Below are 57,155 nucleotides of genomic sequence, written 5' to 3' on the forward strand. Positions count from 1 at the left end.
ACGGTGCGCGGGGTGCCGTTGACCTTCTCCACGCCGATGGAACGCATGCCGAAGTAGCTGCCGACCCGGTCACTGCCGACCTTGACCTTCAGGTCGTAGAGGAACGGGTCGTCCGGCGACCACAGGTGCGGCTTGGTGATCTTCAGCTTGAGCGGCGTACCGGTCCGGCCGCTCACCTCGGCGACCTTCTTCTTGCCCGCGTACGCGGCGGCAGTGACCGGCACGCCGTCGCGCACACCCTTCGGCTCGACGGTGACCTGCCCGTTCTTGACGTCCGGGACGGTCTTGAGGGAGTCGGCGTGGTCGGCTGCGACGGGCTCCATCCACACCGTCTGCCAGATGCCGGAGGACGGGGTGTACCAGATGCCGCTGGGGTCCAGCCGCTGCTTGCCGACCGGCGGGTTCTCGCCGTCCTTGGCGTCGGTCGGGTCGTAGACGCCGACGATCAGCTCCTGGGTGCGGCCGGGCTTCAGCGCGTCGGTGACATCGGCGCTGAACTTGTCGTAACCGCCCTTGTGCGCGGCGACCTGCTTGCCGTTGACGTACACCTCGGACTGCCAGTCGACGGCGCCGAAGTTCAGGCGCAGCCGCTTGCCGTCGCCGACGTCCCAGTTCCTGGGGACGGTGAAGGTGCGGCGGTACCACATCCGGTCCTCGTGGCGTTCGATGCCGGAGAGCTGGGACTCGACCGGGTAGGGCACGAGGATCTTCTCGTCGAGCCGCTCGCCGACCGGCGGCTGTTCACCGGACTCGGCGGCCTGGAACTCCCACCGGCCGTTGAGGTTCTGCCACTTGTCGCGGGTGAGCTGGGGGCGCGGGTACTCGGGAAGGGCGTTGCCCGGCCCCACCTTGTCCGCCCACTTGGTGCGCAGCTCGTACTCGGAGTGGTTCGGGCCGCTCGCCCAGAACGCGCCGACGGCCGTGCCGTCCAGGCCGTCCAGGCCGCCCTCGCCGTCGTAGCGGACGTCGGCGAGACCGCGCGCGCCGCCGCCCTTCTTGCCGACGACCGGCTCCTTGAGGCCGACCAGCAGGGCCGTGGGGTCGGCCGGGTCGGCCTTCACCGTGCCCAGCGGCCATTCGGCGCCGCCGATGACGGCCCGCAGGTGGTCGGTGAGGCCGGCCGGGGTCCGGTCGAGCGGCTGGGCGAAGTCGAGCCGCAGCGTGCGGCCGTCCTTCAGCACGTCGGCGGAGAGCGCGCCGTTGTACTCGTAGCCGTCCGGCAGGCGGAACGCCGAGGAGGGGATGGCCTCCTTGGCCTGGCCGGGCTCGGTCCACCGCAGGTGGAGGTTGGACCCGCCGTAGTGCTCGAAGTACTCGACCTTGATGTCGTAGGCCTTGCCCGCGGTCAACTCGACCGGCTGGGAGGTCTGTTCCTTGTCCCAGTCGTCGGTCCAGTGGTCGATGGCGAGCTTGCCGTCCACCCACAGCCGGAAGCCGTTGTCGCCGGTGATCGAGAAGGTGGTGGGGCCGGTCTTCTCGGGGACCACCTTGCCGGTCCACCGGATGCTGACGTCGTCGGCCTGCCCGGTGGCGGACTGGAGCCGGGGCTCCAGGTTGTCGAAGTCGACGGCCGGGTCGAAGCCGGTGGCCTTCAGCTCGTGGAAGTCGAAGGCTCCGGGCGCGGACTGGGTGAAGTACTCGCCCTTGAGGCCTTGGGGTTCGGCCGGGTCTCCGGCGGCCGACGCGGACGGGACCGCGGCGAGGCCGGTGACGCCGAGGGCCGTGGTGAGCAGTAACGCCAGCTGTCTGCCCAGGCGTCTGGTGCGCATGGTTCCTCCATTGCCGAGAGAGCCGAGAAAGGGACCAGCTCGTCACCGAGCTTGTACAACGTTGGAAGAGGGGGCCGTCGGAATGACAGCACAGCCTCATAAGGGGTGTCCAGGGTCCCGTCGGCACAACGGCCGGTCGGTGCGGGTGGGATGAAACCGCGTCACATGGTGCCGGTGCACGTCCGGCCGGGTGAGACACGGGCGCCGGCGGGGTCCGCGGTATTGACATCGACGGTGGGCATGACAACGCTGTAAAGGCCGTTCCTGACAACGTTGTCCGCCCTCGTTCGGAGGCTGTAAGTGATACGTGCCCCACGCGTTCGGCGCCTCGCCGGACCGCTCGTGACGGTGCTCTGCGCGGGCCTTCTGTGCGCCACGCCGCCCGCCACCGCGGCACCCCAAGCCCCGCCCGGTGCGGCCGAGGACCTCACCGGCCTGGTCAACCCGTTCATCGGCACCCGTAACGAGGGCAACACCTTCCCCGGCGCCGCCGTCCCGTTCGGCATGGTCCAGCTCTCGCCGGACACCGGGCACAGCACCGGCTACGACTGGGACGAGAAGAGCATCCGCGGCTTCTCCGCCGTGCACCTCTCCGGCGTCGGCTGCGGCCTGGGCGGCGACCTGCCCGTCATGCCCACCACCGGGGACATCACCAGCACCGACAACGCGGCCTACGCCGCGCCCTTCGACCACGAGAAGGAGAGCGCGAGCCCCGGCTCGTACCGGGTCACGCTCGACGGGTACGGCGGGACCGGCGCCGAGCTGACCGCCACCCGGCACACCGGCAAGCAGCGCTACACCTTCCCCGCCACCGACAAGGCCAACGTCCTGCTGAACACCGGGCAGGCCCTGCACAAGGTGACCGACAGCAGCGTGCGGATCCTCGACGACCGCACCGTCGCCGCCGCCATCACCGGCCGGGGCTTCTGCCAGGACACCGAGCCGTACACGGTGTACACCATCACCCGCTTCGACCGGCCCTTCGCGTCCGCCGGCACCTGGAGCGGCGACACCGTGACGGCCGGCAGCCGGTCCTCAGAGGGCGGCGGCCGGCGCGGCGCGTACGTACGCTTCGACACCCGCGGCGGCGACCGGGACGTCGAGGCCACCACCGCGATCTCGTACGTCGACCAGCGGGGCGCGGCCCGCAACCTCGCCGCCGAGGGCCGCGGTTCGTTCGACGAGGCCCGTGCCGCGGCGCGCCGTGCCTGGCAGGAGCGGCTTGCCAAGGTGCGGGTGAGCGGCGGCAGCCAGGAACAGCGTCGGGTCTTCTACTCCTCGCTCTACCGGGCGCTGCTGCACCCCAACACCGGCCAGGACGTGGACGGCCGCTACACCGGCTGGGACCGCAAGGCGCACCGCGCGAAGGGCCACACGTACTACCAGAACTGGTCGCTGTGGGACACCTACCGCACCCAGGCCCAGCTGCTCGCCCTGGTCGCGCCGCGCGAGTCCCGGGACATGGCGCTGTCGCTGCTGGACGTGGACGCGCAGGGCGGCTGGCTGCCCAAGTGGGGCTACGGCACGGCCGAGACGAACATCATGACCGGCGACCCGGTCACCCCCTTCCTCACCAACGCCTACCGGCAGGGCCTGCTGAAGGGCCACGAGGAGGCCGCGTACCGGGCGCTGAAGAAGAACGCCGACGGGGTGCCGCCAGCCGACTCGCCGTACTCCGCGCGTATGGGCAACGCGGAGTACCTGAAGAACGGCTTCGTGCCGTACCAGCCGGACCACCCGAAGAAGCCCGGCGACTCCGACTTCGAACACGGCGCCTCCGCCACCTTGGAGTACGCGCTCGCCGACGCCGCGCTGGCGGGGATGGCGAAGGACCTGGGGCACTCCGCGGACGCCGCGCGCTACGCGAAGCGCGCACAGCACTACCGTGACGTCTTCGACCCGGACACCGGCTTCTTCCGTGCCCGTGACGCCGCGGGGAGGTTCACCGGCCCCGCCGACCCGGCCAAGAGCGTCGGCTTCCACGAGGGCACGTCCTGGCAGTACATGTGGCTGGTGCCGCAGGACCTGCCGGGCATGATGTCGCTGATCGGCGGCCGCGACGCGACCGAGCGGCGCCTCGACTCCTTCTTCGCCCACGACCAGCTGCTGAAGGACCCGGCGAAGACGGCTCGCGAGGTGTGGGTCAACGGCCCGTACGACTACTACAACGCGGACAAGTACAACCCGCAGAACGAGCCCGACCTGATAGCGCCGTACACCTACCTGTCCACCGGCACGCCGTGGAAGACCACCGACGTGGTGCACGCGGCGCTCGGTCTCTTCACCGACGGGCCGGACGGCGTCACCGGCAACGACGACCTGGGCACCATGTCCTCCTGGATGGTGCTCTCGGCCGTCGGCGTGTTCCCGGTCTTCCCCGGGACCGACACCTGGGGCCTGTCCACACCGGTCTTCGACAAGGTGGAGCTGACCCTGGACCGGGCGTACTACCCGCGGGGCCGCTTCACCGTGACCGCCGCCGGGACGAGCGACACCGACCGGTACGTGCAGTCGGCCTCGCTCGACGGCGCCGGCCTGTCCCGTACCTGGCTGACGACCGACGACATCCGCCGCGGCGGCACGCTGTCCTTCACGACCGGGCCGGAGCCGTCCGCGTGGGGCACGGGCGACGGCGACGCGCCGCCGCCCGCCACCCCCTCGCGGGCTCAGTGATCGGAGTAGCTGAAGTCCCCCACCGTCCAGGCGCCCACGTCCTTGATGGCGACGCGGTACATGCCCCCCGTCTCCGGGATGCCGACACTGCCCTGCAGAATCCGCGCGAGGTGGAAGTGCAGGTGGGTGGGGGCCGCGTCGCCGTCGGGCGGGGTCCCGCCGGAGCCGTGGCCCTCCGTACTGAAGAGGGCGGCGAAGGTGCCCAGGCGCTGCGACTCCTCCAGCACCTCGGCCACGCGCTGTCGCCACACCTTCTCGGGAGCCAGCCGGCCGGTGACGACAGCACCTCGGACGACCACGGTGAGGGACATCTGATTGCTCTGCTCCGACTCCACCCTGGCGGCGATGTCGACGAGCAGCTCATCGGGGATCGACATGTCCAAAGATCTTACTCGGGCCGACCCCGGTCCGGCCCGGATCGGCTCGGATCGGATCGGCCGCCGGGCCGCTCCCGGAAACCGGCACCCGCCCGGCGCATCCTTTGCCACTTTGCTTCCGTTTGTTCGGCGGGAATGTGTGCACCCGTGCGGTGCCGCCCCCTGTCCTCCAGGTGGGCGGCGTACGTGCGGCCGGTGCGCAGGACAGCGGGAAGAGGAGCGGTTGACGGTGTGGGAACGGATCGCCGCCGGGTGGCGATGGCTGCGGCGGGAGGTCGCCGCGGTCGGGCGTACGGTGCGCTTCGCGCTGCGCGCCTCGGGCCCGGAGCGCGACGCGATGGTGCAGGCGCTGAAGATGGCGGGGGCGGCGATCGCCGCGTGGGCGCTGGCCGGGTGGTGGCTGAAGGCCCCGCTGGCGCTGATGGCGCCGTGGACGGCGCTCGCCCTGGTCGACGCCACGGTCTACCGCTCGCTGCGCTCCGGGCTGCAGCAGATCTGCGTGATCGTCATCGGCGCCGTGGGGGCGTCCCTGGCCATGGCACTGGCCAACGGCTCCACCCTGGGCGCCATGATGATCGCCCTGCCGGTGCTGGCCCTGGTGGGCACCTACCGCCGCTTCGGCGCGCAGGGCGTCTACGGGGCGACGACGGCGCTGTTCGTCATCACGTACGGCGCCTACTCGCTCAGCGAAGTGGGCCACCGGATGCTGGAGACCTGCATCGGCGCCGTCATCGGCATCACCGTGAACGCGTTCGTCTTCCCGCCCGTCCATCTGCGCAACGTCCGTGAGCAGTTGCAGCGCCTGCCGCGCGACAGCGCCGATCTGCTGCGCCAGATGTCCGGGAAGCTGCGGGAGGACTGGGGCACGGCCGAGGCCGAGGAGTGGCGGGACCGGGCGCGGCGCCTCCAGCCGATCCTGCGCGAGCTGGCCGACGCGCGGCAGTGGACCGACGAGAGCCTGCGGCTCAACCCGGGCTGGAACCTCCGGCGGACCGGACCGCATCCCCCGCCGGAGTCGGAGGACGCCCGCTGGCACGGCATCGCCGAGCACCTGTCGGTCATCACCCGGGCCCTGGCCAGGTCGGTGGACGAGGAGAGTCATCTCGCCCGTCCCACGCCCGCGTTCCTCGACCGGTACGCGGAGCTGGCCGAGCGGACGGCGGAGGCCTGCGCGGCCGAGGCCGACCTGTTCGACGAGGCCGGGGACACGCCGCAGGTACGGGAGCGGCAGCACCGGGCGGCGCGGGATGCCTGGCAGCTCTACAACGGCCTGGCGGACGCCTTCGGCGATCGGACCGGCCCGTCCGCCGCCGCGATGAGTGAACTGCTGGCCGAGACCCGTCGGATGCTGTCCTCGCTTCCCCTTCCCGAGGGCAGCGGTCCGCAGGAGCGGAAGCGGGGCCTGCGACGCGGCCGGCGGCCGGGCCCGCCCGTCAACGGCATCGCGGAAGCCGGAGGGTGAACCAGATGGTCTTGCCGTCGTCCGTCGGGTGGGTGCCCCAGCTGTCGGCGAGGGCGTCGACGAGGAAGAGGCCCCGTCCGGACTCCTCGTCCGTGCCGGCGAGCCGGAGCCGTGGCCGGCGGGAGCTGCGGTCGCTGACCTCAGCGGTGAGTTCGGAGCGGCTCATCCGCAGCCGCAGCAGGAGCGGCCCCTCCGCGTGCCGGATCGCGTTGGTGAGGAGCTCGGACACGAGCAGGCACGCCTCGTCGGCCGCCTCGGTGCGGCCCCACCGGCCCAGGGCCGAGGCGAGGAAGGCGCGGCCGTCGGGGACAGCGGAGGCGGTGGCGGGCAGCTCGGTGACGACGCTGGCCAGCGGGGCGGCCGGGAACCGGAGGAGCAGCAGCGTGGCATCGTCGTCGTCCGGCTTGGCGCCCGGCAGCAGCGCGCCGAGCAGCTGGTCGGCGGCGGCCTCCAGATCGTGCGCCGAGCTGAAGGCCGTGGCGAACTCCTCGTGCAGGGCGGCCAGCCGGTCCTCGATGTCACAGCCCGGGGTCTCTATCAGACCGTCGGTGTAGAGGGCGAGGACGGAGCCGGGCGGGGCGGTGATGGCGGCCTGCTGGTGCGGGATGCCGCCGACGCCGAGCGGCACGCTGACCGGGGCCGGCAGCGTGCGCACCCCCTCGCCGGGCGCGGCCAGCAGGACCGGGAGGTGTCCGGCCGAGCAGATGGTCAGCTGCCCGGCGTCCGGCCTGATGACCAGGTAGCAGCAGGTGACCAGCTGGCCGGGGAGGTCGGCGACGACGGTGTCCAGTACCTGCATGAGCCGGTCCGGCGCCATGCCCGTTCTGGCCAGCGCGTTGGCGGCGGACCGCAGTTGCCCCATCACGGCGGCCGCCTCCAGCCCGCGGCCCATGACGTCGCCGATGAGCACGCCGACCTGCCCGGCGCCCAGCGGTACGAGGTCGAACCAGTCGCCGCCCACTCCGGCCCCCTGCGTCGCCGGGAGGTAGCGGCTCGCGGTGTCCAGTTCGGGCACTTCGGGCGGGGTGCCCATGAGGCTGTGCTGGAGGGTCAGGGCGATGTCGCGCTGCTGCTTGTAGAGCCGGGTCAGTTCTTCCTCGGCCCGCTTGCGGTCGCTGATGTCCCGGGCGATGGCGCAGGCGCCGATGACGGCGCCGTCGGCGCCGCGGGTCGGCCAGATGGTCACGTCGACGTCCAGCAGGCGGCCACTCTTGGTGACCCGGATGGTCTCGAAGTGTTCGATCTTCTCGCCGCGGCGCAGCCGCTGCAGGATCTGGGTGATCTCGCCCTTGCGGTCCTCGGTGACGAGCAGTGACACATGCCGGCCGATCACCTCGTCGGCGGTGTAGCCGTACAGCCGCTGGGCGGCGGCGTTCCAGTAGGTGATGTGGCCGTCGGGGGTCTTGGCGAGGATGGCGTCGTGCGAGGACTCGACGAGGTCCGCGAGTTCGTTGATGCGCGCCTCGGCGGCCTTGCGTTCGCTGACGTCCCGGACGGTGGCGGAGATGAGCAGTCCGTTGGTGGTCTCCAGGGGGCTGAGGCTGATTTCGACGGGGAACCGGCTGCCGTTCTTGTGCAGCCCGTGCACCTCCATCCCGGCGCCCATGGCGCGGACTTCCTGACTGCCCACGTAGCCACGCCGGTGTACGGAGTGCCGGGAGCGAAACTGCTCCGGTACCAGGGTCTCGACGGGCCGGCCCAGCAATTCGGCGCGCGCGTACCCGAAGAGCGTTTCGATCCGGGCGCTCACCAGCTGGATGATGCCCTCGTCGTCCACGATCACCAGCGCGTCCGGCGCCGCCTCCAGGAGCCCCCGGAAGAGTCCCTGCCCGCCCCCGGCGGTCCCCACCGTCCCACCCGGCATCATCGGCTCCTCGGTCGAGATGAGGCGTCCTGCTGCCTGCTTTCTCGGGATACCTGACATAGCAGCATCCCGGACTCGGCGGAGCGCGGCTTGTCGCTACTTGACGCCTACTGACAGAGCGGCGCCCACTTCCTCACGGCTACGGCCCATCGCCGTACCGGAGCCGACACCGGAACCGGCGCCGTACCGGAGCCGGCACCGGGAGCCGGGCACGGGGCCCGGCCCCGGACGTCTTCGTCCTACGCAGGACCCGGGCCGGGCGGGTCGCCCCAGGGGGCTTCGAGGGCCGCGCGCAGGGCGTCGGCCGACTCCCGGCCGATGCGTTCGGCGAGGCGGCCCTCCAGCCGTGCGAGGACGCGCTCCGCCTGCTCGTGCGCGTGCGCGCCGGCCCGGGTGCGCCGGATCAGGCGCTGCCGGGCGGAGGCGGGGTGGGCGGTCCGCTCCAGCAGCCCGGCGTCGACCAGCCCGTGCACGGCCTGGTGGGCGGTCTGCCGGGTGACGCCCATGCGCCGCGCCAGCTCGGCCACCGTGGTGCCCGCCTCGTCCAGTACGGCGAAGAGCTGGAGCTGGGGCAGGGAGACCGGGGTCGCGCCGTCGGCGGCCATGGCCCCGAGCAGCCCCTCGTCGAACCAGCGCCGGGCGTCGCCGAGCAGCTGCGGAAGGCTGCGGTGGGGGGCCGCCGTCACGTCCGCCCCCTTTCTCCTGTCGGGCTCGTGCCGGGCGCCGAGAGGCCGGTTGCCAGGGCCCGGATTTGCATGTCAGCCTACCTGACACAACGGTTGTCAGCCTGCCTGACACTCGTCTGCCGCGTCCAAGGAGAGACGATGACCATCGAATACGCCACCCGCTACCGGAGCGCCTCCCGCATACCGCCCGAGCCCGGCAAGCCGTACTTCATCGAGAAGGGCGAGGGCGACCGGGCCCACCTCTTCGGCGACCTGATCACCGTCTACGCGGGCGGCGAGCAGACCGAGAACACCTTCAACTTCTTCACCGTCGAGGGCCCGAAGGGCGACATCATCCCGGCCCACGTGCACGCCGACACCTACGAGGTGTTCTACGTCACCGCCGGCGCGGTCCGGCTCTTCGTCGTGGACACCGCGGGCGAGGAACAGGAGAAGCTGCTCACCCCCGGCGACTTCGGCTTCGTGCCGAAGAACTGCACGCACGCCTACCGCATGGAACGCCACCACAGTCAGGTCGTCGGCGTCGCGGCGGGCCCCGGCGGCACCTTCGAGCGGTTCTTCGAGACCCTCGGCGCGCCCACCGAGCAGCCGGGACTGCCGCGGGAGCCGGTCGTCCCCGCGCCGCAGAAGTTCGGCACCGTCCCGCAGGAGTACGACGTACGGTTCCTCCCCGACCACCAGTGGCGGGCCCGGTGACGGGCGCCGCTCCGACGGTCCGGGAGCTGATCCCCGCGCCACACCCGGACGTCGCCCCGCTGCCGCCGGCCGCCCCGTGCGAGCCCGGCGTACGCGTCCTGCGCGGCGTGCCCTACGGCGAGCTCGCGGGCAGCCGTCCGCTCGAACTCGACCTGTGGCTGCCGGCGGCCGACGGGCCCGTCCCGCTCGTGCTGTTCGTGCATGGTGGCGCCTGGCTGCGCGGCCGGCGCGACGACATGGGCATGCGGACGCGGGACTGGGAGCCGGGACCGTTCGCGCGCCTCGCGGCGGCGGGCCTCGCCGTCGCCTGCGCCGACTACCGGCTCAGCGGTGAGGCCGCCTTCCCGGCCCCGCTCGACGATCTGCGCGCCGCGCTGCGCTGGCTCGCGCTCCGCTCGGCCGAGCTGGGCATCGACACCGGCCGGACGGTGGTGTGGGGCGAGTCCGCCGGCGGCCATCTGGCCTCTCTCCTCGCCCTCGCCCCGGGCCCCGCAGCGCCGGCCCCCCGCGGCGCCGTCGTCTGGTACGGCCCCAGCGACCTGACCACGCCCCGCGGGCCCTTCGACCCGCACGACGCCGGTACGCCCGAGGCGCTGCTGCTCGGCGCGGCCCCGGCCGACTGCCCGGAACGGGCCCGGAACGCCAGCCCGCTCGCCCATGTGCACGCCGGTGCCCCGCCCTTCCTTTTCGTGCACGGCGAGGCGGACACCATGGTGTCGTGCACCCACAGCGAAGCCCTCGCCGCCGCGCTGCGGGCCGCCGGCGCACCGGCCGAACTCCGGCGGGAACCGGGCGCCGACCACGGCTGGCACGGACTCACCGACGACCGGGTCGCGGACCTCTTCACGCACTCGCTGCACTTCACCCGACGGCTCGTCATGCGCGAGGACTGAGCGGGGTACGCGGGCGAGGCGGCCATACGGTTGCCCGGCCGGGCCGGCGTCCGCCGTCGCCGGGCGGCGGACGCACACCGCGGTCGCGCAGGACACGGGCGCCTTCGCGGAGGCGCCGACGTGTGCCGGCGGGTGCCGACGGCTAGCGTGGGGACATGGCCACGTTGCTGTACTCCGCGAGCATGTCGCTGGACGGCTTCATCGCCGGGCCCGGCGGGGACATGTCCTGGCTGGTCCCGTTCTTCGGCCCGGATCCGGACGTGGAACGGCTGATCCCGCAGGTCGGCGCGCTGCTCATCGGCAACCGCACCTTCCGCGGCGACGATCCGCACAAGGGCACCGAAGCGGAGGGTCAGGCGTTCGGCGGGGGCTGGGAGGGGCCGCAGTTCGTCGTCACTCACCACCCGCCGCGCGAGGCGGTACCGGACGTGACCTTCGTCGGCGACCTTCCCAGCGGCATCGCCGCGGCCAAGGAGGCGGCGGGCGAGAAGTACGTCAGCGTACTCGGCGCCGACCTCGCCCGGCAGTGCCTGGCCGCGGGGGCGCTCGACGAGATCCTGGTGTTCGTGCACCCCGTCCTGCTCGGCGACGGGGTGCGGTTCTTCGCGCAGCCGGGCGGTGCCGACGTCCGGCTGGAACGCCTGGAGGTGTCCGAAAGGCCGATGTCGACCAACCTCTGGCTCCGCGTCGTACGGTGACCGACCCGGCCCGGCGGCGGCCTCGGTCAGTACATTCAGCTGTGGTCTCAGGTGCCGGGGAGCGCAGCACCGAGGTGACGAAGTACGGCAAGGACTCGACGGCTGTAGCCGGCGTTTCCGGTGAGGCCGAGCTTGTCGAAGATCGCGTTGATGTGTTTTTCCACCGCGCTCCGCGAAACATACAACTGCTCCGCGATGGCGGCATTGGTGTAGCCCTGGGCCATCAGATCCAGAACGTCCCGCTCCCGGGACGTGAGACGCTGCAGCGGGTCGGTGTGGGCACTACGGGCGAGCAAGCGGCGCACGACTTCCGAGTCGAAGACAGTACCGCCCCCGCCCACTCGCTCCAGAGCGCCCAAGAACTCCTCCACCTGCATGACGCGGTCCTTCAGCAGGTAGCCCACCCCCTGGCTGCTGCCGCTGAGCAACTCGGTGGCGTAGCGGCCCTCGACGTACTGGGAAAGCACCAGGACGGCGGTGTTCGGCCAGCGGCGGCGTATCTCCAGGGCCGCGCGCAGTCCCTCATCGGTGTGGGTCGGTGGCATGCGTACATCCACCACGACCACCTGCGGCGGGTCTGCGGCCACTGCCGCCAGCAGCGCCTCCGCGTCCGCCACCGCGGCCGTCACCACGTACCCCTCATCGGCCAGCAGCCGGAGCAGTCCCTCGCGCAGCAGTGCCGAGTCCTCGGCGATCATCACTCGCACGGCAACTCCGCGGTGATCACGGTCGGGCCGCCGGGCGGGCTGTGCACCCTCAGCCGGCCGTCGAGTGCCGCGACACGCCGGGACAGACCCAGCAGCCCGCCGCCGGTGGGTGTCGTGGGGGCGCCGCCGGTGCCGTTGTCCTCGATGCACACCACGATCACGCCGCCTTGCCGAGTCACCCGGATCGATGCCCTGGTGGCCTCGGCGTGCTTCATGGCGTTGGTCACCGCCTCGGCGGCGACGAAGTACGCGACCGTCTGCACGGGGGCGGGCGGCGGCGCGTCGCCGAGTTCGTGGCTCACCTCAAGGGGCAGGGTCGTCTGCTCGGCCAGGCCCTCCAGGGCAGCCATCAGTCCGCCCTCGTCCAAAGCCGCCGGATAGATACGCCAGGCCGTCTCGCGCAGCTCCGTCACCGCCCGCCCTGACGCCTCGTGCGCCTGACGCAGCAGCAGGTCCTTCTTGGCGGTATCGCTGTTCCGGCGGGCACGCCCCAGCAGCAGCCCCAGGGCGACGAGGTGCTGCTGCACTCCGTCGTGGAGGTCGCGCTCGATGCGCCGCCGTTCCTCGTGCACGGCCTGCACCACCCCGGCCCGGGTCTCGGCCAGCTCGCTCACCCGGCGCCTCAGCAACTCCGTCTCACTTGGACCCAGGAAACGGCGTGCGACCTGCTCGTCCAGCTGGGCCAGCCCGCTCGCCCCTTGCGCGCACAGGAACAACAGGAAGAGCCCGCCCAGTCCGGACAGCACAATACTGCCGGGATCGTTCACCTCTAGTACGAACCACGCCCACACCAGCAGCGAGGCGTACGCGGAAGCGATGAGCGCGGTCAGCAGCACGAGAAGGCCGAAGAGGCCCAAGGGCCAGCGCGCCGCCAGATAACCAAAAGCGAGCTGCCCACTACGTGGCGGGTCCAGCTCGGCTCCCTGGAACACCGCCAGTCGGCGCCGCTCCAGTTCGGCCATGGGCAGCGCGCCCGCGGGGGCCGACCGCGGCCGGCAAGCCGTCGGCCCGCGCAGCCCGTTGGCCGCCACCACCATGAGCTCGGCCAGCGCGGTCACCCCGCCCAACAGCACGCCGATGGCGAGGCGCATCCAGCGCCCGGTGAAGGTGAGCATGATCGGTCAGGGTAGCGAAGGGCGGCCGTGCGACACCCTGCGGAAAACCACACTTTTACGGTGCTGCACCACTCAGTGAGGCTCGGTGGCAGCCCTCATCCCGCTGCGGCCCCCGGCTTCCTAGCGTGAAGCCATGACGATCACTGCTGTGTCCGAGGCCCCCCTCGGCGGAGTCGCCGGCTGGGCCGCCGACTTGATGGAGAAGCTGGGCGAGCCGGGCGCGGGCCTGGCCATCGCCCTGGAGAATCTGTTCCCGCCGCTCCCGAGTGAGGTGATCCTGCCACTGGCCGGCTTCACTGCCGGCCAGGGCCGCATCAACGTCATCGCGGCCGTGGCATGGACAACGGCCGGGTCCCTGGCCGGTGCGCTGGCGCTGTATCTGCTCGGTGCGCTTTTCGGTCGCGACCGAATGCTCAACCTGGCGGGGCGGCTGCCCCTGGTGAAGGTCTCGGACGTGGAGCGGACCGAGGCGTGGTTCGCCCGGCACGGCACCAAGGCCGTGTTCTTCGGTCGCTTCGTTCCCATCTTCCGCAGCCTGATCTCCGTCCCCGCCGGAGTGGAGCGCATGCGGCTGCCGATGTTCCTCGCTCTCACTGCAGCAGGCAGCCTCGCCTGGAACACGGCTTTCATCACGGCCGGATACGCCCTCGGCTCCCGCTGGCAGCAGGTCACCGACCTGGTGGGGCTCTACTCCAAGACCGTCTTGATCAGCGTAGTGGTCACGTTCCTGGCGCTGCTGGCCCTACGGCTGCTGCGACGCGGACACGGACAGCGCCGCCGAACGTGGTGACCCCGAGGCGACCCGCAACCGCTTCCGGTCCCCGTGTCCCCTCCAGAAGCGGCTTCTCAGACCCCCGACCGCCCGCCACGTACGTACACGCCGGCCCGGGCCGCGGCCGTCGCGGCTGCGGCCGCTCGGCCGGCCGCCGCTTCGTCCAGCGGGTCGCCGCTGGCCAGTGCGCGGTAGTAGAGGGGCGCCGAGACCGCGCGGATCACCTCGTGAGGGTCGGTGCCGGCCGGTACCTCGCCGCGTTCGGCGGCCTGGCGCACGCAGGGCGCCCACTCCTCGACACGGGTCGCATAGAAGCGGTGCAGCGCCTCGGCCGCCTCCGCCTCGCTGGTGGCCGCGGCGATCACCGCCTTGAACAGCGGGCCCTGGCGCGGGTCGGTGAGGGTGCGCCGGACCAGTTCCGCGTTGGCCGTCAGGTCGCCGAGCAGTGAGCCGGTCTCCGTGCGCGGCAGGGACTGTTCGGCCATGTCCGCCAGCAGGTCGGTCACCAGGCCGACCGCGCTCCCCCACCGCCGGTACACGGTGGTCCGGCCCACGTCGGCGCGGCGGGCGACCTCGGCGAGGTCCAGCGCGGCGAGGCCGCCCTCGGCCAGCAGGTCACCGGCCGCTTCGAGTACGGCCGCCCGTACCCGGGCCGTCCGCCCGCCCGGACGGACGGTGCCCGGCTGTTCGGTACCCGGCCGTTCCGTACCCGCACTCGCCATATCGGGACTCCTGTTCCATTAACTTCCGATCCCTGCTACGGTAACGCTCACTTTAACGGCACGGCTGACCCATTAGGAACGTGCGGGGTCGCCTACGGGGAGGGACTCACCATGGAATACAGGCAGTTGGGCACCTCCGGCCTCAAGGTCCCGGCGCTGAGCTTCGGCACGGGCACCTTCGGCGGTCGCGGGCCGCTCTTCGGGGCGTGGGGGAACACCGACGCCGCGGCCGCGCGCCGGCTGGTGGACATCGCCCTGGACGCCGGGATCACCATGTTCGACACCGCCGACGTGTACTCCGGCGGCGCTTCGGAAGAGGTGCTGGGACAGGCGGTCAAGGGCCGCCGGGACCAGGTCATCCTGTCGACCAAGGCCGGGCTGCCCATGGGCGACGGGCCGAACGACGCCGGCACGTCCCGGCCGCGGCTGATCCGGGCGGCCGAGGACGCGCTGCGCCGCCTCGGCACCGACCACCTCGACCTCTTCCAGCTGCACGCGTTCGACGCGAGCACGCCGGTCGAGGAGGTCCTCGGCACCCTCGACCAGCTCGTACGGTCCGGGAAGATCCGCTACGTCGGCGTCTCCAACTTCGCCGGCTGGCAGCTGATGAAGTCCCTCTCGGCGGCCGAGAAGTACGGCTTCCCGCGGTACGTGGCGCACCAGGTCCACTACTCGCTCGTCGGCCGCGACTACGAGTGGGACCTGCTGCCGCTCGGCATCGACCAGGGCGTCGGCGCGGTGGTCTGGAGCCCGCTCGGCTGGGGCCGGCTCACCGGCAAGGTACGCCGCGGGCAGCCGCTGCCGGCCGGGAGCCGGCTGCACACGACCGCCGACTACGGCCCTCCGGTCGAGGAGGAGCGGCTGTACCGGGTGGTCGACGCGCTCGACGAGGTGGCGCGGGAGACGGGCCGGAGCGTCCCGCAGATCGCCCTGAACTGGCTGCTGCGGCGGCCGACCGTCTCCTCCGTGATCATCGGTGCGCGGAACGAGGAGCAGCTCCGTCAGAACATCGGCGCCGTCGGCTGGGAACTGACGCCGGAGCAGGTGGCCCGGTTGGACGCGGCGAGCGCGCGGACCGCGCCGTACCCCCACTTTCCGTATCAGCGCCAGGAGGGCTTCGCCCGGCTCAACCCGCCGCCGGCCGGCCTCACCCCGCCGGTCGCGGCCTGAGCCGGGGGCGGTGGAACGGATGCGGCCGGCGACCTGACGGGGCGGTCACAGGGCCGCGGTGGAGTCCCCCGCGCGGTCCACCAGGCGGGCCAGCTCCAGCCGCGAGCGCACGCCCAGCACCGCGAAGACGTTCCGCAGGTGGTGGTCGACGGTCCGGGGGCTCACCGAGAGCCGGAGGGCGACCTCCCGGTTGGTGGCGCCCTCCGCCACGCAGCGGGCGATCCGCAGCTGCTGCGGGGTGAGTTCCGCGAGCGGCCCCGCCCGCCCGGCGGCCGGCGGTTCCGCGCCGGCCGGCGCGTCCCCGGTGGCACGCAGTTCGGCGCGGGTCTGCTCGGTCCAGGCGCGGGCGCCGCACCCCTCGAAGGCGACGAGCGCATCCCGCAGCAGCCCCCGGGCGGGGCCGGGACGGCGGCGCCGCCGGAGCCACTTGCCGTGCAGCAACAGGGTACGTGCGCGCTCGAAGTCATTGACGGTGTCCTCGTGACGGGCGCGGGCCTCCTCGTAGTACGCGTCGGCCGCCGCCGGCCGCCCGCCACCGGCCCCCGCCAGCAGCGCACGGCAGCGGGCCAGTTGGGCGGGGGCCGCGGGGTCGGCGCCGAGGTCGGCCCAGACGGCGAACTCCGCGACGGCCGCACGCGCCGCGTCGGGCGCGCCCGCCTGCACCGCCGCCTCCGCGTAACAGGGCACGGCCAGCATGCGGACGGCGAAGTGGCCCTGCCGCGGGCCCGGGCGCACCAGCGGGCCGAGCCGGGCCGCGGCCTCGTCGACACGGCCGGCGCCCAGGTCGGCGCGGGCGAGCGCCCAGCCGGTGAGGGTGGCGACCTGGACCAGGCCGTGCGGCGCAGCGACGGCGGTGGCCGCCGTCGCATGGGTGGTGAGCGCGTCGGTGTCGCCCTCGACGGAGGCGACGAGGGCCAGGATCGCGTGCTGGTGGGCGGCGATGTTGCGCTGTCCGGTGCGGTGCGCGGTCCGCAGCCCCTCCTCGGCGTGGACGCGGGCCCGTGGGTGCCGGCCGGCCCGGAGTTCGCCGTAGGCAAGGTGCTCCAGGGCCTGCGGTACGAGCGTGGTGCGGCCCAGCGCGCGGGCGGCCGCGAGGGCGCGGGCGTTGACCCGGCAGGCCGCCGCGAGGTCGCCGACGACCAGCGCGGCGACCCCGGCCCGCAGCAGCACCTCGGGGTCCTCGGCCTGTTCGGTCCGTGCGAGCAGCCGGCGGAGCGGCCCGACGCCCGCATCGAGCCGCCCGCTCAGCACGGCGGCCATACCGGTGCGGTAGTCGTCGGGGAGCCGCCCGCGAACTCCCGGGGCGGCGTTCACGGGCCTCGCGCCGGGTGCGTCCGCCGGGGCATCCGCCCCGCTCCGCCCGCCGCCCAGCGCCTCCACGTACGCCGCCGCGTCACCCATGGCCCAGGCGGCCTCCGTGGCGGCGAGACGTGCGGTCAGGGCGGCTGCCGCGTCGTGGGGACCGAGGAGGGCGGCAGCGAGCAGGAGTTCCTCCCTGGCGTCGGCGACCGGGCCGTCCCGCAGGGACAGCAGGCCGTGGACGAGTTCGGCCCGGCCGCGTACCGGCAGGGCGGCGGGCAGCGCGCGCACCGGCACCAGCAGCTCACGGGCGCGGGCGGGCCGGCCCGCGAGACGCGCGTGGTCGGCCGCCTCGGTCAGCCGGGTGGCGCGGTCGGTGCCGTCCTCGGTCCGGCCCGCCGCGACGGCGAGCACCACCGAGCGTTCCTCGTGCGAGAGATACGGCCCGTCGGCCCGCGCGGCGGCGGCCAGCCGGCCGGCGAGTCCGGCGTCGGGTCCGTCCCCCGCCAGGGCGCGGTGGACCAGGTGCGGCAGCCGGAGCGCTGCGGCGTCCGCGCTCGCCGAGGCCAGGAGCGCGTGGGCGGCGCGGCGCTCGGCGAGCGGCACGGACTCGTACAGGGCGCGGCGCAGCGGCGCGCTGCCGAAGTGGAGGCGCTCCCCCTCCGTACGCACCAGCCCCGCGGCCTCCGCCGGTTCCAGGGCCGGCGCGCCGAGCCCGGCGGCCGCCGCGGCCCGCAGGACGAGTGCCGCGTCGGCACCCGGGCCCTCGGGGTGCGTTTCCTGCGCGGCGGCGGCCAGCAGCAGGAGCCGGCGGGTGGCGGGAGGCAGCTCGGCGGGGCGTGCTCCGCAGGCGCGGAGGAGCGTGGCGGGGTCGGCGAGCGGCCGGGGCAGCGGGGCGAGGCCGGCGAGCTGGGGCGGGGTGAGGCCGGCGGCGAGTTCGCCGAGCAGCCGGGGGCTGCCGTCGGCCGCGCGGGCCAGTTCCTCCCGGACGGCCGGGGCGGCACGGCCGTCGGTGAGGTCGCCGAGGAGCGCGGCCGCCGCGGGGCCGTCGAGGGGGCTGAGCCGGAGCCGGGGCAGCCCGGCGAGGGCAGGGTCGTGGGCGCGGTGGTCCGCGACCGACAGCAGCAGGCCGACGGGGTCCTGCGAGGTACGGAGGAGAGCGGCGCAACGGCCCAGTTCCGTACGGGACGGCGGGTCCCACAGGTGGACGTCGTCGACGCACAGCAGGAGGGGGCAACCGGCGGCAGCGATGCGTAACAGCCGCAGCAGAGCGCTTCGTTCGCTTCCCTGCCCGGTGCCGGCGGCCGGGCGGGCGTGCGGCCACCTGCCGGTGACCGCACGGAGGAGGGTGCGAACTCCGCCGTGCGGTCGCGCACCGTCCGCGGCGGCGGCCCGCACCAGCAGGGCGCGGCCCGGCCGGAAGTCCTGGACGGCGCGTTCGAGGAAGGCGGTACGGCCGAGGCCGGGGCCGGCCGCGCACACCAGAGCGCCTCCCGTACGGTGGTGCTCCAGGCCGCTCATGAAGGTGTGCGCGGTGGACAGTTCGGTGTCCCTGCCGTGGATCCGGAGAGGACTGCGCGCGGTCTGCGTTCCGGTCACGTCCGTCACGTTACTGGCGTGTAACCGGTCACGGAACCCCTCCGTCCGGGCGGCTCACCGGCCCCGTCCGCCTCGGGTCACGAGGTGTGCGGGCAGTTGCCCCGGTACTCCTCGATCGTCAGGCTCGGCTTGGGCAGCGGGCAGAGGAACTGCTCGTAGCGGGTGTCGTTGTCGATGAACCGCTTCAGCCACGAGATGCTGTACTTGGCGATCGTGGTGTTGGAGGTGTTCGGCGTGAAGTGCGTGGCACCGTTCAGCTCCAGGTACGCCTTGTCGAGCGCGCCGGGCAGGCTCTCGTAGAACGGCTCGGAGTGGGAAGCGACCGGGGCGATCGTGTCGCCGTCCGCGCCGACGACCAGGGTCGGAGTGGTGATCTCCGGCCAGGACTTGTCGAGGTTCCAGCCGGTCAGCGGGATCGCCGCCTGGAGGGACGGCCGGCTCTTGGCTGCCTCCAGCGTGCCGCCGCCGCCCATGGAGTGGCCCATGACGCCGAGCCGGCTGCTGTCGATCCGGGTGCGCACCGAGCTCTTCTCGGTCAAGTAGTCCAGTGCGGCGAGCAGTTGCCTTCCCCTGCTGTCGGGCTGGTCGAGCGTGGTGTTGGTGTCGATGGTGAACACCACGAAGCCCTGGGAGGCCAGTCGCGGGCCGAGCCAGGCGATGGACGACTGGTAGGCGGTGTAGCCGGGCGAGATCGCGATGGCCCCGAAGGTGCCGTCGGCGGTGGAGGTCGGGTAGTAGATGGTGCCGCCGCCGAAGCCCGTGACGCTCAGGGAGGAGACGGTGGTCTGGGAGACGGCGTACGAGCCGCGGGAGGCCTCGATGCTGGACTCCGTGGGCGCGGGGCCCCGCTCGTACGGGTTGTCCGCGGCCCCGGCGGGCACCGCCTGGGAGGTGAGCAGGCCGCCCGCGGCCAGGAGCCCGGCCAGGCCCCACCGCGTCAGGCGGGTTCTGAGCCGGCCGGGCCCCCGGCGCTCCGGAGCGCTGACGGACACACTGCTGTGCTGCTGCACGGCGAAGTTCCTCTCGGTCGCGGTCGATGACGGCTGCCACTCTCGTGCCGTGCGGCCCCCGGCACATCGGCAGAATCACCGGCCTTGGCCGGTGTCCGCGCGCCCGGCCGCCGTCAGCGCAGCCGGCCCGCGCCCGCCCGGTGTCCGACGAGCCCGGGGACGGCACGCGGGTCGTCGACACGGGTCCGCAGGGTGGGCGTCCAGCCCGCGCCGGACGTCAGCCGCTCGTCGGGGAACTCCGCGTTGTGCAGGGCGATCAGATCGTCCGGGCGGCCGTTGACGCGGTTGCCGGCCGCGGTGACCGGAGCTTCCTTCCACTTCTTCAGGACGCGGCCGGCGCCGGTGCCGGCCGGCAGGGTGAAGGCGTTCCTCTCGGCGACGAGCCGGGACTCGATGCCGATGCCGAGGCTGTAGGCGTACGCCGATTCCGGGCCCACCAGGTAGTGGTTGTTGTACGCGTCGACCTTGCCGAAGCGGACGCGCGGCGCGCGCTCGGTCACGTCGCGGAAGAGGTTGTGGTGCAGGGTGACGCGCAGCTTGCCGCGGTCGGTGGCGCCCGCGCCGTCGCTGTTCCCGATCATCAGGGTCTTGTCGTGGTCGGCGAAGACGTTCCAGGACGCGGTCACCAGGTCGGCGCCCCGCACGATGTCCAGTTCGCCGTCGTGCCGCTGGTACACCTCGCCGTAGTACGACGGCAGTGAGCTGTCGGGGTGGGCGCCGTCGGTGAAGGTGTTGTGGTCCAGCCAGGCATGGGTGGAGCCGGTGACGACCACGCTGTCGTACTCGGAGTTCCAGGCGCCCGTAGCGCCGTCGGTGGGGTCCCACTGCGGGAAGCAGTCCAGCGGGCTCTCCACGGTGAGGTTGCGGAGGACGACGTTGTCGGCGTTCTCGATCTGCAGGCTGCCACCGGTGATCCCGGCGTGCGCGCCGACGCCGATGAGGGTGGTGTCCGACGGGACGTACGCCTTGACGGCGGCTGCTTGACCGCGCTGCGAGGCGGCGCGCAGGTCCTCCTGGGCGCCGCTGACGGGCCGGTCACGGCCCCAGACCGCGGGGTCGTAGTCGGCGAGGTAGCGGGCGAAGTCGTAGCCGTCGGCCGCGAAGGAGGCACAGCCGTCGGCGGTGGCGTTCAGGGTGCCCTCGACCTTGACGATGCGCGGGGCTCCGGGGTCGTCGGCGAGCGCCGCCCGCAGCCCGTCCCAGGTCGTGACGGTGTAGGTGTGCGCCGCGTCGGCGCGGGCCCCGCCCGTCGTGCCGCCGGCGGCGGACGCCCAGCCGTCGCGCGGGGGCAGGACGTCCCGGCCGAGCAGGGCGTCCGGGCCGGGCGGTGCGGCCTGGGCCGGGCCGGTCGCGGTGAACGCGAGCAGGGCGCAGGCCGCCGCTGCGAGGGCCGCGGCGGCGGTAGGTCTCGTACGTCTCGTCATGCTCCCTCTCCTTCCGGCCAGGTGATCCAGGACGCGGGGACGTCGCCGTCGAGGCGGCGCACCGCATGCGGCGCGAGCAGCCGCTCCTCGGCCAGCCCGGCGGCGACCAGCCGGGCCACGGCGATGGCCCCGGGCGGGTTGAAGTGGGTGTTGTCCTGCTCGCTCGCGGTCCAGTTGAAGTACGCCTTGGTCTCCTCGGGGCCGAGCTTCTGCCACAGCGCGAGGGACCGCTCCTGGATGTCGAGCAGGGGCACGCCCGCCTCGGCGGCCAGCGCCCGCATCGCCGCGGGGTACTCGCCGTGGGTCGGCAGGGCGTTGCCCCCGGCGTCGAACCTGCGGCGTTCCACGGAGGTGAGCAGCACGGGCCGTGCGCCGCGGTCCCGGGCCCCGTCGAGGTACTGACGCAGGCAGTCCTGGTACGTCGTCCAGGGCTCGGTGTACCGGGCGGGGTCCTCCCTCTTCTCGTCGTTGTGGCCGAACTGGACGAGGAGCAGGTCGTCCGGGCGGAGCGCGGCGAGGACGGCGGTCAGCCGCCCCTCGTCGAGGAAACTCTTCGAACTCCGCCCGTTCACCGCGTGGTTGGCGACCGGCACGTCCCGGTGCAGGAAGAAGGGCAGTGCCATGCCCCAGCCGGTCTCGGGCGCGGCATCGGTGTATTTCTGGGCGGCGGTGGAATCGCCGGCGAGATGGAGTGCGGGCATACGGCGGTGGCCTCCTGTGGTGGCGAGGGCGGCCGGGGCCGCGGCGAACGCGAGTGGGAGTCCCGCGAGGGCCGCGGCCGGCCGGCGGCGGGCGAGGGTCACTTGTCCTGCTGCTTCCACTCGGCCTGGGCCACGTTGAACTGGTCGGCGAGCGCGTCCAGGAACGCCTTGGGCGTGGTCTTGCCGAGCAGCACCTTCTGGAAGGCGGGTTCGTTGTCGGCCTTGGAGATGGTGTTCCAGTCGGGGAGGTAGTACGGCAGGTCGACGATGTTCGTCCGGTCGCTGTTCAGCGCCTCGGCTCCGAGCCTGGTGGTCTCGGACTTCTGCACCCAGTCGTCCTCGGCGGCTTCGAGGTTGGCCGGGACGGTGCCGGCCGACTCGCTCCACTTGCTGCTGGACTCGTGCGAGGCCGCGAACTCGATGAACTTCCAGGCGGCGGCCTTGTTCTTGCCGGACTTGAAGAGGCCGAGGCCGTCGACCGGGTTGGACACCATCACCCGCGTACCGTCGTCCAGCGTGGGGTTCGGTATGCCACGGAACTTCTTCGTGCCGAGCGCCTTCACATGGTCCTGGTAGGAGCCCATGTTGTGGTTGAGCATGCCGATCTCGCCGCTGTCCCACTGCGCGACCATCTTGGTGAAGTCGTTGTTGATGTCGGCCGCCGGGGTGTTCTTCTTGTAGAGCGCGACGTACTTCTCCAGCGCCGCGACGTTCTTGGGGTCGTTGACGGTGGTGTGGAGGCCGTCCGCCTTCCAGAAGCTCGTGATGCCGGACTGGCCGTACATGGCGTCCAGCGCCTGCGCGATGGAGCCGGCGCCGCCGCGGATGGTGTAGCCGAACTTGTTGGCGCCCTTGTCGGTGAGTTTCCCGGCGGCCTCGTAGAACGCCGACCAGGTGGTGGGCGCGGGCAGGCCGGCGGCCTTGAACAGGTCGGTGCGGTAGTAGAGCACGCCGTTGGTGGCGTGCATGGGGACGGTGTAGAGCTGCTTGCCGCCCGCTGCCGAGCGGACGCTCTTGACCATGCGCGTGTTGAGCTTGCCGTCGAGCGCGCTGTCCTTCAGGCGCCCGTCGAGCGGTTCCAGCGCGCCCTGGGCGCTGATGCCGGCGAGCATGGCCGCGCCGATGCCGCCGACGTCGGGCAGGCCGCCGCCCTGGATGGCGGTGTCGTACTTGGACTGCGCCTCGGTCGCGGCGACCCCGACGTAGTCGACCTCGATGTCGGGGTGCGCCTGCTCGAAGTCCTTGATGATCTCCTTCCACACATCGGTGCGGACCCCGCCGTTGTTGTCCCAGAACGTGATCGTGCCCTTTCCGGAGCCCTCCGCGCCGGACTCGCCCGCGACGCCGCTGCCGTCGTCGCCGCAGGCGGTGGCGGTCAGCGCGAGGACCGCCGTCAGGGCGAGCGCGGCGGTCGCGCGGGAGTGCCCGGGGCTGGTGTGGGTCATGGTCGGCTCTTTCCTGTGCGTGACGGATGGAGGGATCGGTGCCGCCGCCGGTGCGGTGGCGGCGGCCGGGGCTCTGGCCAGTAAGCGCTTGCTACGGAGGTACGTCACGGCGGCTCCCAACAGGCGTACAGGGGTGTGGGGCGGTGCTCAGTCGCCCGCGGCGGGGGCGATGCGGAAGTGCGTGAAGAGCGCGGTACCGGCGGAACCCGTGCCAGTACCGGCCGGGTCGGCGGGCGCGGTGGCGAACAGGCCGAGCAGGGCGCCGACCCACCGCCAGGGCTGTGCGGCGAAGACCTGCCCGTACGGGGTCCAGCCGGCGCCCGTGTCGGCGGCGAAGCGGCAGCGGGCCTCCGGGCCGACGGTGATCCGCAGCCGGGCCTGCCCGTCGGGCGCGGGCGCGGAGTACGCCGCGTCCCGCTCCCTCCCCCACTGCCCTGACGGCGTGGGAGGTGCCCCCATGGCCACCGACTCAGCGAACCGGTGGACGAGCCGCACCGTCCCGTCCGTGCCGCGTTCCAGCCCGATCCAGCTGAACGCGTCGCCGAGGACGGCGAGCCCGGCCCTGGCGCCCGGCTCCCCGCTCTCCAGCCGCAGTGCGACCGTCACGGTGACCGGGCGCGCGGGCAGCCGCTGCGTGAGGACGTGCGGCAGCCGGCGCAGGTCGTGCGCGGCGGCGGCGCGCACGCAGGTGAGCCGCAGCCCGTCGCCGGAGTGACGTGGTGCCCAGCCGTCCTCTGGGTTGGCGGTCCACTGCCACTGGAGGCCGAACCGCCCGCCGGGGAAGTCGTCGTCGGTGGCCGGAGCGACAGGCCGTTGCGGCGGCAGGGCCGGCTTGCGGTGCTCCCGTACCGGGCTGCCGTCCTTCCCCAGCACCGGCCATCCTCCCCCACCGTCCCAGCGCATCGGCTGGAGGTGACCGACGCGCCCGTACGCACCCCGCTCCTGGAAGTGCAGGAACCAGTCCTCGCCGGCCGGGGTGCGCACCCAGCCGCCCTGGTGCGGGCCGTTGACGTCGGTGTCGCCCTGGGCGAGGACGACGCGCTCCTCGTACGGGCCGAAGAAGCAGCGCGAGCGGAAGGCGCCCTGCCAGCCGGTCGCCACGCTCCCGGCGGGCGCGAGGATCCAGAACCAGCCGTCGTGCCGGTAGAGCTTGGGGCCTTCGAGGGTGAACCAGCCGGGGATGCGGTCGGCGTCGATGATCGTGGTGCCGGCGTCGAGGACGCCGGTGGCCTCGGGGTGCATGCGGTGGCCGGTGAGCCGGTTCTTGATGCCGGAGCGGGACCGGGCCCAGGCGTGCACGAGGTAGGCCGCGCCGGTCTCCTCGTCCCACAGCGGGCACGGGTCGATCAGCCCCCTGCCCGCCTTGAGGAGGTGCGGCCGGCTCCAGGGGCCGCGTACGTCCTCGGCGTTGACCTGGAAGATGCCGTGGTCCGGGTCGCCCCAGAAGATCCAGAAGCGGCCGTCGTGGTGCCGGATCGAGGGCGCCCACACCCCGCAGTCGTGGCGCGGGACGGTGAACGCCTCCGCCGGTTCCAGCCGCTCCAGGGCGTGCCCGATCAGCGTCCAGTTGACCAGGTCGCGGGAGTGCAGCAGCGGTAGGCCCGGGGCGCGGCCGAAGCTGGAGGCGGTGAGGTAGTAGTCGTCGCCGACGCGTACGAGGTCGGGGTCGGACCAGTCGGCGGCGAGGACGGGGTTGCGGTAGGTGCCGTCGCCGCGGTCGGCGGAGAGCCGGGCGGCGTGCCGGTCGGCGGGGGTCATGCCGTCACCGCCTTCCGCGCCAGCCCTGCGGCCTCCTCGCGGGTCGGACGCCCGTCGGCGACCACTGTGACGATGCGGCGGACGACGGTCTCGCCCGGGGCGACGGATAACCGTTCGGCGTGCGCGAGCGAGGAGCCCACGCCCGGGTAGTCGGCGGCCCGGACGAACCACGGGTCGTGACGGGTCGGTTCGGTGGCACCGGCGAAGACCAGGGTCCATCCCGCGCCGCCGAGCGCAAGCCAGTCCGCGGGGCGTCCGTGCACCGCGGCCTCGCCCTCGGCGTCGGCGGTGAACACCTCGGGCACGTCGGCCTCCTTGGGGGCGCGCCAGAAAAAGCCGCCGTAGGCGGCACCGGCGCGGCCGTTGGTCGCGGGGCTGCCGAGGGACAGCGTTCCGGCGGTGGTGTTGGTGAGCGAGAAGGTGAAGTCCAGCGCCCAGGCGGTGCCGGTCAGCGCGGTGGCCGCGACGGTGCGCCGCTCGCGCAGCAGCTCCTCCTCCCCCACGCTCCAGCTCAGCTCCTGCACGAAGCCGTCGGGGTCACGGAGGTTGAAGGCGGTATGGCGCTGCACGCCGTGGTTGTCCAGTTCCACCGGGCCGCGGTCGCGTACGTAGGTACGGCCGCCCCAGAAGTTGTGGCCCGCCACGTCGGGGACGGCGATGCCCACGCCGAGGTGGTGCGGGTGATCGGCGGGCATCAGCTCGGTGACGGGCGTGCCGCGCAGGGTGGTCACGGGGTGCAGATACGGACGCGGCGCGAGCCGGGCGTCGAGCGCCGGCCGGTAGGCGTACCGGGCAACGGGGCGTCCGGCGCAGCACAGGGTGAGGGGCGGGGTCGTACGGGGCGCGGTCATCCGCAGCGCACCTCCTGCGGGAGCGCCCAGTGGGCGCCGAGTTCGGAGTAGAGGGAGAGGGTGTCGGCACTGGCGGCGACCAGGCCGTCGATGCCGGGGACGATGCGGCGGACGGTGCTGCCGTCGGCCGTCGTGCCGGGGGTTGTGTGCCAGGCGTCCGGGGGCAGCGGCGCCGGGTCCGGGGCGCAGCGCACCGCTTCGAGGACGCGCATGAAGGCGCCGGTGGCGGCGGGCGGTACGAGCAGCGGGGTGCCGTCGGTGAGGTGGGCGAGGAGGTTCTCCAGCAGGTCGGTGCGGCCGTAGGTGGTCTCCTCGGGGGCGTGGCCCGCGCGCTGGAGCAGGACGCGGTCCTGCTTGTACCAGAAGGTGAGGCGGCCGCGGGTGCCGTGGACCACGACGTACGGCTCGGCGGCCGTCTCGGCGCAGAGGGTCGCGGCGACCGTGACGCGGCTGCCGTGTGCGGTGGTGACGCGGACGCAGGAGGTGTCGTCGGATTCGATGGCGTGGGCCCGGAAGAGTTCGGTCTCGACGTGGGTGACGTCCTCGGCGGCGGTGCTGCCGTCCAGTGCGAGGGCGGTGGCGACGGCGTGTGCGAGCGGGTTGGTGAGGACCCCGTCCAGCACGTCGGTGCCGTCGAGCCTACGGCGGCCCGCCCAGGGGGCGCGGCGGAAGTACGCCTCGTCGCGTACCCAGGCTCCGGCGGCGCCGATGCCGGCCGGTTCGCCGATCGTGCCGTCGGCCAGCAGGCGACGGACGGCCGGGAGGGCGTGCGAGCCGAGCGACTGGAAGCCGATGTTGCAGGCGGTGCCCGCCGCTTCGACGCCGTCCGCGAGCCGCCGGAACTCGGCGCAGGAGGGCGCGGGCGGTTTCTCGACGAGCAGGTGGACGCCGTGCCGGGCGGCGGTCAGTGCCAGGTCGGCGTGGGTGGGGATGGGCGTGCAGAGGACGGCGACGCGGGCGCCGGTGGCGGCGAGCAGGGTCTCGAAGTCGTCGGACTGCGCGACGGTCCCGAAGCCGTCGAGTTCGGCGGCGGTCAGCGGGGTCAGGTCGCAGACGCCGGCGAGGCGGACCGTGCCCTGCCCGGCCAGCCGGCGGAGGTTGGCGAGGTGCCACCGGCCGTGGCCGCGGGCGCCCACCAGGACTACGGGTACGGGGAGTTGTGGTGGCGCGGTGGCGGTCATCCCTTCACCGCCCCCGCGCTGAAGCCGGTGATCAGCCACTTCTGGATGTACGCGAAGACGATCACCACCGGTACGGCCGCGATGACACCGCCGGCGGCGAGCGCGCCGAGGTCGACGCTGTCCGCGCCCATCAGGGTGTTCAGGCCGACGGGGATGGTCTGCTTCTCCTGGTTGCTGAGGAACATCAGCGCGAAGAGGAAGTGGTTCCAGGCGTGCACGAAGGCGAAGGAGCCCACGGCGACCAGGCCGGGCCGCAGCAGGGGCAGGACGACGACCCGGAAGGCCCGCATCCGGCCGCAGCCGTCGACCCAGGCGGCCTCCTCCAGCGCGTACGGCACGTTCTTGATGAAGCCGCTGATCAGGATCATGGACAGCGGGAGCTGGAAGACGGTCTCCGCGAGGATGACGCTGCCCAGCGAGTTGATCATCCGCAGCTCGGCGAAGATCTGGAACAGCGGCACCAGCAGCAGCGCCCCGGGCACGAACTGGGAGCACAGCAGGGCCAGCATGAAGCCCTTCTTGGCGCGGAAGTCGAAGCGCGCGAGCGCGTAGCCGCCGGCCAGTGCGACGAGCGTGGTGAGCACCAGGGTGGCGATGCCGATGAGCACGCTGTTCTGGAAGTACGTCGCGAAGCTGCGCTCGGTCCACACCTTCGCGAAGTGCTCGAAGGTGACGGGCCAGGGCACCAGGGAGGTGGAGCCGGCCGGGCGGAGGGCGAAGAGCAGGATCCAGTAGAAGGGGACGAGCGTGAAAAGGAGGTAGAGGGCGAGCGGCAGGTGGATCTGCCAGCGGGGCGCCTGGTCCCAGGCCCGCTTCTTTCCGGTCTTCACGGCCGTTCCGACGAGCAGTGTGGTCACTTGTCGTCACCTCCGAACTTGCTGAGCCGCAGGTAGACGAGCGAGCAGAAGAGCAGGATCACGAACGCGACGGTGGTCAGCGCGGAGGCGTATCCAAAATTGTGCGCGTCGACGGAGGTGTTGGCGATGTAGAGCGGCAGGGTGGTGGTCTCCCCCGCCGGGCCGCCGCCGGTCAGGGTGTAGAGCAGGTCGACGTTGTTGAACTCCCACACCGCGCGCAGCAGCGTGGAGAGGATGATGGCGTCCTTCAGGTGCGGGAGTGTGATGTGGAAGAACTGCCGGAACCGGCTCGCGCCGTCCACCTCGGCCGCCTCGTAGAGGTCCTTCGAGACGGACTGCAGGTCGGCGAGGATGAGGATGGCGAAGAAGGGCACCCCGCGCCAGAGGTCGGCGACGACGACGGCCGGGAAGACGGTGGCGGTGTCGGAGAGCCAGGAGGTGCCGTACTCCCCGATGCCGGCGTCGGCGAGGTAACGGCTGATGCCGGTCTGGGAGTTGTAGAGCAGCACCCAGATGGCGGAGGTGAGGACGCCGGAGACGGCCCAGGGCGAGAAGACCAGGGCGCGGGCCAGCGCCCGGCCGGCGAAGGTCTGGTTGACGATCAGGGCGAGGGCCAGTCCGAAGAGCAGCTGGAGCCCGACCTCGACGACGACCCACTTCAGGCTGAAGGTCAGGGTGCCCCAGAAGAGCGGGTCGCCGGTGAAGATCTCGGTGAAGTTGTCCAGCCCCGCGAAGCCGTTCCGCCACGGCTTGGTGGGGTTGGCGTGCTGGAGGGCGGTCCAGAAGACGCTGAGCACCGGGTAGGCGATGAAGCCCAGCATCAGCAGGGCCGCGGGCGCGATGAGCAGGTACGGCAGCCGGCGGGGATGCGTGCCGGTGCCCCGACGGGGGCGCTTGGGCGGCGGCGGTGCCCCGTGGCGGCTTCTGGGCGGTGACTCGGCCACGGCTGCGGCTTGGGCCATGACGCTTCTCCGTTCTGGCTAACCGGGAAGGAGGACAGTGTTCGGGATATCGGCCATGGCGGTGCGCCGATCGGAGGGTGCGAGGCGGGCGGTGCCGGGCGGCTCAGCCCGCGTACGGATCGGGCACCGTGCCGGGGCGGGCCAGGAAGGCGAAGTCGCAGCCGGTGTCGGCCTGGGTGATCTGCTCGGCGTAGAGCGCGCCGTAGCCACGCTCGTACCGCTCCGCCGGGGGCGTCCACGCGGCCCGGCGCTCCGCCAGCTCCTCGTCGGACACCTCCAGGCGCAGGGTGCGCGCGGCGACGTCGAGGGTGATGGGGTCGCCGCTGCGGACGAGGGCGAGCGGGCCGCCCACGTAGGACTCGGGGGCGATGTGGAGCACGCAGGCGCCGTAACTGGTGCCGCTCATCCGGGCGTCGGAGATCCGCACCATGTCCCGCACGCCCTGCTTCAGGAGGTGGTCGGGGATCGGCAGCATGCCGTACTCGGGCATGCCGGGGCCGCCCTTGGGCCCGGCGTTGCGCAGTACGAGCACGTGGTCGGCGGTGATGCCGAGCGCCGGGTCGTTGATGGTGCGCTGCATCGCCCGGTAGTCGTCGAAGACGACGGCGGGTCCGGTGTGCCGGAGCAGGTGGGGTTCGGCGGCGATGTGCTTGATGACCGCGCCGTCCGGGCAGAGGTTGCCGCGCAGTACCGCGACGCCGCCCTCGGCCGCGACCGGGTTCGCCCGGGTGCGGATGACGTCGTCGTCGTGGACGAGGGCGCCGGCCAGCTGTTCCCGGAGCGTCGGGTGGGCGACGGTGGGCCGGTCCAGGTGGAGCAGGTCGGTGATCCTGGCGAGGAAGCCGGGCAGCCCGCCCGCGAAGTGGAAGTCCTCCATGAGGTACGGGCCGCCGCCGGGGCGGACGTTGGCCAGCACCGGCACCTTGCGGGCGATCCGGTCGAAGTCGTCCAGGGTCAGCCGCACCCCGGCCCGGCCGGCCATCGCGATCAGGTGGATCACCGCGTTGGTCGAGCCTCCGAGGCCGAGGACGGTAGTGACGGCGTCCTCGAAGGCCTCCGCGGTCAGGAGGTGCGACAGCCGTACGTCCCGGCGGACGAGGTCGACGACGCGAATGCCGGAGGCCGCGGCCATCCGGTCGTGCCCGGAGTCGACGGCCGGTATGGAGGAGGCGCCGGGCACGGTGACGCCCAGGGCCTCGGCCGCTGCGGTCAGGGTGGAGGCGGTGCCCATCGTCATGCAGTGGCCGGGTGAGCGCGCCAGGCCGCTCTCCAGCTCGGCCAGTTCGCAGTCGCCGATGAGGCCCGCGCGCTTGTCGTCCCAGTACTTCCACATGTCGGTGCCGGAGCCGAGCGTCTCGCCGCGCCAGTGCCCGGGGAGCATCGGCCCGGCGGGCACGAAGACGGTGGGCAGGTCGACGCTGGCGGCGCCCATCAGCAGCGCGGGCGTGGACTTGTCGCAGCCGCCGAGCAGCACCGCTCCGTCGACCGGGTAGGAGCGCAGCAGCTCCTCGGTCTCCATCGCGAGCAGGTTGCGGTAGAGCATCGGGGTGGGCTTCTGGAAGGTCTCGCTGAGCGTGGCGACCGGGAACTCCAGCGGGAAGCCGCCGGCCTGCCACACCCCGCGCTTGACCGCCTGCGCGCGGTCCCGCAGATGCTGGTGGCAGGGGTTGATGTCGGACCAGGTGTTGAGGATCGCGACGACGGGCTTGCCGAGATGCTCCTCGGGCAGATAGCCGAGCTGCCGGGTGCGGGCGCGGTGGCTGAAGGAGCGCAGGCCCTGCGTGCCGTACCACTGGTGGCTCCGGTACTCCTCCGGGCGTCTCATACCGACCACCCGGCGGCGAGTGCCGCGACTTCAGCGCGCTGCTCCTCCGGCAGTGGCTTGCTCGGTGGCCGGACGTCGCGGCGGCACAGGCCGAGCGAGGCCAGCGCCTCCTTGACCACGGTCACGTTGTTGGCGGAGCCGTTCGCGCCGCGCAGCTCCTCGAAGCGGCGGATCTGTTCCCAGACCTTCATCGCGGCCGGGTAGTCGCCCGCCCTGAGTGCTTCGAGCATGTGCAGCGACACCGCCGGTGCGACGTTCACGAGCCCGGAGGTGAAGCCGGTGGCACCGGCGGAGAAGTACGAGGGGGCGTACGGCTCGGCGAGGCCCGCGATCCACACGAAGCGTTCGAGGCCGGCGTCGCGCGCGAAGGCGGCGAAGTGCGCGGCGTCCGGTACGGCGTACTTCACGCCGATGACGTTGGGGCAGACGTCGGCGAGTTCGGCGAGCCGTGCGCCGCTCAGGGCCGGGTTGCGCAGGTAGGGGACGACGCCCAGTTCGGGTACGGCCTCGGCGATCGCCCGGTGGTAGTCGACCCAGCCGCCCTCCGAGACGTACGGGTGGACGGGCTGATGCACCATCACCAGCTGCGCGCCGACGTCGCGGGCGTGGCGCGCGGCGGCCACCGCCGTCGGCACGTCGTGGCCGATGCCGACCAGGACGGTGGCACGGCCGTCGGCTTCCTCGACGGTCAGCTCGGTGACGGCGCGCCGCTCGTCGGGGGTGAGGGCGTAGAACTCGCCGGTGTTGCCGTTCGGGGTCAGGGTCCGTACGCCGCCGTCGAGGAGCCGGCGCAGCAGGGCGCGGTGCGCGTCGGTGTCGAGGGTGCCGTCCGCCGTGAACGGGGTGACCGGGATGGCCACGACATCGGCTAGTGCCGCCCGGTGGTTCTCGTACGCGGCCGCTGTCATTCCTGCGTCCCTCCTCCGGTGGGGGCCTCGTCCGTGGCGGGGAAGGCCCGCTCGACGAAGGAGGCGATGTGGGTGTGGACCGCGCGGGCCGCGCCGTCGGCGTCGCCGGCCGCGGCCAGCCGGAGGATCTCCTCGTGCTCGGCGGCCTCCCGCTCCCAGGACGGCACGGCCGCCCAGGCGACGGTGGAGACGAGGGCCGCCTGGTCGCGGACCTCGTCGAGCATCCGGGTCAGCAGTGGATTGCCGCACGGCAGGTAGAGGGCGCGGTGGAAGTCGCGGTTGGCGAGCGACCGGTCGGCGGGGTCGGCCGCCTCGGCCGCCCGGGCCAGCGCGGTACGGGCGGCCTCGACGGAGGCGGCGCCGCGCACGGTGCGGCGGACCGCCTCCGGTTCCAGCAGCAGCCGTACGTCGTAGACCTCGCGTGCCATGGCCGCGTCGACCGTCCGGACGGTGACGCCCTTGTACTGGCTCATGACGACGAGCCCGGTGCCGGCGAGGGTCTTCAGCGCCTCGCGCACCGGGGTCTTGGACACCCCGTACTGAGCGGCGAGTTCGGTCTCCACCAGCGACTGGCCGGGGCTCAACTGCCCAGTGAGGATGCGGTGTTTGACCGCCTCCAGCACGTACTGCGTGCGGGAGGGGATCGGGGCGGGGGCGAAAGTCATGGGCGGCCGCTCTCAGTTCTCATATCTCGCGCATCACGTCTCGTATATGACGTATGAAGTACGACGCGATGAAGCTAGAGCGACCCGGAGGGTTCGTCAACGCTTCTGACAGAGAACGGGGAAAGAGCGGCCGCCCACGGCCTACTGGCCCTGGATCAGGGTCAGTTGTACGAGATGTCGGACGTCGAGTAGCGGCAGTAGGTGCCGTCCGGGCCGCTGCCCGTCTCGACCGGCTCGTCGCCGTTGTCGTTGCCGGTGTAGCGCACGCACGGCTTGATCTTCTTGCTGCTGTCGCCGTGGATGCGGATGCTCCTCAGCGTGGCGGTGTCCCCGTAGTTGGTGTTGATGCCGACCAGGGACTTGCCCGGCGCGGTCACGTCCACGTCGCTGACGCTGATGGTGCGCTTGTACTGGGTCGAGCAGTTGCCGCAGCTGCGCACCAGCTTGCCGAAGTCGGAGACCTGGAAGCCGCTGATGTTCAGCTTGCCCGCGCCGTTGAACTGGAAGACCTTGTCGTCGGCCTTCTTCGCGCCGCCGCCGGTGACGGTGTACGTGGCGCCGGAGGAGGTGCCCTTGAAGGAGGCGGCGTCCTCGCCGACGTCCTCCCACCACACGTTCTGGAGGGTGCAGCTGCCGGAACAGTGGACGCCGTCGGCGGCCGGCGAGCCGATGACGACGTTCTTGAGCACCGCGCCGTCCTTCAGCTTGAAGATCGGATCCTGGCCCTCCTCCTGCCCGTCGCCGCCGAGGTCGCCGCTGCCGTAGAACCGCTTGAGGCCGCCGTCGTAGGTACCGGACACCTCGATGGTCTTGCTCACCGCCTGGCTGCCGCCCGGCGTCGGCCAGTCGGCGGCGGCGTTCGCCGTGCCGGTCAGCGAGGTGGCGAGGAGGGCCGCGCCGGTCAGTCCGGCCGCGGTGATCCCGCCGAGCACCGCCTTCCGGCGGGCGATCGTCCTGCGGTGTCGGCCGGCGGGTCGCCGTGCTGCTGATGTCATGTCCAATGCCTCTCGATGGGGGGTGACGTCGGTGCGGGTGAGACCCACGCCGTGCTGTCGCCACCGGAGGCGGAAGGGGTTGCCGGGGCCCAGGATTTTTTTCCTCAGCCGCGCCGGGGTGCGAAGTCGCCGCGTACCGCGGCTCGTTCGTCGCCGTACCGCGCGGTGGCCGTGTAGCCGTCGGCGCCGGCGTCCCGGCCGCCGCGCGCGTGGTCGTACTGCCCCGCGAAGACATGCCGTCCCCCGGGCACCGTACGGCCGTCCTTCAGCGTCCAGCGGTAGACCAGGAAGCCACCCTCGGGCCGTACGGTGAAGGTGAAGTCCTCCTCGGGCAGCGTGCGCCACGCGCCGGTCGACCGCACTCCCCCGGTACGCGCGACGCGCAGCTCCACGGTCAGCGCGGTGAGCGGCTTCGCCGTCTGCAGGGTCACATTGCTCTGGGCCCAGAAGTCGTTGCTGTGCGGGTCGACGGAGCCGTCGCTCCAGAGCGGGCCGTCCTCGGTGCGGGCACCGTCCCGGGTGTCACCGGGCGCGGGCGAGCCGCTCGGCACGGGCGGGGCGCTGTGTGCGGGCGGGGCCGCGCGCTCACTCCGGCCGCCGCTGCCGTGGTCGTCCAGCACCGCGGACACGCCGAAGCCGCCGGCCGCCAGGACCCCGGCGACGGCGGCCGTCGCGCCCGCGATCCGCAGCCAGGGCGCCGTACGGCCCGAACGCCCCGCCACGGGCCGGTCGGGCACGGTCATGCCGCGCTCGACGCGCGCCCACATCCGTTCCCGGTCCGGGCGGTGGGCCGCCGCGGCCTGCCGCAGCCGGCGGCGCACCTCGTCCATCACGTCCTCCTGCCGACGAGTTCTCCCGCGGCGCGGGCACCCAGCAGCCGTTCCAGCTGCGCCATCCCCTTGGAGGTCTGGCTCTTCACCGTACCGACCGAGATGCCGAGGGCGAGCGCGGTCTCCCGCTCGGACAGGTCGAAGGCGTGCCGCAGCACGACACAGGCCCGCTTGCGGAAGGGCAGGGTGCGCAGCGCCTGCTGTACGTCGATGACGGCGGGCACGTCCGGCGCGTCGGCGTGCTCGGAGCACTGCGCCCAGAACAGCGCGATCCGGCGGCGTTCCCGGATGGCGCTGCGGATGTGACTGCGGGCCAGGTTGGCGACGACACCACGGGCGTACGCGGCGGGGTGGTCGGCGGCGCGGACCCGGTCCCAGCGGTGCCAGAGCGCGACCAGCGCGTCCGCCGCCAGGTCGTCGGCGCCTTCGGTGTCGCCGGTCAGCAGCCGGGCGAGCCGGCCGAGTTCGGCGTAGTGGCGCTCGAAGAACACGCGGAACTCCGTGGCGGCGTCGGCGGGCGCGGCCACTGCTCCGTCCACGGACCTGTTCACCCACCCTCCCCCTTGTTCGGGATTTCGACCACTCCTCGGCATGGCGAACACAGGCTAGGGGCGGCCCGGGCCCCGGGCAACCGTCCGGAAGGCCCGCTCCGGATCAGGGGGCGGTGGCGGCGATGACGGCAACGGCGGCAACCCTTCCGGGCGCTGCGCCCACCGGAGCACGCGGGAGCCCTCCCGTACCCCACCCGCACCGCACGCCAGGAGGCAACGTGCAGCATCACCGACTCCCCCGCCCCCGGCGGAGACAGCGCAGCGACCGCCGCCGCGCCCTGGTCACCGCCGTGGTGGCCGGCACGCTCGCCGCGGCCGGTCTCGCCGCGCTCCCGGACACCGCGTCCGCCGCCCCCGTCCGGCAGGCCGAGAAGCTCGACCGCGGCGTGGTCAGCGTCCACACCAGCGGCGGCAATCTGGTCAGCTGGCGCTGGCTCGGCACCGACCCGGACAACGTCTCCTTCAACGTTTACCGGGCCGGCACCAAGGTCAACTCCACCCCCGTCACCGATTCGACGAACTACTTCCACGCGGGCGCGCCCGAACAGGCCGACTACACGGTCCGCGCCGTCGTCGGCGGCGTCGAGCAGAGCGACTCGGTGCACGCCGTGCAGTTCCGCGCCGGCTACAAGGACGTACCGATCACTCCCCCGGCGGGCGGCACCACCCCGGACGGCGTGGCGTACACCTACGAGGCCAACGACGCGTCGGTGGGTGACCTCGACGGCGACGGCGCGCTGGACTTCGTACTGAAGTGGCAGCCCACCAACGCCAAGGACAACTCCCAGTCCGGCTACACCGGCAACACCGTCGTCGACGGCATCAGGCTCGACGGCACCCGGCTCTGGCGTGTCGACCTGGGCCGCAACATCCGCTCCGGGGCGCACTACACGCAAGTCCAGGTGTACGACTACGACGGCGACGGCCGGGCCGAAGTCGCGATGAAGACCGCCGACGGCACGATCGACGGGCAGGGCAAGGCGATCGGCAGCGCCTCCGCCGACCACCGCAACGGCAGCGGGTACGTGCTGTCCGGACCCGAGTACCTGACCATGTTCGACGGCCGGACGGGCGCCGCGATGGGCACCACCGACTACGTACCCGCGCGCGGCAACGTCGCCTCGTGGGGAGACAGTTACGGCAACCGCGTGGACCGCTTCCTCGCCGGCACCGCCTACCTGGACGGCTCCCGGCCCTCCCTGATCATGGCACGCGGCTACTACACCCGCAGCGTGATCGCCGCCTGGGACTGGCGCAACGGGGCCTTCACCCGGCGCTGGACCTTCGACACCGACTCCTCCACCAACAAGGGCAAGGGCTACGACGGGCAGGGCTCGCACAGCCTCTCCGTCGGCGACGTGGACGGCGACGGCAAGGACGAGGTCGTCTACGGCGCGATGGCGGTGGACGACAACGGCAACGCGCTGTGGACCACGAAGACCGGCCACGGCGACGCCCAGCACCTCGGTGACCTGGACCCGGGCACGGCGGGCCTGGAGTACTTCAAGGTCTCCGAGTCCACCGGCCAGCCCGCCGAGCTGTACATCGATCCCAGGAACGGCTCGGTCCGCTGGAAGCTCGCCTCCTGCTGCGACAACGGGCGCGGCGTCGCCGGTGACATCTGGTCCGGCAACGACGGGGCCGAGGTGTGGTCCGCCTCCGACACGCAGATACGCGACGAGGCCGGCGCCGCCAAGGGCCGCGAGCCGTCCTCGGCGAACTTCCTCAGCTGGTGGGACGGGGACACCACCCGCGAACTGCTGGACGGCACCCACATCGACAAGTACGGCACCGGCGGTGACACCCGGCTGCTGACCGGCGCGTCGGTGTCCTCGAACAACGGCACCAAGGCGACCCCGGTGCTGTCCGGCGACATCCTGGGCGACTGGCGCGAGGAGGCCGTCTGGCGCACCTCCGACAACCGCAACCTGCGGATCTACTCGACGCCGCACGTGACCGGCACCAGGATCACCACGCTGCTGTACGACACCATGTACCGCACCGGCCTGGCCTGGCAGAACTCCGGCTACAACCAGCCGCCGCACCCGAGCTTCTTCCTCGGCGCCGGCATGGGGACACCGCCCCGGCCGGGGATCACCACTCCGTAAGCACATCGGACGGCCCGTCAGCCGAGCCGGACGACGTTCCACGACAGCGGTTCCAGGGTGGCGCGCAGCGTGCCGCCCTGGAGCACCGTCCCCGCCACTTCGTGCGGCACGACCCGGTCCGGCGCGTCGAGCGTGTTGCGGGCCCCGGGATCCCCATCGGCCAGCGCTTCATGCCCGGCGACATGCGTCACCCCCAGCCCGTGCAGCGCCACTTCCAGGGGCAGCGCGGCGTCCTGGCTGCGGTTGACCGCGAAGACGGTGACCGCACCGGTCTCCGGATCGCGTACCGCGGTCGCGTGCAGCAACGGCACCTCGCCGTACTTCGCCGTGCCGTACGTGGGCGAGTCCACCCGTACGTCCAGGACCTGCCCGCGGCCGTACCGCGAGGCCTGCGCGAAGGGGAAGAAGGTGGTCTGCCGCCAGGCCGGACCGCCCGGCTCGGTCAGGATCGGCGCGATGACGTTGACCAGCTGGGCGAGGCAGGCGACGGCCACCCGGTCGGCGTGGCGCAGCAACGCGATCAGCAGCGAACCGACGACGACCGCGTCGGTGACGTTGTAGTGGTCCTCCAGCAGCCGCGGTGCCTCGGGCCAGCCGGCCGGCGCGGCGGCGGCCTCGGCCTGCGCACGGGACATGTACCAGACGTTCCACTCGTCGAAGGAGAGGGTGATCCGCTTCGCCGACTTCAGGCGTGCGCCGATGTGGTCGCAGGTCGCCACGGTGTCCTCGATGAAGGACTCCATGTCGGCGGCCGAGGCGAGGAAGGAGTCCCGGTCACCGTCCCGCTCCTCGTAGTACGCGTGCAGGGACACGTGGTCGACCAGGTCGTAGGTCTCGGCGAGCACGGTCGCCTCCCACGCGGCGAAGGTCGGCATGGCCCGGCTGGAGGAGCCGCAGGCGACCAGCTCGACGCCGGGATCGGCCTGCCGCATCGCGCGGGCCGTCTCGGCGGCCAGCCGCGCGTACTCCACGGCCGTCTTGTGGCCGGTCTGCCAGAATCCGTCCAGCTCGTTGCCCAGGCACCACAGGCGGATGCCGTACGGGTCCTTGTCCCCGTGCGCGATGCGCCGCTCGGACAGCTCGGTGCCGGCCGGATGGTTGGCGTACTCCTGGAGCTCCAGCGCCTCGGCGACGCCCCGGGTGCCGAGGTTGAGCGCCATCATGGGCTCGGCCTGCGGGCCGATCTTGCGGAGGAGACCGGCGTACTCGGCGAGGCCGAAGCGGTTGCTCTCCGTCGACCGCCAGGCGAGGTCCAGCCGGCGGGGGCGCTGCTCGACGGGGCCGACCGAGTCCTCCCACCTGTAGCCGGAGACGAAGTTGCCACCGGGGTAGCGGATCACGGTGACGCCCAGCTCGCGGATGAGGGCCAGCACGTCGGTGCGCAGCCCGGCCCCGTCGGCGGCCGGGTGGTCCGGCTCGAAGATGCCGGTGTAGACGCAGCGGCCGAGGTGCTCGACGAACGCGCCGAAGAGCCGCGGGCCGGACTCGCCGACGGTGAAGGCGGGGTCGAGGGTGAAGCGGGCCGTACGGGCGGTGCGTGTCATGGCGTCCTTCCTGTCCTGGGGCGCGGCGAGGCCGGGGCGGTCACCGCGGTACGCCTCATCTCGGCTCACCCAGCAGCGCCAGGTTCTCGATGGCGGCGAGTCCGTAGAGCGCGGTGTCGTTGGTGGAGACCCAGGCGGCCTCGCTGCCGGGGACGAGGGTGGCCGGGCCCGGCACCTTCGTCGTCTTCCAGGGCGCGTTCTCGGTGTAGCCGTCGGAGCGCAGGAACTTGTCCCACGCGCGCTGCGCGAGCTTCTTGTCGCCCGTCCGGTGGGCCGCGTACGCATCGAGCCGCGAGTGGCCCTGGAAGAGGATCAGGCTGCCGAAGTCGGAGCCGTAGCGGGCCTTCTGCTCGGCCTTGGTGGCGTTGAAATAACGGCAGTAGTCGAGGTAGGCGTCCTCGAACCTCTCGTTGTCGACCAGGTCGATCAGCTCGGCGCACAGCTCGTTGAGGCCGAAGACGGCCGACAGGTGCGACACGCTCACGACGGCCTTGCCGGCGACCGCGAACTTCCCCGTGTCCAGGTCGTACAGTCCGCTGCCCTGGACGAAGCCGTTGGGCTGGGCCGCGATCGTCTCCATGGTGGACAGCACCCGCGCCCTGGCCTTCTCCCACTTGGGGCCGCGCCGTTCCCACTCGGTCAGCCACGCGGAGACCAGCCCGGACCAGTCGGTGCCGAAGCCGATGGACAGGGCGTGGCGGTCGGGCTTGTAGTCGGGGTCGGGGCGGACCTTGCGCTGCGGGTCGAGGACGAGGAACGTCTCGTCGGAGTCGACGTTGGCGTGCATCAGGTCGCCGACCCGCTCGTCGGCGGTGAGGAAGTAGTAGAAGCGGCGGTAGGTGGTGTTCGCGATGCGCTGCTGCTTGGCGCTGTCGGCGTAGTGCTGGACGCCGTGCCGGGTTCCTAGCCCCGCCCACTTCCCGAGATGGTAGACGTCCACCTCACCGGTGTGCCGGGTCATGGCCTCGGCGAAGCGGAAGATGTCGGCGCGCCCGGAGCGCAGGTAGGCGTACCAGAGCCAGAGGTCGGGCGAGAGTTCGGAGTTGTCCCAGGCGTAGCCGCCGACGTCGTAGCGCCACTGGTGGCGGGCGGTGTCGTAGGAGTGCATGACGTCGCCGTAGTCCCAGAAGCCGTACCAGCGCCGCTGCTCCACCTGGTCCCGGTAGTAGGTGAAGAGGAAGTCGAGATGGTCCTCGATCTCCGCCTTGGCGGGCGTGGCGCGGTCCGGCTCGGCGTAGAGCCCGGGACCGAAGACTCCGGCGGTGATGAACTGGCTCGGCGGAGCCGTGAGTTGGGGCGGTGTGCGGACGGCTTCGACCTGGTGCGCGAGTTTGTCGGCGGTGGGGGTGCTGTCGTGCGCCCAGAAGAACAGCTCGCTGGTGCGGGCGATGCCGTACGGGGTGCCGAACTCCGGCTCGTAGTCCTCGTAGGTGATCTCCAGTCCGTCGAGCTGCTTCTCGTACGTGTCCTGGCCCATGCCGTCGTGATAGAAGCGCAGGTCCATGGGCTGGGCCTCGGGCGACCAGAGCCAGAGCGTGACCTCGGCCTCGTCGGTCTGCGCGCCGCGGATGTCGAGCCCCGCGGGGTGCTTCTCCCAGAAGTCGCGGAGCCCGAAGGCGAGTCCGCCGCTCGCACCGCCCACGTAGCCGAAGCCGGACGCGCGGTGCCCGCCGCCGGCCGCGATCCAGCCGTGGCCCTTCTTCGTGCGCTTGCGCAGCGTGAAGCCGTCGGCGGAGAGCTGCGCGAGGGTGTAGTCGCCCCACTCGGGGATGAGGTGCAGACGGCTGGTCACCCGCTGGTCCCAGGTGGCCGGGTCGGGCAGTTTCTTCCCCTCGAACTGAGCGGCCTGCACGGCCGAGCCCGGGTCCCGGCGGAGCCCGGTGACGCCCTTGACCGCCTCGCGCAGCAGACCCGTGCCGTCGCCGCCGATACGGATGTGCCGGTCGTACGCCGCGTCACGCATCGGGACGGTGAAGCGCACACCGAGCCCGCGCACGAAGTCACCGCTCGACCTGCCCGGCTCCTGCTTCCCGTCGTAGGTGATCGTGTGGACCATGCGGAAGGACTCGGCGCCGGCGTAGAAGTACAGCCGGACGGAGAACGGCAGCCAGGACCGGCCGCCCCGGCGGTGCTTGCCGTCGATGCGGACCACCCCCCGGACCGGGCCCTCCTGCTCCACGGTCACCTCGCCGATGGCGCTCTCGAAGCGCTCGTACCGCGCGGTGCCCTGGTCGTCGTCCTCGATCTCGCCCTGACGCAGCAGGACGAGCCGGCCGTCCTTGGCGATCTCGGTGGCGCCCCGGCGGACGGATTTCACGAGTGTGGCGCCGCTCGTACCGATCCGTGCGGTGAGGACGCCCGTACCCACCTCGACGGTGCCGCCCTTGCGGTCGACGGTCACCTTCTTCGCGGGGGCCGCTGCGGCACCGGCCTTCAGGGTGTACTTCTCGGCGGCGGGCTGCGGGCCGACGGCGTGCGCGGTCCACTTCAGGGTGCCGTCGGGCCAGTAGGCGAGCGGCCAGGTCTGTACGGGCACGGCCTGACCGCCGCCGTCGGTGAGCGTGAACTCCTGGTCGGCCTCGTACGCGCCCTTGGGCCAGGGCACGCCGACGGTCGAACCCGGCGCCGCGCCGAGCCCGCCGTCCTCCAGCCAGGTCAGCTCGACGGGACCGCCGGCCGCCCGCTTGCCGGGCCCGCTGGCGGCGGCCGCCGGGGCACTGCCCAGGGACCAGCTGAAGTGGGCGGCGGCCCCGGCGGCCGCCGCCGCCTTCAGCAGGGATCTGCGGGGGATCGGAGACATCGTCGTTCCCTTCGGTTCGCAACTCGTCGGCAGACACGTCAGCAGTCAGTCGTCGGCAGTCGCTCGTCAGCAGTGGTGGCCCCGGCGCCGACGGCCGGTGAGACCTACGGCGCGTCCGCGCGCCGCCCGTACCGCTCCTCCACCGCGATCGCCCCCGCCGCCACGGCCCCCAGGACGGGCACCGCCAGCGGCAGCACCGCCCAGGCGGAAACGGCGACCACCGCCACCCCGCCCACCAGCAGGAACGACCCGGCGGGGTCGAGGACCGTGCGCCGTCCGGCAGCGGCCAGCAGCGCCCGCCAGGACGCGCCGGGCTCCCACACCGCGGCCGCCCGCAGCCCCGCCACCACCGCCCCGCACAGGGCGAGGACGCCGGCCGCGCCGACCAGCGGCCCGCCGGGCAGCCCGGCGCGTACCGCCGACAGGTGCAGCCAGGCCAGCCAGCAGGCCACCCAGCCGCCGGCACCGACGAGCCAGCCCCGCCGGGCCGCCGCGCGCACGTCGGCGGCGAACTGCCGGAAGCCGGAGGGCCGGTGACTGAGATGCCGCCGCAGATGCCGGGCGCCGGCCGCGAACGCCGCCGGGTACGTGACCAGCGGCAGCGCCGCCAGCGCGATCCACACGCCGGTCAGCAGTGCCTCCGCGAAGAGCCCGAAGCGCTCCTGGAACCGCGACTCCCCCATCGCCCTGCGGCGCGCCGCCGCCCGGGACCCGCTCGCCGTGGTCATCGGTCAGCCCTTCAGCCCGGACGTGGCCATGCCGTCGATGAGGTACCGCTGGAAGGCGAGGAAGAAGGCCAGCACGGGCAGCAGCGCCACCAGCGCCATCGCGATCATGCCGCCGTAGTTGGCCACGCCCTCCTGGTCCCGGAACATCATCATCCCGAGCGACACGGTGTACTTGCCCGGCTCGTTGAGGTAGATCAGCGGGCCCATGAAGTCGTTCCAGGCGTTGATGAACGTGAAGATCGCGCTGGTGATCAGTGCGGGACGGCACAGCGGCAGCACCACGGACCAGTAGATCCGCAGATGCCCGCAGCCGTCGAGGCGGGCCGCCTCGTCCAGCTCGCGCGGCAGGTTGCGCATGAACTGCACCATCAGGAAGACGAAGAACGCCTCGGTGGCCAGGAACTTACCGATCAGCAGCGGCACATAGGTATTGATCAGTTCGAGCTTCTGGAACATCACGTACTGCGGGATGAGCAGCACGTGGTACGGCAGCAGCAGCGTGCCGATCATCAGCGTGAACATCAGCTTCCGTCCGGCAAACCGGATCCTGGCGAACGCGTACGCCGTCAGCGAGGCCGAGACCAGCACGCCCACGACGGAACCCACCGAGTAGAACAGCGAGTTGCCGAAGAACGTGGCGATCGGGATGTCGGCGATGCCGTCCGCCAGCCCGCGGAAGTTGTCCAGCACCGGGCGGACGGGGAACAGCTCCAGGCTGCCGACGATCTCCCGGCTGGGCTTGAAGGCGGCCCCGATCACCCAGACCACCGGATAGAGGACGACAGCGAGGACGGCCAGGGCACCGAGGTGCCAGGCGACGCCGGCGCGCCGGCGGGACGTACCGAGGGCGCTCACCGGGCTGCCTCCTCGTAGTGGACCCACCGTTTCTGGGACCAGAACAGCACCGCCGTCACCAGCGCCACGGCGAGCAGCAGCATCCAGGCCATCGCCGAGGCAAAGCCCATCTGGGCCTCCTTGAAGCCCTTCTGGTACAGGTAACAGGTGTAGACGAGGGCGGAGTCGGCCGGGCCGCAGGTGGCGTTGGAGACCACGTACGCCGAGCCGAAGATCTGGAACGCGTGGATCGTCTCCAGCAGGACGTTGAAGAACAGCACCGGGGAGATCATCGGCAGGGTGACGCTCCAGAACCGGCGCAGCGGCCCCGCGCCGTCCACCGCGGCCGCTTCGTACAGCTCGCGGGGCACCTGCTTGAGCCCGGCCAGGAAGATGACCATCGGCGCGCCGAACTGCCACACGGTGAGCGCCGCCAGGCAGTACAGCACCCACTCCGGGTCGCCGACCCAGCCGCCCACGTGCAGGCCGAGGAAGGACTGCGCGCGGTCGACGATCGCGTCGTCGGAGAAGAGCGCGCGCCAGACGAAGCCGACGGTGACGCTCGCGCCGATGAGCGAGGGGGCGTAGAAGGCGGCCCGGTAGAAGCCCTGGCCGCGCCCGTTGCGGGCGAGCAGCAGCGCCACGCCGAGTGCCAGCAGCAGCTTCAGCGGCGTGCCGATGACCACGTACGCGGCGGTGACCTCGACCGACTTGCGCCAGCGGGCGTCGGCGAACATCCGGGTGAAGTTGTCCAGGCCGATCCAGGAGGGGGTGTTGAAGAGGTTGTAGTCGGTGAAGGCGAAGTAGAGGGACGCGATCATCGGGCCCGCGGTGAGCAGGAGGAACCCGGCGATCCAGGGGGACATGAAGAGATAGCCCGCGAGGTTGTCGCGGCGGTCACGTCTGCGTAAGGCGGGCGGGGCCGCGGGACGTCGCGCCCGGACGCGGCCGGGCGGGTCCTTGACGAGGGTCACGGCGGCTTCCCCTCAGCCGGCCAGGGCGGTCTTCGCCTCGGAGAAGAACTGCCGCACGGCGTCGGCGGTCTTCTTCTTCCCCACGCCCAGGTCCGTCCCGATCCGAAGGAAGGCGGCCTCGACGGTGTCGGCGCCCGCCGGGTGCGGCGTGACCGGCCCGAAGACCCCGGCCGCCGCGGTCTTCTCCTCGTACGCGGCAATCGCCTTGTTCACCGGGTCGGCCGGCCGGAACGCCCGGTACTGCGCCTCGGTCGCGAGGATGCCGCGGTCGTACCCCATGATCTTCCCGACCTCGGGGTCGTGCACCATGAAGTCGATGAACTGCGCGACCTGCTGCGGATACTCGGTGCGGGCCGAGGCGCTCAGCATCAGCGAGGAGAGGTACTGCCCGGTCTGCTTGCCGTCCGTGGTGGGGACCGGCGCGAGCCCGTAGGTGCTGTCCCCCTCCGAGTCGTAGCGGACGGAGAAGTTGTCCCAGGTGAACTCCGAGGCCGCCATGCCGTCGGAGACCGCCGACTTGGGCGCGATCTGCACGACCTTCTTGGGATCGGCGACCAGCCCCGACCGCACCGCGCGGTAGCCGTCCGCCCACCACTCGCGCAGATCGGCCTCGTCGAACCCCAGGCCGCGCTCGGTGAAGAACGCCTTGCCCTGCTGCCGCAGATAGAGGTCGTAGAGGTACATGACGCCGAAGTAGCCGCTGTCCCCGGCGCGGTGCTGGGTGTCGCGGATCTTCTTCAGCGCGGCGAAGTACTGGTCCCAGGTCCAGCCCTGCTCCGGTGTGATGCCGGCCTTCTCGAAGACCTCCTCGTCGATGACGAGGGACATCGTGTTGGAGCCGACGGGGACGCCCAGCAGTTTGCCGTCGACCTCGCCGACCTTCTCCAGGCCCGACCGGAAACCCGTCATCTTCAGATGGCCCGCTTCGGCCTGCTGCTTCAGGTCGAGCAGCACGCCCCGCTTGTCGTACTTCCGCAGGAAGGCGACGGCGCACTGGAACACATCCGGTGGATTGCCGCCCGCGGCCTGGGTCTGGAACTTCTCCCAGAAGGCCACGTAGTCCTGGAAGTCCGTCTTGACCTTGATCCTGGGGTGCTTCTTCTCGAAGAGCGCGATGCTCTTGTTGATCCGCTTGGCCCGGTCGTCGGCGCCCCACCACGCGTACCGGATCGTGACGGTTCCGTCCGCCGATCCCCCGCCGGTGCCGCAGCCGGCCGCCGTCAGACCGAGGGCGGCGACCGAGCCCCCCGTGATCTTCAGCAGGCCGCGCCGGTCAACTCTCCCACTGGCACGCACAGTCGTCCTCCGCCTCGTGTCGTGACTCCACACACGCTCAGCGTTGAATCGTTAAAGAAAGCGCTTGCTGCCACAAAGTAGGGATGGGAGGCCGCGGGGTCAACGGATCGGACAGAATCAGAAGGAAAGCGCGGCCGGGCCGTACGGTGAATGGTGAATCGATTCACACTGCTCGATTCACACTGTCGGGCCCGGCCGCAACGGCATCAGCCCTCCGAGAGGACCGCGCCGACCGGCTCGCGGCGGACCACGTCGACCAGCGACCGGTCGGTGATCTTCAGACTCGGGGACACGGCCAGGGTCAGCGTGGAGACGCTCATGAAGGGGTTGAGATGGTCCCAGCCCCAGGCGGTGAGCGCGGTGCGGACCTCCTCCGAACGCCGGGCGATCTCCGGCGCGGCGGCGGGCGACATCACGCCGCCGACCGGGAGCGGCAGCCGCGCCGCCACCTCGGCACCGTGCGCGACCGCCACTCCCCCGCCGTCGGCGACGACCGCGTCCGCCGCCGCGGCCATCGCCGCCCGCGAGGTGCCGATGGTCACCAGGTTGTGGCTGTCGTGCGCGTACGTGGTGGCCACCGCGCCCGCGGAGAGGGTGCGGCCCAGCAGCGGCGCGAAGACGGTCCCCGCACGCCCGTAGCGGTTGCGCACCCGGACGAGGGTGGCCCGGCCCTCCCAGTCGACCTCCCCGCCGCGTACCGGCAGTTCGACCTCCGCCTCCTCCGTGTACGTGTCCCGGGAGTTGACCCGCATGGCGCGGAAACGGTGCGTGCCGTCGGGGAGTTCCACGTGCCAGCGGAAGCCGTCCGGGTGCTGCGGCTCGACGTCGACGGTGCCGGTCAGGGTGGCGGCGTCACTGTGGCGATCCACGTGGTCCACTGCCCCGCCGTCGTGGTGCGCGGCGGCGTCCGCCGGACCGGGGCCCGTCTCCTCGTACACCGCGGCACCGTCCCGGGCGACGACCCGGCCGCCGGACAGGACCACGGCCGGGTCGAAGGCGGCCAGTTCGCCGCGGAGGAGGACGAGGTCGGCGCGCTTGCCCGGGGCGACGACCCCGCGGTCGTACAGCCGCAGCCGCTGGGCCGGGTTCCAGGTCAGCGCGCGCAGCACGACCTCGGCGGGGAACCCGGCGCGCACGGCCACCCGGGCGATGTGGTCGAGGTGGCCGTGGGCCAGGATGTGGTCAGCGGCCAAGTCGTCGGTGACCAGGCAGAACGGCGGCAGCGTCGGCAGTGCGAGCAGCGCCTCGGCGACCTCGGGGAGCAGGCACTTCTCCTGGAGCATCATCAGCATGCCGAGCCGCGCCTTCTCCAGGACGACCTCGGTGCGGTTCTTGGTGTGGTCGGAGTCGACGCCGGTGGCGAGGTACGCGCTGAGGTCGGCGCCGCTGAGGTTCGGGCAGTGCCCGTCCAGGATCATGCCGCGCTCGCGGGCCACGCCGACCACGTCGCGCATCCGCCGGTCGCCGCCGACCACGGCCCGGTAGTCCATGACCTCGCCCAGGGCGATCACCCCCGGCCAGCTCAGCATCCCGTCGATGTCGGCGGCCGACAGGCTCGCCCCGGCGTCCTCCAGGCCCTCCACGGCGGGCACGCACGACGGCACGCCCCACAGCTGGGTCTGCGGGGTGCCGGCGCCCGCCTCGATCATCCAGCGCATCGCCTCGACGCCCGCGACGTTGACGATCTCGTGCGGGTCGGCCAGCACCGTGGTCGTACCGCGGGCCAGTGTCAGGGCCGCGAACGTCTGCGGGGTGAGGAAGGAGCTCTCGATGTGCATGTGCGCGTCGACGAAGCCGGGCGCCACCAGCATCCCGGTGGCGTCCAGGTGGGCACGCGCCTCGGCGGGCGTGCCGGGCGGCAGCACACCGCTGATCATGTCGTCGCGCACCAGGACGTCGGCGGCGAACGACTCTCCGGTGAAGCTGGACACCACCTGGCCGCCGCTGATCCGGAGGTCGTGCGGGCGCTGGGAGGTCATGGGGGCAACTCCTGTGTCGAACGGGGAGATGGGTGGGGAAAGGGGAAGCACGGGGCCGTCCCGCCGGGCGGCTGTCAGGGGACCAGCGTGGAGAAGTAGTAGCCGAGCGGGATCAGTACGATCCACAGTCCCCAGGGGATCTCGCGGAAGCGGCCGGCGACGGCCTTGACCAGGACATGCGCGGCCAGGCCGACCGCGATGCCGGTCCCGAAATTCCCGAAGAACAGGGTCGTGGCCACGGTGAGCGCCGCGGGCACCGCATCGGTCGGATCCTTGAAGTCGACGTTGCGCAGGGCGCCCAGCATGGTGAGGCCCACGTACATCAGGACGGGCGCGGTGGCGGCCGACGGGATGAGCGTGGCGAACGGGGTGACGAGCAGCAGCGCGGCGAAGCCGAGCGCCGCCCACGCCGAGGCCAGCCCGGTGCGGGCACCGCTGTCGGCGCCGGCCGAGGACTCCAGGTACGCCGTCATGCTCGGGGCGCCGAGCGCGGCGCCGCCGATGACGGCTCCGGAATCGACGTAGAAGGGCCGGCGGACACCCGGCAGGTTGCCGTGCTCGTCGGTGAGGCCCGCCCGGCCCGCGACGGCGAGCAGGGTGCCGGTCATGGAGAAGAACTCCGAGACGAAGAAGGCGAAGATGTACGGGAAGTACTCGGGCTTGAGGGCACCGAGGATGTCGATGTGGAAGACGGCGGGGCCGGGGCTCGCGGGCAGCCCGAAGAGGTGGTCGGGCAGCTCGGTCACGCCGAGCGGGATGCCCACGACGGTGACCAGCGCCATCGTGAGGAGGAACGCTCCCGGCACCTTGCGGGTGGCGAGCGCGGTGAGCACGACGAGCCCGCCGAGCGCGAGCAGTCCGGCCGGCCGGGAGAGGTCGCCGACGGCGAGGGCCGCACTGTCGGGCTTGGCGATCACCAGGCCGCTGTCGCGGAAGCCGATCAGGGCGATGTAGAGGCCGAGGCCGCCGCTGATGGCGTACTTGAGGTTCAGCGGCATCATGCGGGTGATCAGGTCCCGGATGCCGAGCGCGGTCAGCAGCAGGAAGGCCACGCCGGACCAGAGGACCATGCCGAGCGCCGCGTCCCAGGGCACCCCGTCCTGGCCCACGATCGTCACGGCGAGCAGCGCGACGCCGCCCAGCCCGGGCGCGACGACGAACGGCAGGTTGGCGAAGAGGCCCATGCACAGGGTGGCCAGCGCGATGGCGATGAGGACGGCGGTGGTGGCCGCGCCCAGCGGAATGCCGGCCTTGGCGAGCTGGCCGGGGACCACGACCGCCGCGTAGGCCGCCGCCACGAACATGGAGACGCCTGCCAGCGCCTCGGTACGGGGTGTGCTGCCGCGCTCGCGTACCCGGAAGAGCCGTTCCAGGAGCGCGCCCGAGGGAGAGGCCGGGGCCGGGGGCTGCGGGGCGTCCGCCGTGGCACCGGCGGCTGACGCGGCGCCGGGTACGTCGGGGTGGGGCATGGGCACCTCAGCAGGGGTGAAAGGGCGAGGTCGGGGGCCAGGTCTCCGCGGCATCGTTGCGACACTGCATGAAACCGGTTGCAGAGACCGGTTGCAGACAGCATCGCACGGCTCCGCCGCAGGGCGGAACCCATGAGTGCGTCACATCGGGTGACGGCCGCCTCGACGAGCGGCCGTCAGCGCGTCCGCGGCGGCGCCGTCGACGCGCGGACCTCCAGGCCGGGCGCCAGCCGGGTGGTCGTCCGCGTGCCGGCACCGGCACACAGGTCCAGCAGCCGCCGGACCGCCGTGGCGCCCGCCTCCTCGACCGGCACCCGCAACGCGGTGACCGGCGGATCCGTCACCCCGAGCGCACTGAGGTCGTCACCGGCCGCCACGCTCACGTCCGCCGGCACCCGCAGCCCGGCGGCGCGCAGCCCGTGCAGCAGCCCGAGGGTGAGGTAACTGTTGTACGCGAGCACCGCCGTCGCCCCGCCGGGCAGCTGCCCGGCGGCCGCTATGCCCGCGTCGAAGGTGGGCGGCAGCGGCCCCAGCACGTGCAGCCGGGCCCCGGCAGCGGCCGTCCGCTCGGCCAGCGCGGCACGGCGGCGGGTGTCCGCCCAGGAGCCGGGCGGGCCCGAGACGTACGCGATCTCCCGGTGCCCCAGCTCCAGCAGATGCCCGGCGAGGCGGTCGGCGCCCTCCTCGGCGTCCAGGACGACAGCGGGCAGCCGGCCGACCCGGCGGTCGACCAGGATCAGCGGCCGGTGCCGCGCCCGTTCCCGCAGGGCGGCGTCGGTGCCGACGGGCGCCACCATCACCACGCCGTCGGCCTGCTCCCCGAGCCGGCCGGCCAGCGCCGCCTCCCGCTCCGCGCTGTACTCGGACACGCTGATGAGCAGGTGCCCGTCGGCTTCTTCGGCAGCGCGCTGCGCGCCGAGCACGAGCGGCGAGAAGAAGGGGTTGGCGAGCGTCGGCACGATCAGGCCGATCATGCCCGTACGGCCCGTGGTCAGCGCGCGGGCGCTCCGGTTGGGCTGGAACCCCAGCCGCTCGGCGGCCGCCCGCACCTTCTCCCGCGACGCCTCGGTGACCATCTCGGGCCGGGTCAGCGCGCGCGAGGCGGTGGCCTTGGAGACCCCGGCCGCCCGCGCCACGTCCGCGAGTGTCGCCATGTCGCCCTCCACTCTCCGCACGCCCGGCGTCATCCTAGTGGAACCGGTTCCTGGAACCGGTTGCCCCGGTTGCTCCCCGCGACCTGCCGGTCATTCCTTCGGGACCGGGCCCGTGGAGCCGCGGACGACGAGTTGGGTGGGCAGTGGCAGCACCCGGGGCGTCTGCCGCTCGCCCGCGACGGCGCGTGTCAGCAGGTCGAGGCTGAGCGAGCCGGCCCGGTCCATCGGGACCGCGATGCTGGTGAGCGCCGGATGCGACACCGCGGCGAAGGGGATGTCGTCGACACCGATGACGCTCAGCTCCTCGGGCACCCGTACGCCCATGGCGCGGACTCCCGTGAGCACGCCGAGCGCCATCAGGTCGTTGTGGGTGATCACGGCGGACGCGCCGGAGGCGAGCACACCGGCGGCCGCGGCGGAGCCGCCGGCCACGGTCTCGGCCTGCCAGCCCAGCGACTCCAGCTCCATGCCGGCCCGTTCGGCCTGCGCGCGGACGAGCTCCACGCGCCGGGCGTTGGACCAGGAGTGCCGGGAGCCCTGTACGTAGGCGAGCCGGCGGTGGCCCAGCGCGACGAGGTGGTCGACGGCCTGGCGCAGCCCGTCCTCCGCGTCCGCCAGCACGCAGTCCGTCCCGGTGGTCTCGCGGTTGACCAGTACGGCCGGGGTGCGGCCGCACAGCGACACCACCTCGTCGGCGGGCAGCCGCGGCGAGCACACCACCAGGCCGTCGGCCTGCTCCCGCATACGCGTGAGCAGCGCCCGCTCGCGGTCCGGGTCGAAGTCGGTGTCGGCGAGAACGACCGTCTGCCCCCGTGACCAGCCCACGCCCTGGGCCGCCTTGACGAACGCGCCGAAGACCGGGTTGGCGATGTCCGGTACGACCACCGCGACGGTGGTCTCCGCGCGCCCGGCCGGCCCGGACGTCCGGGGCACGGTCGGCCGGTAACCCAGTTCCTGTGCGGCGGCCAGCACCTTGCGCAAGGTCTCCGGGCCCAGCCGCCCGGGTTCGCTGAACGCCCGGGACGCCGTGGAGAGCGCCACTTCGGCACGTCGGGCGACGTCGGTCAGGGTGGGCGACATGGCTGCCTTCCTCGCGGCGACGGCCGGCGAAGGACCGCCGCCTGTATCAGAGCTTGCGCAAACGTATCAACGCTTGCTGAGGCTTGCCGCCGCCCGCCACCGGCCGTCACCGCCCACCACCAGTCGCCACCGGTCTTCGCCGGTCTTGGCCGGTCTTGGCCGGACCTCATCGATCAACGCCGGTCGTCGCCGGTCGGGTCGCCGTCCCGGCGCGCTCACCGGAGTATTCGCTGTCGCCGTCCGGCGGATTACCGATAGGACTCCTTCATGGACTCTTCTTCCTCCGCCGCTTTCCCCCGTCAATTCGCCCGCACCCGCCGCTTCTCGCTCGGCGTGCCTCGGAACTTCACCCTCTCCCCCGACGGTCAGCGCGTCCTGTTCACCCGTACCGGCGGCGGCCGGGACCCGATAGGCCGGCTCTGGCTGCTGGCGGAGGACGGGGAACGGCTGCTCGTCGAGCCGACCGCGCTGGTGGGCGCCGGTGCCGAGGTGCCGGAGGAGGAGCGGCTGCGCCGGGAGCGGGCCCGCGAGCGCTCCGCCGGAGTGGTGTCGTACGCGACCGACAGCGCGGCCCGCCTCGCGGTCTTCGCGCTGGGCGGCGCGCTGTGGGCGGTGCGCACGGACGAGGGCAAGCCCTTCCCGGTCCCGGCGGCGGGCCCCGTCGTCGACCCGCGCCCCTCCCCCGACGGGCGCCACATCGCCTACGTAACGGGCCGTTCCTTGCACGTGGTGGCGGTACCGGGCGGCTCGGCCGGTGCGGACGCGGCGGGGCGGGAGGACCGGCGGCCGGCAGCGGGGCAGGACCGGCGGCTGGCGGCGGCCGAAGGGCCGGACATCAGCTATGGCCTCGCCGATTACACCGCGGCGGAGTCCATGGGCCGGCTGCGCGCCCACTGGTGGTCCCCGGACGGCGAGCGGCTGCTCGTCGCGCGGGTGGACACCACACCGGTCCAGCGCCGCTGGATCAGCGACCCGGCCCGCCCGGACCGGCCGCCGCGCGTGGTGCGCTACCCGGTGGCCGGCACGGCCAACGCCGACGTGACCCTGTGGGTGTACCGGCTGGACGGCAGCCGCACCGAGGTGGTGTGGGACCGGACGGCGTACGAGTACCTGGTCACCGCCGGCTGGGACGCGCACGGCCCGCTCCTCGGGGTGCAGTCCCGCGACCAGCGAACGCTGCGCACGCTCGCCGTCGACCCGGACACCGGCGCCACCTCGGTGCTCGACGAGCGGACCGACCCCGCGTGGGTGGAGCCGGTGCCCGGTACGCCGGTCAGGACCGCGTCCGGCGCGCTGGTGGTTACGTACGACGTGGCGGGCACCCGGCATCTCGCCGTCGGCGGCGAAACGGTCACGCCCGCCGGCCTCCAGGTGCGCGAGGTGCTCGGCACGGAGGGCGGCCGGGTCTTCTTCACCGCCTCCGACGACCCGAGGGAGACCCATGTGTGGTGTCACGATCCGGAGGAGGCGGAACCGGTGCGGCTGAGCGGCGGGCCGGGCACGCATGCGGCCGTGGTGCGTGGCGGCACGGCCGTCTTCCACGGGGTGACGCCGGACGGACCGTACGCGGAGGTCCGCCGGGCGGGCGGGACGACGGCAACGGCCTTCGCCACCGCCGCCTCCCCCGCCGTGACCGCCCTCGCCTGCCTGGTGGAGGCCCCGGCCGTCGCTCCGCGCCCGCGCCATCTCCTGCTCGGCGCACGGGAGTTGCGGGCCGCTCTGTACCTCCCGTCCTGGTACGAGCCGGGTACGGGGCCGCTGCCCGTACTGCTCGACCCCTACGCCGGGCCCGGGATGCAGATGGCGGTCGCGGCGCGCGGGTGGCCCACCCTCGTCTCGCAGTGGTTCGCCGAGCAGGGCTTCGCGGTGCTGGTCGCCGACGGGCGCGGCACACCGGGCCGCGGCCCCGCCTGGGAGAAGGAGATCCACGGCGACCAGCTGACGCCCGTCCTGGAGGACCAGGTGGACGCCCTGCACGCGGCCGCCGAGCAGGTGCCGGACCTCGACCTCACCCGGGTGGCGATCCGCGGCTGGTCCTTCAGCGGGTTCCTGGCCGCCGCCGCGGTGCTGCTCCGCCCGGAGGTCTTCCACGCGGCGGTGGCGGGCGCGGCACCCACCGACCAGCGGCTGTACGACACGTACTGGAAGGAGCGCTTCCTCGGCCATCCCGACAAGGAGCCGCAGAACTACGACCGGTCCTCGCTCACCGGCCGGGGCCACCTGCTGCGCCGCCCGCTGCTGCTGATCCACGGCCTGGCCGACGACAACGTCGCGCCCGCCAACATGCTGCGCTTCTCGGCCGAACTGCTCGCCGCCGGCCGCCCCCACACGGTGCTGCCCCTGCCGGGTGCGACCCACGCCCCCGCCGACGACCGGGTGAACGAGAACCTCCTCCTCTTCCAGCGCGACTTCCTCCGGGACGCGCTCGGCATCGGCACGGGCCCGGCGAGCGGGTGACACACCGTCCGAGGGCGGTCGGGCGCGTACGGTCCGCCCGAGGTGTGCGGGCCGTCCGTGCGGTCCGCTTGAGGCGATCGGGTGCGTACGGTCCGCCTGAGGCAGCCGGGTACGCGTCGGTGCGTACCCGGTCTGGCCGGAACGCCGCCGGAACCCGGCCGCCCGGTACGGGGTCCGCGCACCGCGCTTGAGCGGCGGTCGCGCGCCCTGAGAAGGTGCGGCGCGTGGAACTGCGCCATCTCTCCGGGTTCGTGGCCGTCGCCGAGGAATTGCACTTCGGCCGGGCGGCGGAACGCCTGCACATCGCCCAGTCCCCGCTCAGCCAGCAGATCCGACTGCTGGAACGGGACCTGGGCGCCGCCCTCTTCGAACGCACCACGCGCTCGGTCCGGCTGACCGCGGCCGGCCAGGCCCTGCTGGCACCGGCCCGCAGCCTCCTCGCCGACGCCTCCGCCGCGCGCCGCACGGTGCGGTCGGTCAGTCTGGGCGAGGCGGGCCGGGTGACGGTGGGGTACGCGGACGCCGGCGGCTACGCGGCGCTGCCCCCGCTGGCCCGCGCCGTCACCGCCGAATTCCCGGGCATCGAGCTGGCATTGCAGGGCCAGGTGCACTCCGGCGAGGCGCTCGACCGGATCGCCGACACCACCCTGGACCTGGGCTTCGTCCCGCTCCCCGTACGCCGCGGCATCCTCTCCCGCGTCGTCCGCGTCGAGCGGCTGGTGTGCGCGCTGCCGGACAGCCACCCGCTGGCCACGCGGGAGGCGGTCGACCTCGCCGAGCTGGCGGCGGAGCACTTCGTGACGTTACCTGCCGCGCGCGGCTCGGCCGTGCGGGACGCGGCGGTACACGCCTGCCGCGACGCCGGCTTCGCGCCGCGCATCGCCCAGGAAGCACCGGACTCCTACCACCTCCTCGGCCTGGTCGGGGCCGGGGTGGGCGTCGCGCTGGTCGTCGAGTCGGCCCGCCGCATCCGCCTGGAGCAGGTGGTCTTCCGCCCCTTGGCGGGCGAGGTCGCCCCGCTGCCGATCGCCCTCGCCTGGCATGCGGACAACGAGTCGACGGCCCTGCACAACGTACTGAAGGTCGCGGAACGGATACTCCCCACGCCTGCGGAGTACGCACCGTAGGCCGGGCAGGCCCGCCTTTTCCTTCTTTCCTTTCCTGCTTTCCTTGTGCTTCCCCCGTGATTCCTTGTGTGTCTTGTGTGTCCTTGTGTGTCCTTGTGCCGACGGTCGATGCTCCTCCGCTCGAAACACCCGGTCGGCCGAGCCGCTGAACACCGGAGGCTCGCGGTCCGTATGGAACCTTCGCAAGAGCCAGTGGACACCCGCACGGGACCGGTACACCACCGGTCCTCAGGATCCGTCCCGGCTCCCGACCGGGACCGGGGCCTGTGGAGGCACCATGAGTTCACCATCACCGGACCGTGCCGGATCGCCGGAGAGCGCCGAGTCGCCGGAGAACGCCGAATCGGCCGGCCACGCCGGGGCGCCCGACGATGCCGGACCGACGGCGCGTCCCGGCAGCGCCCGGCGCACGTTCGTGGCGGCGGCCGGTGCCGCGGGGCTGACCGCGGCGCTCGCGGCGTGCGGGAACGACAGCGGGGGCGGTGGGGGCGGGGGCGGCAACTACGGCTCGTCATCGCCGTCGGCCGGCGCTTCGGCGTCGTCCGAGGGCAGCGGCCCGAGCCGCGGCGGGGGGAAGGCACTGGCCAAGACCTCGGAGATCCCCTCCGGCGGCGGCAAGATCTTCAAGGCGCAGAAGATCGTGGTGACCCAGCCCTCCGAGGGCGACTTCAAGGCCTTCTCCGCGGTCTGCACCCACGCGGGCTGCCTGGTCGGCAAGGTCGGCGGCGGTACGATCGACTGCCCCTGCCACGGCAGCAAGTACGCCATCGCGGACGGCAGCGTGCGGCACGGCCCGGCGACCAAGGGCCTGCCCTCCGTACCGCTGAAGGTCAGCGGCGGCGAGATCGAACTGGCCTGAGGCCATGGAACCGGCCTCAAGCCACCGCCGCCGCGCACCCCTGTCCCCTACCCCCTGTCCCTGCCTCACTGCTCCCGGCGCGGCCGCTTCCAGCAGGTGAGCACCGCGTCCGTGGAGGTGACGGTGGCGACGAGCGCGAGGGTGTTGCGCACCATGGCCGGGGTGTATTCGGCGGGTACCCCGGCGATGGCATCGGCCGGCACCACCGCCGTGTAGCCGAGGTTGACCGCGTCGAAGACCGCGTTGGGTATCGCGACGTTCGCCGAGACACCGACGATCACGATGTTGCGGACGCCGAGATTGCGCAGCAGCGCGTCCACGTCCGTACCGGCGATCGGCGACAGCCCGTGCAGCCGGCGCACGATCAGGTCCTCCTCGGCCACCGGTACCGGGTCGGCTATCCGCACCGCGTCCGACCCGGTGATCTGCTGTACGGGCAGCCGCCCGGCGGCGTGGAAGAGGCGGGCGTTGTGACTGGCGCCGCGGCCGTCGGGCCGGCGTTCGGCGACCGCGTGCAGCACCTGCACACCGGCCTCGTGCGCGGCGTCGGCCAGCCGGGCCACCTGGGCGAGCGCGCCGGTGGTGCGCGCCGCCTCGGCCAGTTCGGGCAGTGCGCTCTCCGGTCCGACGACGCCGTTCTGGCACTCGACGGTGAGCAGCGCGGTGGTCGCGGGGTCGAGCTGCTCCACCAGATGAGCGGCCTGGTGTACCTGTGCTTCCGTGGCCATGCGGGGTGCCTCCTGGGGGCGGACGGTCGGGCCCGGGGGTCCATTGCGTTCGCTGAGCCGAGGGCCCATGATTCCTGACACTTGGTCAGACGGCCAGGGCCCGCCGCCGGCCGGTCGGATCGGGGCCGGCGCGGACACGGCACGTACGGCACACCGGAGGTGGCGGCAGATGGCGACAGCGGCGGGGCAGCGCAGAGGACGCCGGATCATGATGAGCCCGGAGGAGCTGGACACCTTCCTGACCCGGCAGCGGACCTGCCGGATCGCCACGGTCGGCCCGGACGGCGCACCGCATGTCGGCGCGCTGTGGTTCGTATGGGACGGCACGTCGCTGTGGCTGTACTCGCTGACCCGCAGCAAGCGCTGGGCGCAGCTCGTGAAGGACCCGCGCACGGCGGTCGTGGTCGACGACGGCCACGAGTACGGCGAGCTGCGCGGCGCCGAACTGTCGGGCAGCGTGGTGTTCGTCGGCGAAGCACCGCGCCACGGCGAGTCCTGCCCGGAACTGGATGAGCCCGAGCGGCTCTTCGCGGCGAAGTACTTCGGCATGGAGACGATGCCGTCCGACGGCCGCCACGCCTGGGTCCGCCTCACCCCGGACGCGGTGGCATCGTGGGACTTCCGCAAGATCCCGGGCTGAGGAGCAGGAGTTCACTGCACGTCGTGCACGTTCTGCACGTCGCGCACGTCCTGCACGTCCCGTACGTCCTGCGCACCCGCCGCGTCGTCCCCGTCCTCCGGTGTCCAGGTCAGTAGCCGTACCTCGGCGACCGTACGGAGGTGCCGGCGCATGGCCGTCGCCGCGCTCCTCGGATTGCCGTCCCTGATGGCCTCCAGGATCCGGCGGTGCTGGGCGAGCGAGCGCTTGGGGCGGCCGGGCTGGCGCAGCGATTCGTTTCGGCTCTCGGTGATCTGCTCGGCGATGGCGCGCATGAACTCGGCGAGCAGCGTGCTGTGCGCGGCCGCGGTGACGGCGGCGTGAAAGCGGCGGTCGCCCTCCACGCCCGGCCCGCCGTCCGCGACCTCCTGCGTCATGTGCGCGAGGGCGTCGTCGAGCGCTTCGAGGTCGGCGTCCGTGCGGCGGCGGGCGGCCAGTTCGGCGAGCTTGGTCTCCATGGCCTCGCGCGCCTCCAGCACGTCCGGCAGCCGGCGGCGGCGCTCGACCAGCCGCTCGACGGGCTCGGCAGCGTCCAGGGTGCCACGCACGAGATAGGTGCCGCCGCCGTGCCGGACCTCGACCAGGCCCTGCACCTCCAGCACCACGATGGCCTGCTTCACCGACGCGCGGCTGACCCCGAGCCGCTGGGCCAGTTCGCGCTCCGGGGGCAGGCGGTCGCCCGCGCCCAGCCCGCTTTCGGCTGCGTACTGACGCAGTCTCTCGACCACCTGCTCGTAGAGCCGTGGCCTGGTCATCGGCCGCAGTGCCTCGGACATCCGGTCGCCCCCTCGGTTCGTTCGCCGTGCCAAGAGTATTGACGCACGTCGTCTTTGACCATCAAAGTGGCTCAGCCAATTGGCCATTGATCCAGTGCCCCGCCGGGTGTCTCTCGCGT

At 72.7% G+C, this 57,155-nt stretch carries 47 protein-coding genes (1 of these 47 running past the window's edge); 12 read left to right on the plus strand and 35 right to left on the minus strand.

What is annotated here, in order from left to right:
* Positions 1-1,769 carry the 5' portion of a PA14 domain-containing protein gene (locus tag ACZ6WH_RS35040; protein WP_469733674.1) on the minus strand. It extends 841 nt beyond the left edge of the window, so the window shows 1,769 of its 2,610 coding nt (coding positions 1-1,769); it begins with the start codon at positions 1,767-1,769; the stop codon falls past the left edge of the window.
* A 342-nt stretch (positions 1,770-2,111) separates the two neighbouring features.
* On the opposite strand from ACZ6WH_RS35040, the gene ACZ6WH_RS35045 reads away from it, so the two are divergent.
* A complete protein-coding gene (locus ACZ6WH_RS35045; RefSeq protein WP_469733676.1) occupies positions 2,112-4,442 on the plus strand; it encodes a GH92 family glycosyl hydrolase in 2,331 nt (776 codons plus the stop codon).
* Here ACZ6WH_RS35045 and ACZ6WH_RS35050 read toward each other — a convergent pair.
* Positions 4,436-4,819 (minus strand): hypothetical protein, encoded by a 384-nt coding sequence (locus ACZ6WH_RS35050; protein ID WP_469733678.1) that lies wholly within the window; start codon positions 4,817-4,819, stop codon positions 4,436-4,438. The genes ACZ6WH_RS35045 and ACZ6WH_RS35050 overlap by 7 nt on opposite strands.
* A 229-nt stretch (positions 4,820-5,048) precedes the next feature.
* Between ACZ6WH_RS35050 and ACZ6WH_RS35055 the strand changes: the two genes are divergently transcribed.
* Positions 5,049-6,281, plus strand: coding sequence for an FUSC family protein (locus ACZ6WH_RS35055; RefSeq protein ID WP_469733679.1), 1,233 nt, complete (start codon positions 5,049-5,051; stop codon positions 6,279-6,281).
* Here the strand turns inward: ACZ6WH_RS35055 and ACZ6WH_RS35060 are convergent.
* Positions 6,253-8,145 (minus strand): PAS domain S-box protein, encoded by a 1,893-nt coding sequence (locus tag ACZ6WH_RS35060; RefSeq protein WP_469733681.1) that lies wholly within the window; start codon positions 8,143-8,145, stop codon positions 6,253-6,255. The two genes, ACZ6WH_RS35055 and ACZ6WH_RS35060, sit on opposite strands and share 29 nt — an antisense overlap.
* Positions 8,146-8,384: 239 nt before the next feature.
* Positions 8,385-8,831: a MarR family winged helix-turn-helix transcriptional regulator gene (locus ACZ6WH_RS35065; protein WP_469733683.1), complete on the minus strand. Its 447-nt coding sequence runs from the start codon at positions 8,829-8,831 to the stop codon at positions 8,385-8,387.
* A 138-nt stretch (positions 8,832-8,969) separates the two neighbouring features.
* Here ACZ6WH_RS35065 and ACZ6WH_RS35070 point away from each other — a divergent pair, with 138 nt between their 5' ends.
* From ACZ6WH_RS35070 to ACZ6WH_RS35080, 3 genes are all read left to right on the plus strand, one after another.
* Positions 8,970-9,527, plus strand: a complete 558-nt coding sequence (locus ACZ6WH_RS35070; RefSeq protein ID WP_469733685.1) for a quercetin 2,3-dioxygenase — start codon at positions 8,970-8,972, stop codon at positions 9,525-9,527.
* The gene (locus tag ACZ6WH_RS35075; protein ID WP_469733687.1) at positions 9,524-10,420 is read left to right on the plus strand and encodes an alpha/beta hydrolase fold domain-containing protein; all 897 of its coding nucleotides are present in this window, start codon (positions 9,524-9,526) and stop codon (positions 10,418-10,420) included. Before ACZ6WH_RS35070 ends, ACZ6WH_RS35075 begins: the two co-directional genes overlap by 4 nt.
* A gap of 155 nt (positions 10,421-10,575) precedes the next feature.
* The gene (locus ACZ6WH_RS35080; RefSeq protein WP_469733689.1) at positions 10,576-11,118 is read left to right on the plus strand and encodes a dihydrofolate reductase family protein; all 543 of its coding nucleotides are present in this window, start codon (positions 10,576-10,578) and stop codon (positions 11,116-11,118) included.
* 47 nt (positions 11,119-11,165) lie between these two features.
* Here the strand turns inward: ACZ6WH_RS35080 and ACZ6WH_RS35085 are convergent, their stop codons facing one another.
* Together ACZ6WH_RS35085 and ACZ6WH_RS35090 are read right to left on the minus strand one after the other, a co-directional pair.
* On the minus strand, positions 11,166-11,816 hold the full coding sequence (locus ACZ6WH_RS35085; protein WP_469733691.1) for a response regulator: 651 nt from the start codon (positions 11,814-11,816) through the stop codon (positions 11,166-11,168).
* Positions 11,816-12,940, minus strand: a complete 1,125-nt coding sequence (locus ACZ6WH_RS35090) for a sensor histidine kinase (protein ID WP_469733693.1) — start codon at positions 12,938-12,940, stop codon at positions 11,816-11,818. The genes ACZ6WH_RS35085 and ACZ6WH_RS35090 overlap by 1 nt, the downstream gene beginning before the upstream one ends.
* Before the next feature lie 133 nt (positions 12,941-13,073).
* Here ACZ6WH_RS35090 and ACZ6WH_RS35095 point away from each other — a divergent pair, with 133 nt between their 5' ends.
* Positions 13,074-13,730, plus strand: a complete 657-nt coding sequence (locus ACZ6WH_RS35095; protein WP_469733695.1) for a DedA family protein — start codon at positions 13,074-13,076, stop codon at positions 13,728-13,730.
* A 56-nt stretch (positions 13,731-13,786) separates the two neighbouring features.
* Here the strand turns inward: ACZ6WH_RS35095 and ACZ6WH_RS35100 are convergent, their stop codons facing one another.
* Complete coding sequence (locus ACZ6WH_RS35100; protein WP_469733697.1) at positions 13,787-14,434, minus strand: TetR/AcrR family transcriptional regulator; 648 nt, start codon at positions 14,432-14,434, stop codon at positions 13,787-13,789.
* 111 nt (positions 14,435-14,545) lie between these two features.
* Here ACZ6WH_RS35100 and ACZ6WH_RS35105 point away from each other — a divergent pair, with 111 nt between their 5' ends.
* The gene (locus ACZ6WH_RS35105; protein WP_469733699.1) at positions 14,546-15,604 is read left to right on the plus strand and encodes an aldo/keto reductase; all 1,059 of its coding nucleotides are present in this window, start codon (positions 14,546-14,548) and stop codon (positions 15,602-15,604) included.
* 45 nt (positions 15,605-15,649) lie between these two features.
* Here ACZ6WH_RS35105 and ACZ6WH_RS35110 read toward each other — a convergent pair whose 3' ends face one another.
* The 16 genes from ACZ6WH_RS35110 to ACZ6WH_RS35185 all read right to left on the minus strand — a co-directional run bounded on the left by ACZ6WH_RS35110 (position 15,650) and on the right by ACZ6WH_RS35185 (position 34,465).
* Entirely contained in the window at positions 15,650-18,502 is a 2,853-nt protein-coding gene (locus ACZ6WH_RS35110; protein WP_469733701.1) for a LuxR C-terminal-related transcriptional regulator, read from the minus strand.
* A 77-nt stretch (positions 18,503-18,579) separates the two neighbouring features.
* On the minus strand, positions 18,580-19,512 hold the full coding sequence (gene bdeA, locus ACZ6WH_RS35115) for a bis(hydroxyethyl) terephthalate hydrolase (RefSeq protein ID WP_469733702.1): 933 nt from the start codon (positions 19,510-19,512) through the stop codon (positions 18,580-18,582).
* A gap of 113 nt (positions 19,513-19,625) precedes the next feature.
* Positions 19,626-20,936 (minus strand): pectate lyase family protein, encoded by a 1,311-nt coding sequence (locus tag ACZ6WH_RS35120; protein ID WP_469733704.1) that lies wholly within the window; start codon positions 20,934-20,936, stop codon positions 19,626-19,628.
* Entirely contained in the window at positions 20,933-21,739 is an 807-nt protein-coding gene (locus ACZ6WH_RS35125) for a rhamnogalacturonan acetylesterase (protein ID WP_469733706.1), read from the minus strand. Before ACZ6WH_RS35125 ends, ACZ6WH_RS35120 begins: the two co-directional genes overlap by 4 nt.
* Positions 21,736-23,082: an ABC transporter substrate-binding protein gene (locus tag ACZ6WH_RS35130; RefSeq protein WP_469733708.1), complete on the minus strand. Its 1,347-nt coding sequence runs from the start codon at positions 23,080-23,082 to the stop codon at positions 21,736-21,738. The genes ACZ6WH_RS35125 and ACZ6WH_RS35130 overlap by 4 nt, the downstream gene beginning before the upstream one ends.
* Positions 23,083-23,229: 147 nt before the next feature.
* Complete coding sequence (locus ACZ6WH_RS35135; RefSeq protein ID WP_469733710.1) at positions 23,230-24,840, minus strand: glycoside hydrolase family 43 protein; 1,611 nt, start codon at positions 24,838-24,840, stop codon at positions 23,230-23,232.
* Positions 24,837-25,691: a DUF6807 domain-containing protein gene (locus ACZ6WH_RS35140; RefSeq protein WP_469733712.1), complete on the minus strand. Its 855-nt coding sequence runs from the start codon at positions 25,689-25,691 to the stop codon at positions 24,837-24,839. Before ACZ6WH_RS35140 ends, ACZ6WH_RS35135 begins: the two co-directional genes overlap by 4 nt.
* On the minus strand, positions 25,688-26,872 hold the full coding sequence (locus ACZ6WH_RS35145; RefSeq protein ID WP_469733714.1) for a Gfo/Idh/MocA family protein: 1,185 nt from the start codon (positions 26,870-26,872) through the stop codon (positions 25,688-25,690). Before ACZ6WH_RS35145 ends, ACZ6WH_RS35140 begins: the two co-directional genes overlap by 4 nt.
* Entirely contained in the window at positions 26,869-27,729 is an 861-nt protein-coding gene (locus tag ACZ6WH_RS35150) for a carbohydrate ABC transporter permease (protein WP_469733716.1), read from the minus strand. Before ACZ6WH_RS35150 ends, ACZ6WH_RS35145 begins: the two co-directional genes overlap by 4 nt.
* Complete coding sequence (locus tag ACZ6WH_RS35155; RefSeq protein ID WP_469733718.1) at positions 27,726-28,691, minus strand: carbohydrate ABC transporter permease; 966 nt, start codon at positions 28,689-28,691, stop codon at positions 27,726-27,728. The genes ACZ6WH_RS35150 and ACZ6WH_RS35155 overlap by 4 nt, the downstream gene beginning before the upstream one ends.
* A gap of 103 nt (positions 28,692-28,794) precedes the next feature.
* Positions 28,795-30,516 (minus strand): L-arabinonate dehydratase, encoded by a 1,722-nt coding sequence (gene araD, locus ACZ6WH_RS35160; RefSeq protein WP_469733719.1) that lies wholly within the window; start codon positions 30,514-30,516, stop codon positions 28,795-28,797.
* Positions 30,513-31,424 (minus strand): dihydrodipicolinate synthase family protein, encoded by a 912-nt coding sequence (locus ACZ6WH_RS35165; protein ID WP_469733721.1) that lies wholly within the window; start codon positions 31,422-31,424, stop codon positions 30,513-30,515. The genes araD and ACZ6WH_RS35165 overlap by 4 nt, the downstream gene beginning before the upstream one ends.
* The gene (locus ACZ6WH_RS35170; RefSeq protein WP_469733723.1) at positions 31,421-32,089 is read right to left on the minus strand and encodes a GntR family transcriptional regulator; all 669 of its coding nucleotides are present in this window, start codon (positions 32,087-32,089) and stop codon (positions 31,421-31,423) included. The genes ACZ6WH_RS35165 and ACZ6WH_RS35170 overlap by 4 nt, the downstream gene beginning before the upstream one ends.
* 161 nt (positions 32,090-32,250) lie before the next feature.
* On the minus strand, positions 32,251-33,084 hold the full coding sequence (locus tag ACZ6WH_RS35175; protein WP_432851114.1) for a pectate lyase: 834 nt from the start codon (positions 33,082-33,084) through the stop codon (positions 32,251-32,253).
* 104 nt (positions 33,085-33,188) lie between these two features.
* Positions 33,189-33,914: a hypothetical protein gene (locus ACZ6WH_RS35180; RefSeq protein ID WP_469733726.1), complete on the minus strand. Its 726-nt coding sequence runs from the start codon at positions 33,912-33,914 to the stop codon at positions 33,189-33,191.
* Complete coding sequence (locus ACZ6WH_RS35185) at positions 33,914-34,465, minus strand: SigE family RNA polymerase sigma factor (protein ID WP_469733728.1); 552 nt, start codon at positions 34,463-34,465, stop codon at positions 33,914-33,916. Before ACZ6WH_RS35185 ends, ACZ6WH_RS35180 begins: the two co-directional genes overlap by 1 nt.
* Positions 34,466-34,683: 218 nt before the next feature.
* On the opposite strand from ACZ6WH_RS35185, the gene ACZ6WH_RS35190 reads away from it, so the two are divergent.
* Positions 34,684-36,573: a rhamnogalacturonan lyase gene (locus tag ACZ6WH_RS35190; protein ID WP_469733730.1), complete on the plus strand. Its 1,890-nt coding sequence runs from the start codon at positions 34,684-34,686 to the stop codon at positions 36,571-36,573.
* 17 nt (positions 36,574-36,590) lie between these two features.
* Here ACZ6WH_RS35190 and arfA read toward each other — a convergent pair whose 3' ends face one another.
* The 10 genes from arfA to ACZ6WH_RS35240 all read right to left on the minus strand — a co-directional run bounded on the left by arfA (position 36,591) and on the right by ACZ6WH_RS35240 (position 50,431).
* Positions 36,591-38,117: an arabinosylfuranosidase ArfA gene (gene arfA, locus ACZ6WH_RS35195; protein WP_469733731.1), complete on the minus strand. Its 1,527-nt coding sequence runs from the start codon at positions 38,115-38,117 to the stop codon at positions 36,591-36,593.
* 55 nt (positions 38,118-38,172) lie between these two features.
* Positions 38,173-40,917, minus strand: a complete 2,745-nt coding sequence (locus ACZ6WH_RS35200) for an exo-rhamnogalacturonan lyase family protein (RefSeq protein WP_469733733.1) — start codon at positions 40,915-40,917, stop codon at positions 38,173-38,175.
* Positions 40,918-41,021: 104 nt separating this feature from the next.
* Positions 41,022-41,645, minus strand: a complete 624-nt coding sequence (locus ACZ6WH_RS35205; RefSeq protein WP_432851122.1) for a hypothetical protein — start codon at positions 41,643-41,645, stop codon at positions 41,022-41,024.
* A 3-nt stretch (positions 41,646-41,648) separates the two neighbouring features.
* Positions 41,649-42,500, minus strand: coding sequence for a carbohydrate ABC transporter permease (locus tag ACZ6WH_RS35210; protein ID WP_469733735.1), 852 nt, complete (start codon positions 42,498-42,500; stop codon positions 41,649-41,651).
* Positions 42,497-43,453, minus strand: a complete 957-nt coding sequence (locus ACZ6WH_RS35215; RefSeq protein WP_469733737.1) for a carbohydrate ABC transporter permease — start codon at positions 43,451-43,453, stop codon at positions 42,497-42,499. Before ACZ6WH_RS35215 ends, ACZ6WH_RS35210 begins: the two co-directional genes overlap by 4 nt.
* 12 nt (positions 43,454-43,465) lie before the next feature.
* On the minus strand, positions 43,466-44,749 hold the full coding sequence (locus tag ACZ6WH_RS35220; RefSeq protein WP_469733739.1) for an extracellular solute-binding protein: 1,284 nt from the start codon (positions 44,747-44,749) through the stop codon (positions 43,466-43,468).
* Between the two features lie 206 nt (positions 44,750-44,955).
* Positions 44,956-46,728: an adenine deaminase C-terminal domain-containing protein gene (locus ACZ6WH_RS35225; protein ID WP_469733741.1), complete on the minus strand. Its 1,773-nt coding sequence runs from the start codon at positions 46,726-46,728 to the stop codon at positions 44,956-44,958.
* Positions 46,729-46,802: 74 nt separating this feature from the next.
* Positions 46,803-48,197 carry an NCS2 family permease gene (locus tag ACZ6WH_RS35230; protein WP_469733743.1) on the minus strand — a complete coding sequence of 465 codons (1,395 nt, stop codon included), beginning with the start codon at positions 48,195-48,197 and terminating at the stop codon, positions 46,803-46,805.
* Positions 48,198-48,373: 176 nt separating this feature from the next.
* Positions 48,374-49,351, minus strand: a complete 978-nt coding sequence (locus tag ACZ6WH_RS35235; RefSeq protein ID WP_432851133.1) for a LacI family DNA-binding transcriptional regulator — start codon at positions 49,349-49,351, stop codon at positions 48,374-48,376.
* 90 nt (positions 49,352-49,441) lie between these two features.
* The gene (locus ACZ6WH_RS35240; RefSeq protein ID WP_469733745.1) at positions 49,442-50,431 is read right to left on the minus strand and encodes a LacI family DNA-binding transcriptional regulator; all 990 of its coding nucleotides are present in this window, start codon (positions 50,429-50,431) and stop codon (positions 49,442-49,444) included.
* 267 nt (positions 50,432-50,698) lie between these two features.
* Between ACZ6WH_RS35240 and ACZ6WH_RS35245 the strand changes: the two genes are divergently transcribed.
* From ACZ6WH_RS35245 to ACZ6WH_RS35255, 3 genes are all read left to right on the plus strand, one after another.
* On the plus strand, positions 50,699-52,888 hold the full coding sequence (locus tag ACZ6WH_RS35245; RefSeq protein WP_469733747.1) for a S9 family peptidase: 2,190 nt from the start codon (positions 50,699-50,701) through the stop codon (positions 52,886-52,888).
* 224 nt (positions 52,889-53,112) lie between these two features.
* Positions 53,113-54,015: a LysR substrate-binding domain-containing protein gene (locus ACZ6WH_RS35250; RefSeq protein WP_432851137.1), complete on the plus strand. Its 903-nt coding sequence runs from the start codon at positions 53,113-53,115 to the stop codon at positions 54,013-54,015.
* Between the two features lie 277 nt (positions 54,016-54,292).
* Positions 54,293-54,874, plus strand: a complete 582-nt coding sequence (locus tag ACZ6WH_RS35255; protein WP_469733749.1) for a Rieske (2Fe-2S) protein — start codon at positions 54,293-54,295, stop codon at positions 54,872-54,874.
* A gap of 65 nt (positions 54,875-54,939) precedes the next feature.
* Here the strand turns inward: ACZ6WH_RS35255 and ACZ6WH_RS35260 are convergent, their stop codons facing one another.
* Positions 54,940-55,602 (minus strand): cysteine hydrolase family protein, encoded by a 663-nt coding sequence (locus ACZ6WH_RS35260; protein ID WP_469733751.1) that lies wholly within the window; start codon positions 55,600-55,602, stop codon positions 54,940-54,942.
* Positions 55,603-55,771: 169 nt separating this feature from the next.
* Here ACZ6WH_RS35260 and ACZ6WH_RS35265 point away from each other — a divergent pair, with 169 nt between their 5' ends.
* On the plus strand, positions 55,772-56,242 hold the full coding sequence (locus tag ACZ6WH_RS35265) for a pyridoxamine 5'-phosphate oxidase family protein (RefSeq protein WP_469733753.1): 471 nt from the start codon (positions 55,772-55,774) through the stop codon (positions 56,240-56,242).
* An 11-nt stretch (positions 56,243-56,253) separates the two neighbouring features.
* Here the strand turns inward: ACZ6WH_RS35265 and ACZ6WH_RS35270 are convergent, their stop codons facing one another.
* Positions 56,254-57,036, minus strand: a complete 783-nt coding sequence (locus ACZ6WH_RS35270) for a FadR/GntR family transcriptional regulator (RefSeq protein ID WP_469733755.1) — start codon at positions 57,034-57,036, stop codon at positions 56,254-56,256.
* Between the last annotated feature and the right edge of the window lie 119 nt (positions 57,037-57,155).

The organism is Streptomyces sp. NPDC050806, assembly GCF_055586425.1.

Bases quoted from the DNA above. Each gene is read 5' to 3' on its own strand.
- ACZ6WH_RS35090 (WP_469733693.1), bottom strand. From the start codon at position 12,940: ATGCTCACCTTCACCGGGCGCTGGATGCGCCTCGCCATCGGCGTGCTG.
- arfA (WP_469733731.1), bottom strand. From the start codon at position 38,117: ATGACACGCACCGCCCGTACGGCCCGCTTCACCCTCGACCCCGCCTTC.
- ACZ6WH_RS35200 (WP_469733733.1), bottom strand. From the start codon at position 40,917: ATGTCTCCGATCCCCCGCAGATCCCTGCTGAAGGCGGCGGCGGCCGCC.
- araD (WP_469733719.1), bottom strand. From the start codon at position 30,516: ATGAGACGCCCGGAGGAGTACCGGAGCCACCAGTGGTACGGCACGCAG.
- ACZ6WH_RS35240 (WP_469733745.1), bottom strand. From the start codon at position 50,431: ATGTCGCCCACCCTGACCGACGTCGCCCGACGTGCCGAAGTGGCGCTC.
- ACZ6WH_RS35165 (WP_469733721.1), bottom strand. From the start codon at position 31,424: ATGACAGCGGCCGCGTACGAGAACCACCGGGCGGCACTAGCCGATGTC.
- ACZ6WH_RS35170 (WP_469733723.1), bottom strand. From the start codon at position 32,089: ATGACTTTCGCCCCCGCCCCGATCCCCTCCCGCACGCAGTACGTGCTG.
- ACZ6WH_RS35050 (WP_469733678.1), bottom strand. From the start codon at position 4,819: ATGTCGATCCCCGATGAGCTGCTCGTCGACATCGCCGCCAGGGTGGAG.
- ACZ6WH_RS35180 (WP_469733726.1), bottom strand. From the start codon at position 33,914: ATGGACGAGGTGCGCCGCCGGCTGCGGCAGGCCGCGGCGGCCCACCGC.
- ACZ6WH_RS35060 (WP_469733681.1), bottom strand. From the start codon at position 8,145: ATGCCGGGTGGGACGGTGGGGACCGCCGGGGGCGGGCAGGGACTCTTC.
- ACZ6WH_RS35105 (WP_469733699.1), top strand. From the start codon at position 14,546: ATGGAATACAGGCAGTTGGGCACCTCCGGCCTCAAGGTCCCGGCGCTG.
- ACZ6WH_RS35080 (WP_469733689.1), top strand. From the start codon at position 10,576: ATGGCCACGTTGCTGTACTCCGCGAGCATGTCGCTGGACGGCTTCATC.
- ACZ6WH_RS35175 (WP_432851114.1), bottom strand. From the start codon at position 33,084: ATGACATCAGCAGCACGGCGACCCGCCGGCCGACACCGCAGGACGATC.
- ACZ6WH_RS35140 (WP_469733712.1), bottom strand. From the start codon at position 25,691: ATGACCGCGCCCCGTACGACCCCGCCCCTCACCCTGTGCTGCGCCGGA.
- ACZ6WH_RS35270 (WP_469733755.1), bottom strand. From the start codon at position 57,036: ATGTCCGAGGCACTGCGGCCGATGACCAGGCCACGGCTCTACGAGCAG.
- ACZ6WH_RS35100 (WP_469733697.1), bottom strand. From the start codon at position 14,434: ATGGCGAGTGCGGGTACGGAACGGCCGGGTACCGAACAGCCGGGCACC.
- ACZ6WH_RS35230 (WP_469733743.1), bottom strand. From the start codon at position 48,197: ATGCCCCACCCCGACGTACCCGGCGCCGCGTCAGCCGCCGGTGCCACG.
- ACZ6WH_RS35205 (WP_432851122.1), bottom strand. From the start codon at position 41,645: ATGACCACGGCGAGCGGGTCCCGGGCGGCGGCGCGCCGCAGGGCGATG.
- ACZ6WH_RS35145 (WP_469733714.1), bottom strand. From the start codon at position 26,872: ATGACCGCCACCGCGCCACCACAACTCCCCGTACCCGTAGTCCTGGTG.
- ACZ6WH_RS35120 (WP_469733704.1), bottom strand. From the start codon at position 20,936: ATGACGAGACGTACGAGACCTACCGCCGCCGCGGCCCTCGCAGCGGCG.
- ACZ6WH_RS35255 (WP_469733749.1), top strand. From the start codon at position 54,293: ATGAGTTCACCATCACCGGACCGTGCCGGATCGCCGGAGAGCGCCGAG.
- ACZ6WH_RS35225 (WP_469733741.1), bottom strand. From the start codon at position 46,728: ATGACCTCCCAGCGCCCGCACGACCTCCGGATCAGCGGCGGCCAGGTG.
- ACZ6WH_RS35070 (WP_469733685.1), top strand. From the start codon at position 8,970: ATGACCATCGAATACGCCACCCGCTACCGGAGCGCCTCCCGCATACCG.
- ACZ6WH_RS35130 (WP_469733708.1), bottom strand. From the start codon at position 23,082: ATGACCCACACCAGCCCCGGGCACTCCCGCGCGACCGCCGCGCTCGCC.
- ACZ6WH_RS35260 (WP_469733751.1), bottom strand. From the start codon at position 55,602: ATGGCCACGGAAGCACAGGTACACCAGGCCGCTCATCTGGTGGAGCAG.
- ACZ6WH_RS35245 (WP_469733747.1), top strand. From the start codon at position 50,699: ATGGACTCTTCTTCCTCCGCCGCTTTCCCCCGTCAATTCGCCCGCACC.
- ACZ6WH_RS35135 (WP_469733710.1), bottom strand. From the start codon at position 24,840: ATGACCCCCGCCGACCGGCACGCCGCCCGGCTCTCCGCCGACCGCGGC.
- ACZ6WH_RS35095 (WP_469733695.1), top strand. From the start codon at position 13,074: ATGACGATCACTGCTGTGTCCGAGGCCCCCCTCGGCGGAGTCGCCGGC.
- ACZ6WH_RS35155 (WP_469733718.1), bottom strand. From the start codon at position 28,691: ATGGCCCAAGCCGCAGCCGTGGCCGAGTCACCGCCCAGAAGCCGCCAC.
- ACZ6WH_RS35265 (WP_469733753.1), top strand. From the start codon at position 55,772: ATGGCGACAGCGGCGGGGCAGCGCAGAGGACGCCGGATCATGATGAGC.
- ACZ6WH_RS35235 (WP_432851133.1), bottom strand. From the start codon at position 49,351: ATGGCGACACTCGCGGACGTGGCGCGGGCGGCCGGGGTCTCCAAGGCC.
- ACZ6WH_RS35085 (WP_469733691.1), bottom strand. From the start codon at position 11,816: ATGATCGCCGAGGACTCGGCACTGCTGCGCGAGGGACTGCTCCGGCTG.